Genomic DNA, 57671 nt, shown 5'->3' with positions numbered 1-57671 from the left:
CGGGGAGCGGGGAGCGGGGGAGGGGGAGCGGGGGAGGGGTTTAGGGGTGGGTGGGGGTGCGGGGGTGGGTGCGGCGGCGGTGTTTTTTCAGGGCCCAGGAGGCGAGCATGAGGGCCAGGAGCGCCAGGATGGCGTAGTCGAACCAGGAGCTGTAGCGGTCGATCTGGTTCCAGCGGGAGCCGAGGGCGTAACCGAGGCCGATGAAGAGGCCGTTCCAGAGGGCGCTGCCCAGCGTGGTGAGGGTGACGAACTCGACCAGGGGCATGCGGTTCGCGCCGGCCGGGATCGAGACCAGGCTGCGGACCACCGGGGCCATCCGGCCGAAGAAGACGGCCCAGCGGCCGTACCGCTCGAACCACCGGTCGGCCTTCTCCAGGTCCTCCAGGTCCACCAGGGGCAGCCGGTCGAGCCAGCGTTTGAGTCGGTCCTCACCGACGGCGGCACCGAGCCAGTAGAGCACCAGCGCGCCGAGCACCGAGCCGACGGTCGCCGCCACGGTCACCACCACCACGCTGAACCGGCCCTCACCGGCGAGATAGCCGGCCAACGCCAGGACGATCTCGCTGGGGATCGGCGGGATGATGCTCTCCAGGGCGACCAGCAGGGCGACACCCAGCGGGCCGGCCGCCTCGATCACCCCGGCCACCCAGCCGGTCAGTCCGCCGACCTGACTGGGGTCGACATCCTGGGCGAGCGCCATGGTGGTGCCTCCACGGGTAGTCGGCGTGCCGACGTTCCTACCCGCTGACACCCCGGCGAACACCAGGCGGCGGCGTCCCTCACTCCTGTGGGTGCAGCGTCGCGTCGGCCGGGCCCTGCCGCCAGCCACTGAAGCGGACGGTCAGGCCACCTCGGCTGGGCGAGCAGCAGTACGGCCCGGCGGCTGCCGGTGCGTCCCCGGGCAACGGGGCGAGCCGGACCAGTTGCCAGGGCTCACCGGCCGGCCGGGCCCGTACGATCAGCGCGTCAGCGGCCCGACTGACCCGTACGGTCACCTCCCGGCCCGCCCACTGCGGCACCGGGGCCACCGACCAGTCGGAGAACTCGTTTGTCACCACCGCGCCGACCTGTGGTTGGCCGTCGCTGATCTCCACGCCGGTCTTCACCCAGTTCCGGTCGTCCACCCGCACCAGCACCCCGGCCTGGTCGAACTGTTCGGCGTAGTCCAGCCGGAAGTCCACCTCCACCGCGCTGCCGACGGGGAAGTCCACGAGCAGGGCCGGTGCGTAGTCGTGCACGAACCCGTAGCCGGTGTGGCGCCACAGGTCGCTACCCGCCTGCGGTTCCACGCTCAAGCCGCCGTCGGCGTCCTCGACCGCCCGCACCGGCTGTTGGTGCCAATTGCCGCTGGACCACTCGATGCTCTGCACCACGGCACGGTAACGGGTCGCTCGGGTTTGCCGTCGCCGTGCCCGGGAGAAGGTACGGGGGCATGTCTGACAGGTGGTACTCGGAGGCGGTCGTGTACTGCCTCGACATCGACACGTTCGCCGATTCCGACGGCGACGGGGTGGGTGACTTCCAGGGGCTGATCGGTCGGCTCGACTATCTGGCCCGGCTCGGAGTCACCTGCATCTGGCTCAACCCCATCCATCCCTCACCCAACGAGGACGACGGGTACGACGCGACCGACTTCTACAACGTCGACCCACGGCTCGGCACGCTCGGTGACTTCGCCGAGCTGCTGCACCAGGCGAGCAACCGGGGCATCCGGGTGATCATCGACCTGGTGGTCAACCACACCTCCAACAAGCATCCGTGGTTCATCTCCGCCCGGTCGTCGCCGGACTCTCCGTACCGTGACTGGTACATCTGGTCCGAGCACGAGCCGGCGGACCGGCACCAGGGCATGGTCTTCCCGGGCGAGCAGCACGAGACCTGGACCTACGACCGCACCGCCAAGGCCTGGTACTACCACCGGTTCTACAAGTTCCAGCCCGACCTGAACATCGAGAACCCGAAGGTACGGGCGGAGGTCAAGAAGATCACCTCGTTCTGGCTCCAGCTCGGGGTCTCAGGTTTCCGGATGGACGCGGTGCCGTTCATCATCGAGCGCACCGAGCCCGGCAATCCGGACTCGCCAAAGGACTTCGACTTCCTCACCGACCTGCGCCAGCATGTGCAGTGGCGGCGCGGCGACGCGGTCCTGCTGGCCGAGGCGAACGTCGAGCCGGATCAGCTGCCGGTCTTCTTCGGTGACGGCAGTGGCTCGGGCAACCGGATCCACATGCTCTTCGACTTCATGCTCAACGGTCGGCTGATGCTCGCCCTGGCCCGGGAGGACCCAGAGGTGATCATCGAGGCGTTGCGGGACACCCCGAAGCTGCCCACCGGTGGGCAGTGGGCGACCTTCCTGCGCAACCACGACGAGATCGACCTGTCCCGGCTCACCGCCGACCAGCGCAACGACGTGCTGGCGAAGTTCGGGCCGAAGAAGAACATGCAGCTCTACGGCCGGGGCATCCGTCGTCGGCTCGCCCCCATGCTCGGCAATGACCGCCGGCACATCGAGCTGGCGTACTCGTTGCAGTTCTCGCTGCGCGGCACCCCGGTGTTGCGGTACGGCGAGGAGATCGGGATGGGGGAGGACCTGGCGTTGGAGGGACGCGACGCGATCCGTACCCCGATGCAGTGGTCCTACCAGGAGAATGCCGGCTTCTCCACCGCCGAGCCGGAGAAGCTGATCCGCCCGGTGATCGACAAGGGGGAGTACGGCTACCAGCACGTCAACGTCACCGCCCAGCGCAGGGACCCGCGTTCGCTGCTGGGCTGGTTCGAGCGGATGATCCGTACGCTGCGGGAGGCGCCGGAGACCGGCTCGGGCAGCACCAGCCACATCGACGTACCGATGCCCCCGGGCGTGCTGGCGCACCGCGCCGACGGGCCTACCGGGACGATGGTCTTCCTGCACAACCTCGGCACCGAAGATGTCGAGGTCGACCTGAGCATCCTGGCCGACGAGGCGGAGTTGCCGATCGACGTGCTCAGCGACCGCAACTACCCCGACGTCGGCAAGCTCGACCGGCTCAAGCTCGCCGGGTACGGCTACCGGTGGATCCGACTGCGCCTGGGTCACGAACGCTAGGCGCGGCCCGGCCCGCGTCGGCTCTTTCGTCGCGGGCCCGGCTGCGGCGTACGACTGCGTTACGCTCCTTCGATCGAGCCACAAGTTACCGGGAGGTAATCATGTCGGAGGAGCCCCGCGTCGCCATCGTGACCGGAGCCGCGCGCGGCATCGGCGCGGCGACCGCCCGCCGGTTGGCGGCCGACGGCCTGGCCGTCGCCGTGGTCGACATCGAGGAGTCGGCGACGAAGGAGACCGTGGACGCGATCGCGGCGGCCGGGGGCCGGGCGCTCGGCGTCGGCGCCGACGTGTCGGACCGGGCCCAGGTGGAGGCCGCCGTCGAGCGGGTCGTCGCCGAGTTGGGCGCCCCGACCGTGCTCGTCAACAACGCCGGCGTGCTTCGGGACAACCTGCTGTTCAAGATGACCGACGCCGACTGGGACACCGTGCTTGGCGTACACCTGCGGGGTGCCTTCCTGTTCAGTCAGGCCGCGCAGAAGCACATGGTCGAGGCGAAGTGGGGTCGGATCGTCAACCTCTCCAGCACCTCGGCGCTGGGCAACCGGGGGCAGGCCAACTACGCGGCGGCCAAGGCCGGTATGCAGGGCTTCACCAAGACCCTCGCCATCGAGCTGGGGCCGTTCGGGGTGACCGTCAACGCGGTCGCGCCGGGCTTCATCGTCACCGACATGACCGCCGCCACCGCCGCCCGGATGAAGATCGACTTCGAGGCGATGCAGAAGCACGCCGAGTCGGAGATCCCGGTCCGGCGGGTCGGTCGGCCCGAGGACGTGGCCCACACCATCTCGTTCCTGGCCAGCGAGGGCGCGTCCTTCGTCTCCGGCCAGGTCATCTACGTCGCCGGCGGCCCTCGGGACTGACCCCGGCGGTTGTTAAGAAGGGTCCCTTCCTATGCACCAGGCGTTAAGAAGGGGCCCTTCCTTACCGGGTCCGGTAGAGCCAGGCGAGGCCGAGGACGGGCAGCAGCAGCGGGATGTAGCCGTAGCCGCTGCCGAAGCCGGACCAGACCGTCTCGTCCGGGAACAGGTCGGGCCGTACCAGGCTGAACGCGCCCACGCCCACCACGCCGACCAGTTCGACGGCGCAGCAGGCCAGCGCGACGCGCCGGCCCGCGTGTCCGGCCCGGGCCAGGCCGACCGCCGCCACGATGTAGACCACCGCGGCGAGCGCGGAGAGCAGGTACGCCAGCGGCGCCTCGTCGAGCCGGGTGACGATCTGCAGGGTGGCGCGACTGGTGGCGGCAATGGCGAAGATCAGGTAAACCGCGATCAGCAGACGGCCGGGACCGGTGTTGGTCCGCACCGGCTGTTCGGTACGCGCCTCAGCCACCGAGCACCTCCCAGGTCTGCTGGAGCCGTACCACGACCACCGGGGTGACCAGGCAGATCGCGCAGACGATCGACGAGCCCCAGCGGGTCGGCTCCATCCTGGCCAGCACCCCGGCCAGCGGCGGCAGGCAGACCAGCGTCACCAGGTAACCGAAGAAGGCCCCCGGCTCACCCGGCTGGTCGCCGCCGGCGAGCGCCACACCGGCCAGCACCGCCAGGGCGAGCAGAGCCAGTTCGAGTACGCCCAGGCCGATCAGCTGAATCCGGTCCGGTGCCCGGTGCCGCAGCGTGGCGATCAGCGCCCACACGGCGACCAGCAGCGACAACACGATGGCGGCGACGGCCGGTACGCCGTCGACCGGCGACGCGGCGGCGTTCATCCGACTCGTCCGGTGCTGGTTCCGATCACCGGCCCACTCTACTAACCCGCGTAGTAAGACGAGTCGGCACGGCGGCGTACGTTCGGTGCGCCGCAGCAGCAGCGGTTAGCGTGGGCGCAGACGAGGCTGGAGGTACGGGTGATGCGGTTCGGGTTGTTCGGTACGGGTCACTGGGCGGCCCAGACGCACGGGGCGGCACTTGACGCACACCCGAGGGCGGAACTGGTAGGTGTGTGGGGGCGCAACCGGGACCGGGCCGCCGCGCTGGCCACCCGTTACGGCGTACCGGCGTACGACGAGGTCGACGCGTTGATCGAGGCGTGTGAGGCGGTCGCCGTCGCGCTGCCCCCGGACGTGCAGGCGGAGCTCGCCGTACGGGCCGCCACCTCCGGGCGTCACCTGCTGCTGGACAAGCCGCTCGCGTTGACCGTCGCCGACGCCGATCGGGTGGTCGACGCGGCGGCCGGCTCGGGCGTGGCGTCGGTGGTCTTCTTCACCGCTCGGTACCAGCCGGAGGTGGCAGGCTTCGTCGCGGCGACGGCGGCCGCCGGTGGCTGGCACACCGCCAACGTGATCCGGTTCGCCTCGATCTTCCAGCCCGGCAGCCCGTACGCCCAGTCGCCCTGGCGGCGCGAGCGCGGCGCGCTGTGGGACATCGGCCCGCACGCGCTGGCGATCCTGCTGCCGGTGCTGGGCCGGGTGACCCGGGTGTCCGCCGGCGACGGGCCGGGTGGCCTGGTGCACCTGCTGCTGACCCACGACGGCGGTGCCACCAGCAGCGTGGCACTGACCCTGGACGCCCCGCCGGCGGCGGTGGCCGCGGAGTTCACCTTCTACGGGGACAACGGCGTAGAGACCCTGCCGTCCGGCGGCGCGAGTTCGGCGACCGCCTTCGGGGTGGCGATCGACCAACTGCTCGCGGAGGTCGACGCCGGCACCCGGGATCACCGATGCGACGTGCGCTTCGGCCGCGAGGTGGTGAGCGTGCTCGCCGCCGCCGAAACCGCCCGTGCCCAGGGCACCGTCATCGACCTGCCCAGCTGATCAGTGGCCCCACGCGCCGGGTAGGGCGTCGGACAACTCGGTGGCGGAGCCGATCTGCTCCACCGGCAGGGCCCGTACGGCCTGCAACTGCTCCGTGCTCGCGCCGTTCTCCTGGCACCAGCGGATCAGGTCCTCGCGGGAGACGGGATAGTCCAGTCCCGCGAGGTACTCCGGTAACGCCCCGCCGCGGTCGGTCATGACCTCCGCTCTACCCGTCCAACCGCGTCGGCACACCACCGGAAGGCCCTCGCGTTTGCCCGTCCGGGTGCCGGGTAGCCGCAGGCATGCTGGTACAGCGGCTCGGTGCGCCGAGCGACCTCGACCCGTTGCTGGAGCGAGCCCGCGACGCCCGGGTGGTGATGATCGGGGAGGCGACGCACGGCAGCCACGACTACTACCGCATCCGGGAACAGCTCACCCGGCGGTTGATCGCCGAGTGCGGGTTCGACTTCGTCGCGGTGGAGGGCGACTGGCCGGACTGCGACCGGGTGCACCGCAGTGTGGTCGGCGCGGCGGGCGGCGCGGTCGAGCCGCAGGTCGCGTTGGAGCGTTTCGAACGCTGGCCGACCTGGATGTGGGCCAACGCCGAGGTCGCCCGGTTCTGCAGTTGGCTGCGGGCGTGGAACGTGGAGCGGGCCGAGGCGTCCCGGGTCGGCTTTCACGGCCTGGACGTCTACAGCCTGTGGGAGTCGATGCAGGCGATCTTCGACTATCTGGGCGAGGAGGACCCGGCGTCGCTGGAGGCGGCGCAGGACGCGTACCGGTGCTTCGAGCCGTACGGCAAGCGGGTCGAGGAGTACGGCCTGGCCAGCCGGTTCGTCTCGGCCCGCTGCGAGCAGGAGGTGGTACGGCTGTTGGCGCGTACCCGGCAACTCGCCGCCGCCGACGGCGCGGACGCCTTCTCGGCCTGGCAGAACGCGGAGGTGGTGGCCGGCGCGGAGCGCTACTACCGGGAGATGGTCGCCGGTGGTCCGGGGTCGTGGAACGTGCGGGACAGCCACATGGCCGACACGCTGGATCGGCTGCTGGAGCGGTACGGGCCGGACGCCCGGGGGGTGGTCTGGGCACACAACACGCACATCGGTGACGCGCGGGCGACCGACATGGCCGCCGACGGGATGCTCAACATCGGGCAGTTGGCGCGGGAACGGCACGGTGCCGACGAGGTGGTGCTGATCGGCTTCGGCAGTTGGCGGGGCTCGGTGATCGCGGCCCCTCGGTGGGGTTCGCCCGCCGAGGCGATGGTCGTACCGCCGGCCCGGGCCGGCTCGGTGGAGGACCTGCTGCATCAGCTCATGCCGAAGCGGGCGGTGCTGGTCTTCGGCGGCCCGGACCAGCCGGGCTGGGTCACCGACCCGCTCGACCACCGGGCGATCGGCGTGGTGTACGACCCGTCCTTCGAGTCGTGGGGCAACTACGTGCCGACCCGTCTGGGGCAGCGGTACGACGCGTTCATCTGGTGCGACGAGACGACGGCGCTGCATCCGCTGCCCGCGCTCAGCACGCCCGGCGAGATGGAGACGTACCCGGCGGGCGTGTGACGACCTGCCGGGTACGCGCTGGCGTTAACAGGGGCCCCCTGCTATGCACGAGGCGTTAACAGGGGGCCCTTCCTTACACCGTTGCCTTGTTGTCGAGGGTGGCGCGCAGCTTCTCGCCCTCGATGTCGACGTTGGGCAGGCCCCGGTCCAGCCAGCGCGGCAGCCACCAGGCAGCCTTGTCGAGCAGGGACATCACCGCCGGGACGATCGTCATCCGGACCACGAAGGCGTCGATCGCCACGCCGACGGCCAGCGCGAAGCCCATCGACTTGATCACCGGGTCGTCGAGGAAGACGAAGCCGCCGAAGACCGAGGTCATGATCAGCGCGGCGGCGGTGACCACCCGGGCACCGTGGCCCATCCCGTTGATGGTGGCCTGCTGGGCGGTGTCACCGTGCACGAAGTCCTCCCGCATCCGGGAGACCAGGAAGACCTCGTAGTCCATGGCCAGGCCGAACAGGATGCCGATGAGCAGGATCGGCAGGAAGCTGATCAGCGGACCCGGGGTGTCCAGGCCGACCAGGTCGGCCAGATGACCCTGCTGGAACACCGCCACCGTGAGGCCGAAGGTGGCGGCCACGGTGAGCAGGAAGCCCAGCGCCGCCTTGACCGGCACCAGCAGCGAGCGGAACACCAGCATGAGCAGCAGGATCGACAACCCGACCACCAGGCCCAGGTAGATCGGCATCGCGTCGGAGAGCTTCTCCGAGATGTCGATGCCGACCGCGGTCACGCCGGTCAGCAGCACGTCGGCGCCGGGCACGTCGGCGACGGCGGCACGGATGTCGTGCACCATCGTCTCGGTGGCCGGGTCGGTCGGGCCGGTCTTCGGGATGACCCCGAGCAGCGCCGTCTTGCCGTCCGGGCTCAGCTGCGGCGGAGCCACCGCCAGCACGTTCTCGGTGCCCTGGACGAGGTTTGTCACCTGCGGGATGGCCGCGGTGGTGGCCTGTGCGTCGTCGCCGGCCACGACCACCGCGAGGCGGCCGGTGAAGCCGGGACCGAAGCCCTCGGTGATCAGATCGTTGGAGACCCGGGCGGGGGTACCGGCCGGGGCGGTGCCGGCGTCCGGAAGGGCCAGCCGCATGTCCGGCGCGGGCAGCGCGAGCAGCCCGAGACCGAGTACGCCGACCAGGATCACCGGAATGCGGAACCGGGTGATCAGCCGGGCCCAGCGGAACCCGAAGGCCGAGCGGTCCTCACCGGTGAGGGTGGCCGCCTCCGGTGCCGCGTGGTCGGTGGAGGCGCTGCCGGAACTGTCCTCGGTCGTCACCGCGACTGTGGAGCGCAGCCGTCGGGGCAGCACCCGGCCACCGGCGAAGCCCAGCAGGGCCGGCTGGAGCGTGATCGCCACCAGGACCGCGACGGTCACCGTGCCGGCGGCGGCCAGACCCATGACGGTCAGGAACGGGATGTTCACCACGGCCAGGCCGGCCAGGGCGATGACCACGGTGGCACCGGCGAAGACCACCGCCGAGCCGGCGGTGCCGACCGCGCGGCCGACTGCCTCGTCGGCGGGCAGCCCGTCGAGCAGGTTCTGTCGGTAGCGGGAGGTGATGAACAGCGAGTAGTCGATGCCGACGGCCAGGCCGAGCATCAGCGCCAGGATCGGTGCGGTACTGGTCAGCTCGACCACGCTGCTGAGCGCGAACAGGCCGGCCATGCCGACACCGACGCCGATCAGCGCGTTGAGCATGGTCATGCCGGCGGCCACCAACGAGCCGAAGGTGATGATCAGGACGACGAGGGCCACCGCCACGCCGATCGCCTCGGTGGAGCCGACCTCGGGTTCGGCGTTGAGCACCTCACCACCGGGGGCGACCTGCCAGCCCTGCGACTGCGCCTCGGCGCCCACCTTTTCGTAGGCGTCGCGCTGTTCGTCGGTCACCGTGTCCACGCCGCCGCTGAACTGCACCTGGATCAGCGCGTACTGGCCGTCGGGGGAGACGGCGCCGACCTGGAACGGGTCCACCGCGCCGAGCACGCCGGGTACGGCGGTGGCCTCCTGGGTGACCTTCTGGACGACCGCCTGACCCTCGGGCGTGCCGAGCTGGCCGGGGTTGGGGGCCTTGACGGCGATCGTGCCGGTCGCGCCGGCGGCTGCCGGGAACTGCTCGGCGAGCAGGTCGATGGCGCGCTGGGACTCGGTGCCGGGCATGGAGAAGTTGCTGGCCGTCGGGCCGCGCAGGGTCGCTGCGGCCAGGCCGAGCGCGACGAGTACGACGAGCCAGATCGCGGCGACGAGTCGCCGCCGGCGCATCGAGCCCCGGCCGAGCCGGTAGAGCAGGGTCGCCATGAGGTCCTTTCCCTCAATCGTGGATGGTGGGACTGGTCAGCGGGCGGGCTCCAACGCCCGCCGCAGCAACGCCAGCAGGGCGTCGCGCAGTTCGTCGTCGGGTACGTCGGCGAACTCGCCGCAGGTCTCGGCGATGCCGGCGACCAGTACGAAGGCGGCAACCCGGGCCGAGGAACGCTCGGACCGGGCGGCGAGCGCGTCGAGCAGCCGTTCGGAGATCTGCTGGATGTGGGTGAAGCCGGGCTGTTGCAGCAGGTTCGGAAATTCGCCACGGAGCAGCGCGATCTCGGCGCGGAAGCGGACCGCCAGGTCCACGAAACCCTCGGCGGCGGCCCGCTGGGCCCCCTCGGGGTCCGGCTGGGCCACGATCCGTTCGTCGAGCGTTCGCAGCGCCTCGATCGCCGGGGCCATCAGCTCGGTGAGGATGGCTTCCTTGTTGGCGAAGTGGTAGAGCACGGCCGCCTTGGAACAGCCCACCTCGCTGGCGATGTCCTGCAGGGAGGTGCCCCGGTAACCGGTGACGCCGAACCGTCGCGCTGCGGCGGCCAGGATCTCGTCGTGGGTCTGCGGGGCGAGGCGAGCCATGACCACCAGCATGCCTGACCGATCGGTCAGGGGCTGACCGAACGGTCAGATTCGTGGTCCTCGCCACAAACCACCGTCGGTGGATTGGATCTGCGCCGATGCCTCCGGGCTGCCCAGAATCATCACCATGACCAACTCTCCGGCGGTCCGGGCGGCCGCCCTTCGTGCCCTGCATCGGCCCGGTGACCCGCTGGTGCTGCCGAACGCCTGGGACGTCGGTTCGGCCCGCGCGGTGGTCGAGGCCGGCTTCGGCGCGGTCGCCACCGCCAGCGCGGCCGTCTCCCAGTCACTCGGGTACGCCGACGGCGAGGGCACTCCGGCGGGGGAGATGTTCGCTGCGGTGTCAAGGATCTCCCGCGCGGTGACCGTGCCGGTCACCGCCGATCTGGAGCGGGGGTACGGACTGCCCCCGGCCGAACTGGTCCAGCGGCTGCTCGACGCCGGGGCCGTCGGGCTGAACCTGGAGGACTCGGCACCGCACGACGGTGCGCTGGTGGAACCGCAGGAGCAGGCCGAACTGCTGGCCGGGGTACGGGCCGCAGCCGACGCCGCCGGGGTGCCGATCGTGATCAACGCACGGACGGACGTGTTCCTGCGCCAGCACGGCGAGCCGGCCGGACGACTCGACGAGGCGATCCGGCGGGCCCGGCGCTACCTGGCGGCCGGCGCGGACTGCGTCTACCCGATCATGCTCGCCGACCCCGCCGAGCTGCGTACCTTCGTCGAGGCGGTGGCGGCACCGGTGAACGTGCTGGCCCACCCGGCGGCACCGGCACCGGCCGAGCTGGCCGCCCTCGGCGTGGCCCGGATCAGCTACGGTCCCGGCCTGTACGCGGCCACCCACGCGCACACCGCCCGGCTGCTCGCCTCGATCGCCGCAGGCGACGTCCTCGCCTGAGCGACACGCCGACCGGCGATGCGTGGCGTTGCGGTTGACCGGCGGGCATCGAGCCGCGATGGTGGTCCGGTGAGCGGGGCAGCCGACGAGACCCGGGACGGGGTACCGCTGACCAACCTGGACCAGGCGTTGTTCGACGGGTCCGGCGCGGTCAAGCGTGACCTGGTCGACTACCTCGACGCGATGGCCGACCGGATCGTTCCGCACCTGCGGAACCGGCCGCTGTCGGTGGTCCGGGTACGCCCCGGGCAGCCCCCGTTCATGCAGAAGAACCTGCCCCGCTACACCCCGGACTGGGTACGGCGGGTGCCGATCTGGGCCGAGGCGTCCCGGCGGGAGATCGCGTACGCGCTCTGCGACGACCGCCGCACCCTGCTCTGGTTCGCCAACCAGCGGGCGGTCGAGTACCACCCCACCCTGGCCACGGCCGACGACCTGAGCCGTCCCACCCATCTGGTTCTCGATCTCGACCCGCCGGAGGGCGACAGCTTCGGGGTCGGGGTGGCCGCGGCCCTGCTGGTCCGGCAGGCGCTCACCGATGCCGGGCTGGCCGGTGCGGTGAAGACCAGCGGCGCCAAGGGCGTGCACGTCTTCGTTCCGGTCGCCCCCGGGCCGGACGCCGAGCAGTTGGCCGCCGCCACGCGGGCGCTGGCCGCCCGGGCGCAACTGTTGGATCCGGCGCTGGCCACCACCGCCTTCATCCGCGAGGACCGCGACGGCAAGGTCTTCATCGACCCGACCCGCACCGGCGGCGCGACGGTGGTCTCCGTCTACAGTCCCCGGCTGCGTCCCGGCGTACCGGTCTCCTTCCCGGTGCCCTGGGAAGAGTTGGAGTCGGTGGCTCCGGGGGACTTCACCATCCGTACCGTCCCGGGCCTGCTGGCCCACGGTGACCCCTGGGCGGACCTGATGCCGCTACCGCAGTCCCTCCCCGCCGACCTGATCGAGGAGGGGCGGGCCATTCCGGTGCCCCGGGTGCAGGCCATGCACGAGGGCCGCCGCCGCGCCCGCGCCCGCCGCGCCGCCGCCGACTGAGCCAGTCGCATCGGCCGGTGCCCGCTGCGGACATGGCGGTGCGCCGGACCGTGGGTACGGTCCGGCGCACCGGGGGTCGAGCAAGGTCAGAGCATCCAGCGGTTGCGCTGCACGAAGGGCAGCTGCGCCCAGCGCCGGCCGAGACCCCAGGTGTGTCCGGCGTACGCGGCGGCAAGGACGACAAGCACCAGGGCGTACATCAGGTGGGAGTCGACAACCGGGTTGGTCGAACCGGTCGGGTCACCGGCGGCGTTGAAGCGGGCCAGCGGGAAGTCGGCCAGCCACATCAGCGCCATCATCAGGCTGCCCGAGGCGGCCGCGATGCGCAGGCCGATACCGGCGAGCAGAGCGATACCGATGGCGGCCAGACCCCCCATGAACAGCAGGTTCGCCCACCAGGCGCCCGCGATCGAGTGGGCGATCGACTGGAACGGCCCGACGTCGACGTTGGCCAGGAAGCCCTTGGTCGGGGAGCCGCCGTTGATCCAGGCCCGCTCGGTGGGGGTCGAGTAGCCGAGGCCGAACATCTTGTCCAGGAACGCCCAGCCGAAGATCAGGCCGGTGGCGACCCGCAGCACGGCCAGGGCGCGGGCGGCGGTGGTGGTCAACATCGAGCCGGGCATCTCCGCCCGCTCAAGGGGCCGCTCGATCGAACGCTGGGTGTTGTGGTGGATGGTCATCGTTGCCTCCGGTGTCTGTTTCCGTCACCACCACTGTCGCCCGGGAGGGCATTGCGCCGCGCGGGCCGGAACACCCCAAGGCACCGGGACCAAGGTCCCGACCTGAGGGGGTACGTTCAGCCCCGCTCCCGTACCGCCGTGGTGGCGGCAACCGGCCAGCGGAGCGCCGAACAGGCGCGCCGGTATGGTTCTGGCGTGCACATCCGGTTCGACGTCCCCGCAGATCCCACCTATCCGGGCCGGGTGGCCGCTGCGCTCAGCGGTGACCGGCTACGCAGGTACGGCTACGTCGGCGCGGTGCTCGCGGCGGTCGGAGCGATCGGATTCGCCGTCTCGCGGGGGACGTCCTGGGGTGAGCTGATCTCGCCGTTCTGGGTGACGATGGCCGTGGGTGGCCTGCTGGCGATGCTGTACTGGCCGTGGTTGCAGTTGCGGGCCCGACGCCGCTCCAGCGGCTACGCCGTCGACGGCAGCTACGACATCACCGATGAGCAGATCCTGATGCGCAGCGGTACGGAGTCCGGGAGCATCGCCTGGGACGGTGTCGCCCAGGTGAAAGGCACCCCGGATTTCTGGATCGTGTACGTCGGCGGGATGCCGGCGACAGTGATTCCCCGCTGGCTGATGTCCGCCGAGGACGCCGAGACGTTGCGTGCCTTCATGACCGAACGTGGCCTGCTCCAGGCGCGGTGAGCCACCGGGCCGGCCGTGACGGGTTGGTACGGTGCGGGCTGTGCAGCCCACCCGGATCGGTTCCTACCGCATCGAGCGGCTGCTGGGGGTCGGCTCCTTCGCCACCGTCTGGCTCGGCTACGACGAGTCACTCGACGCGCGTGTCGCGATCAAGGTGCTGGCCGAGAACTGGAGTCACGACCTACGGGTACGCGAACGGTTCCGGCAGGAGGCTCGGCTGCTGTGGCGGCTCGACCACGAGCGGCTGGTAAGCGTGCACGCGGTCGGCGAACTGGACGACGGCCGGCCGTACGCGGTGCTGACCTGGGCCGACGGCGGTAGCCTGCGCGACCGCCTCGCCGCCGGACCGTTGCCGGCAGAGCGGAGTGTTCGGCTGCTGCGCGAGGTGGCCGCGGGCGTGGCGGTGCTCCACGACAGCGACATCGTGCACCGGGACATCACCCCGGGCAACGTGCTGTTCCGGACCCGCGCCACCGGCGAGGAACAGGTGCTCATCGCCGATCTCGGCCTGGCCAAGGCGCTCGCGGCCGCGTCCGGTCTGACCGCCCGGGCCGGTACCCCCGGCTACATGGCGCCGGAACAGGACGACCCGCTGGCGATCGTGGACGCCCGTGCCGACGTGTACGGCCTCGGCCGTCTCGGTGTCACACTGCTGGCCGTGTCCCAGGACGGGCAGCCGCCGGCAACGACGTTCCGGTTGCGGCCGGAGGTGCCCGCAGCTGTCGCGGCGGTGTTGGGCACCGCGACCGCTGTTTCCCCGGCCGATCGGTACCCGGACGCGGCGGCTTTCGGCGCAGCGCTCGACGAGGCGCTCGCGGTGCCGTCGGAGGTGGCGGAGCCGGGCGTTCCCACGCCGCCCCGGCGTCGCCTGGCGATGGTGAGCGCGCTGGCGGCCGTCGCCTGTCTCACGCTCGCGGGCACCATCGGCGGGGCGGCCTGGGCGTGGTCTCAGCGGGGTCCGCAGACCGGCACGGACACCAGTGGGCGGGTCAGCGTCAGCCTGCCGGACGGTTGGCGGGTCGCCGGTTCCGGCTGGTCAGGGCAGCGCAACGCCGACGGTGGACTGGAGCCGGCGATGCTGATCTCGCCCGACCCGGACCGCTGGGCGGCGGACCCGGGCGTGCCGGGTGCGTTCGTCGGGGCGTCCGCTGCGCTGGCCGCCGAGACCACCCCGCGCCGGCTCGTCACCGATCGGGAACACGCCCAGTGTGTGGCGTCGGGGGTGCGTACCACCCGCCAGGCGGGCATCGACTGGACGGTGGCGTCGTTCACCGGCTGCTCTTCCGGCAAACCGGAGGTCATCGAGGCCGCTGGGCTCACCCCGGACGGCGGCAGGCTGGTGTATGTGCAGGTCGCGCCCCCGGCAGGCGGCGGGACGACCTTCGTCGACTCGCTGCTCGCCGGGGTGCGCGTGACCGGGTGACTCAGGGCAGCGGCACCGGGATCCGGACCTGCTTGCCACCGAGGCTGCCCCACTCGATCTCGACCTGGCCGGAGTCGGGGATGTCGAAGACGAGGTACTGGCGGTCGGTGGCCCCGGCGGCGACGTTCGTGGTGCCGCCCAGCTCGGGGTAGTCGCCCAGCCGGTCGCCGTCGACGATCAGGTGGACGTCACCGCCGCTGCCGGTGGCGATGAAGCAGCCGCTGCGGTTGGCCGGCCCGGTGACCGCGAGCCCGAGGTGAAGCTTGAGCCGACCGGCCTCGGCCTGCTTGGTGGTGTGCGAGCGGCCGCCCTCGTCGAAGCCCACCCAGTGGGCCAGGTACGCCTCCTCCACCTCGACTGTCAGCGGACAGCCGCTGTTACCGGTGAGCACGGTGCCCGGCGAGGCCACGGTGATCGCCTTCGGGTATTCCGGCGTCGGCAGGTCGCCGATCAGCGGCAGACGTTCCTGCCGGTGACCGGCCGGGCCGAACACCAGCGAGGCATCCTCCAACGTTGCCCCGGCGGGCAGTTCGAAGGCGTACCACCCGGTGGCGGTCGCACCGGGAGCGATCACGTCGGTCGCCGGGCTGCCCGAGGAGTCGAGCGGGATGAGTTCGTCGGTGGCGAGCGCCAGGAAGACGCCGTCCTGGACGAGGAAGGTGGTGAAGTTGAGCTGGTTGGCGACCTTCACCGTGAGGTACGCGTAGTGGGCGTCGCCGTACTCGGGGGTGCCTGTCGTGTCGCCGTAGCTGCGCGGGGTCTGCTGGGACACCTCCACCCCGGTCACGGTGATCTCGGCGTTCAGGTACGAGATCGACCGGGGGGTGAAGCCCACCAGCGGGGCGGGCGCATCCGGCGTCGGCGACGGCTCGGGCTCGGCATCGAGGTTGGCCGCGGCTTGTTGACCGTCGAGCGGGGCGACAGGCTCCTCGGTGGCGCATCCGGCCGCGAGCACCGGGATGGCCACCGCCAGAGCGATGGCCTGGGAGAGACGCCGGAGGGGTCGGCGAGGCATGCGGTCATCTCCTTGAGTCAGTGGATCTTCATGGTGTTGGTCCTCTGACGCGCCGAAGTTGTTCGGGCCATCCGCTGTGACCTGGCCCTCAGCATGATCAGGAGTCGTTGGCGCGCGGCCCGGCGTCGGTGAGTCGGGCCCGCAGCCGGCGCCGCCCCTCGTGAATGCGGGACTTCACGGTGCCTTCGGGCAACCCCAGTAGTTGGGCGACCTCGCGGTAGCTCAGCCCCATCACGTCCCGCAGCGCCACCGGCTCCGCGAGGTCGGCGCCGATGGCGTCGAGCCCCTCCAGCAGGTCCAACCGGGTACCGGCGATCACGCTGGTACGAGCGGGATCGGCCCGCTCCGGAGGCAGGGCACGTGCGGTCTCGACCATCCACCGACGTCGCAGTGCCTGATAGGTCGAGCGGGACCGGTTGGCCGCGACCCGGTAGAGCCAGGTCCGGAAGGACGAGCGCCCGTCGAACGACCCGATGCCGGTGGCCAGCGCGAGCAGCGTGTCCTGGCAGGCTTCCTCGGCGTCCTCCCGGTTGGGCAGGAACCGCCCGCAGAGCCGCAGCACCTCCGGCCGCACCTGGGCGAGCAGCGCCTCCAGCGCATCCCGGTCCCCGTCGGCGGCGGCTCGTGCCGTCCGCTCGATCACATCATGATCATCTTGCATCAGGGAAGTGTATGAGCCGCCTCTGAACTGGGCGGACACCATTCGCGGCGCAGGCGTTCAGGCAACGGTGGCCGGAAACGGTAAAGGCCGCTGACCGGATTTCCCTGGTCGGCGGCCTTGTCGCGCTGATCGATCTCGCGCTGAGCGAATCCTTGCTAGCAAGTGTGCCCCCGGCAGGATTCGAACCTGCGCCCCCGCCTCCGGAGGGCGGTGCTCTATCCCCTGAGCTACGGGGGCTCAGCGACTGGAGAAGACTAGCAAACTCCTCCTTGAATCGCCGAATCGGTACCCGTCCGTCCGTGATCACGCTTCCGGTCGGGTGCGGGTCCGTGCCGAGACCGATTCAGGCCCTGGTCAATCGGGTGGTCGAGGTCAGGCGGCGGCGGTGCGGCCGCAGCTCGGCAGCGGGTGCGGCACGATGCGTCGGGGCAGCCGGCGGGGCCATTCGTTGCGCGCCCAGGAGCCGTCCACGATCAGGTGTACGGTCCGCTGCTCGGCACCGCTGAGCCGCAGGACGAAGTCCCGGGGCAGCGCCGGGTCGAGCGACGGCGTGGTGATCATGAAGCGGACCCGTCCCCGGGACGAGACGGCGGAGATCACGTCGGCGGCCGGCATCGTGCCCCGCAGCCGTACCCGGCCGAGCCAGTAGACCTCGGCGAGGTGCTCCTGGGCGGCCCGGGTGATCGCCGGGTACTCGCTGCGTACCCAGCGCTCGACCGCGCCGACGCAGAGGCCGCAGGCCCGCTCGCGGGGCTCGCGGGGACCCAACCCCCAGGCCCGCAGGTACGCCCCGACCGCGCCGTTCTCCATGGTCAGCCCGAAGTGCTGCTGGATCAGAGCCTGGAGGCTCTGTCGGGTCCACAGCTCCTCGTCCAGGCCGAACTCGTCGGGGTGGACGCCCCGCAGGGTGTCGATGAGTTCCAGCTCCTGTTCGCGGCTGAGCGATCCCGGCTCACCCTGCCGCTGTCCGCGACGGACGGCTGCCACCGTCCCGTCACCGCCGATGGTGTGGCGCCGGCACCAGCTGGTGACGGAACGCCGTGCGTCTCTGAGTGCAACCCCCACGTCCTGGACAACGAGTGCACTTCTCTCTAAGTAACCCCTAGAGGGAAAATCGGTCTTATGCCACCAAGCTATGACGGAGGACCCGATACCGGGTGTCCTTGGGGCGAGTGCCGACAGGGATCGTCATCAGCGGGAAAAACGGTGCCGCCCCGCTCGATGTGAGCGGGGCGGCACCGGTCAGGCGCGGATACAGGGGTCAGCCGACGCCCTGCTGGAGCTTCCGCAACTCGTTGATCTCCTTCTGCTGCCCCTGCTTCATCGACTGGGCCATCCGGACCACCTCGGGGCGGTCGGAGGCGTCGAGCACCCCGTCGGCCATGTGCACGCCGCCGATGTGGTGCTTGATCATCAGGTCGAGGAAGAGGCGGTCGACCTCGGCGCCCTGGGCCTCGTGCAGGCTGGCGATCTCCTCGCGGGTGGCCATGCCGGGCATCAGGCCGTTGGCGTCCACCGTGACCCCGTCGGGCATCCACTCCATGGCCGGCCGGGAGCCGGTCGGCAGCAGGTCCCACTCCTGCAGCCAGCGCTGCATGTGACCGATCTGGGCCTGCTGGGTCAGGGCGATGTCGTACCCGATCTGCCGCACCGCCGGATCCTGGCCCTTGGCGTACGCGACCATGGCCATCTCCACCGCCTGGGCGTGGTGGCGGGACATGTCCCGCGCGAACCCGGCCTCGGCCGACGTCTCGCCCGGCGTGCGCCCGGCGTAGAGCGTGGCGGCCGTCCAGCCGATGCCGAGCAGCAGCAACGCCGTCATGGCGAGGGTCAGGTAGCGCAGCATCGGGGACCCCGGCCGTGGCTCGGCCGAGGCGGCCCGCTCCTCGACCGCCGTCTCCTGCACCGCGCTGGGCATGTCAGCCGCCCATCGACGGCTGGAGGTCACGCGGCTCCGTGCCGGTGCCGGTGGTGTAGTTGCCGGCGGAGCAGGTGGCACCCGGCTCGACCGTGGCGTTCTGCGCCAGCGTGGTGGCGAACTCCTTGATCCGCGGGTCGTCCGCGTTGTCGACCTTGAGCTGGTAGCCCCACGCCTGGATCGAGACCGGCTTGTCGAGGCCCTCGTACGGGCTCATCATCATGAAGTCGTTGCCGCGGACCACGTCGGCCAGCTTCTCCACGTCGGCGGCGGGCAGGTCGGGGCGGTAGGTGAGCCAGATCGCACCGTGCTCCATGCTGTGCAGGGCGTGCTCGGCGGCGATCGGCGCGTCGTAGACGTCACCGAGGCAGCGCTGCCAGGTGTTGTTGTGCGGGCCGCCGACCGGCGGGCTCTGCGCGTACTCCTGCTTGCCGGACCGGTGCTCCGAGTTGGAGATGGCCTCCGGGTCGGTCTCGCGGAAGTTGACGATGCCCTCGATCTGCGCCGCCTTCTCCTCCCAGGTCTGGGCACCCCGGATGGCCGCCCAGGCGCCGTACCCGATGATCGACGTGGCGAGCACGCCGACGGCGACGAAGAGGGCGATCGGGCCCCAGGAGCGGCCCTGGCTGACCTTGACGGGGGTGATTGGCTTGCGTGGTCCCTTACCGCCCCCACCAGCACGTTTGGGTGTCGCCGGCTTGGTAGAAGCGGCCTTGGTGTCGGCGGCCGGCCGGCCCGCCGCCGGCTTCTTGCCGGTGCTGACCACGGTCGGGCGCCGCTGCGGGCCGCCCGGGGTGCTGATGCTCATCGGTCCTCGTCAGGTCGGTCGGTCAGGGGATCCGGCGGCCCAGCCCCCGATGCCGGGTCGCCGCCGCGGAGGCCGAGTCTACCCCCGATAACATGGTTCGGTGACTCCCGCAGAACTCGCCGAAGCTGTCCTAGCCGCCGCTCACGCCGTCTTTGCCGACCGAGGCCTGGACCGCTCGGCGCTGCCGGAGCAGACGACGGTCGAGCGACCGCGTAATCCCGATCACGGCGACTACGCCTCGACGCTGGCGCTGCAGCTGAGCAAGAAGGTGGGCGTACCGCCGCGCGAGCTGGCCGGCGACCTGGCCGCCAAACTCGGCAGCACGCCGGGGATCAAGTCGGTGGAGATCGCCGGTCCGGGCTTCCTGAACATCCGGCTCGACGCCGCCGCCGCCGGCCAGCTGGCCCGCACGATCGTGACCGCGGGCGAGGAGTACGGCCGGGGTGACGTGCTCGCCGGCCTGAAGATCAACCTTGAGTTCGTCTCGGCCAACCCGACCGGCCCGGTGCACATCGGCGGGGTCCGGTGGGCGGCGGTCGGCGACGCGTTGAGCCGGTTGCTGCGCGCCGCCGGCGCGGACGTCGGCACGGAGTACTACTTCAACGACGCCGGCTCCCAGATCGACAGGTTCGCCCGCTCGCTGCTCGCCGCGGCCAAGGGGGAGCCCGCCCCGGAGGACGGCTACGGCGGGGCGTACATCGCCGAGATCGCCAACGAGGTGACCGCCCGGCGGCCGGAGGTGCTGTCGCTGGACGAGGACGCCGCCCAGGAGGTCTTCCGGGTCGAGGGCGTCGAGCTGATGTTCGCCGAGATCAAGTCCTCGCTGCGGGACTTCGGGGTGGAGTTCGACACCTACTTCAACGAGAAGGACCTGCACGACCGGGGTGAGCTGGAGCACGCCCTGAACCGGCTGCGGGAGCAGGGGCACATCTTCGAGGCCGACGGCGCCACCTGGCTGCGTACCACCGACTTCGGTGACGACAAGGACCGGGTGCTGCGCAAGTCCAACGGCGAGTGGACGTACTTCGCCGCGGACTGCGCCTACTACCTGGACAAGCGCGAGCGTGGCTTCGACCGGGTCGTGATCATGCTGGGGGCGGACCACCACGGCTACATCGGCCGGATGAAGGCGATGTCCGCCTGCTTCGGCGACGACCCGGCGCAGAACCTGGAGATCCTCATCGGCCAGCTGGTCAACCTGGTCCGCGACGGCGCGCCGGTGCGGATGAGCAAGCGCGCCGGCACAGTGATCACGCTGGAGGACCTGGTCGACGCGATCGGCGTGGACGCCTCCCGGTACGCCCTGGCCCGCTACTCCAGCGACTCCCCGATCGACATCGACATCGAGCTGTGGACCCGGGCCACCCGCGACAACCCGGTCTACTACGTGCAGTACGTGGCCGCCCGGACGGCCAGTGTCGGGCGTAACGCCGCCGAGGTCGGGCTGACCCGGGGCGACGTCGACGCGTTCCGGCCCGAGCTGCTCGACCACGACAAGGAGAACGAGCTGCTCAAGGCGCTCGCCGAGTTCCCCGCCGTGGTCGCCGCCGCCGCCGAGCTGCGCGAGCCGCACCGGGTGGCCCGCTACCTGGAGGACCTGGCCGGGGCGTACCACCGGTTCTACGACAACTGCCGGATCCTGCCGCGCGGTGACGAGGAGGTCACCGACCTGCACCGGGCGCGACTCTGGCTCAACGACGCCACCCGGGTGGTCATCGCCAACGGCCTGCGCCTGCTCGGCGTCTCGGCCCCGGAGAGGATGTAGTTCTCACAATGCGTGCTCATGAGGCTGGTGCGCTGCACGGCGACATCGGCAACCGGGGGCCGGCCTGGCTGCGTACCCCGGCCGACGTCAACGCCCTGATGCCGCGACTGTGGCCACGCAACACGACGCGCGGCGCCGACGGCGACCTGGTCGTCGCGGGCCTGGGCGTACGCGACATCGCGGCCGAGTTCGGCACCCCGGTCTACGTGCTCGACGAGGACGATCTGCGCTCGCGCTGCCGGGACTTCCGGGCGGCCTTCCCCACCGAGGACGTCTACTACGCCGGCAAGGCGTTCCTCTGCCGCGCGGTGGTCCGGATGATCGCCGAGGAGGGCATGTTCCTCGACGTGTGCAGCGGTGGTGAGCTGGCCGTGGCGCTGGCCGCGGGGATGCCGCCGGAGCGGATCGGTTTCCACGGCAACAACAAGTCCGAGGCGGAGCTGCGGCGGGCGCTGGACGCGGGCGTCGGCCGGATCATCGTCGACTCGTTCGCCGAGATCGACCGGTTGACCGCGCTGGCCCGGGAGCGGGCGGTCCGCCCGAGGGTGCTGATCCGGGTCACCGTCGGTGTCGAGGCACACACCCACGAGTTCATCGCCACCGCCCACGAGGACCAGAAGTTCGGCTTCTCCCTCGCCGGCGGGGCGGCCATCGCCGCTGCCCTGCGCATCCTCGACGATGGCGTGCTGGAGCTGCGCGGGCTGCACTCGCACATCGGCTCGCAGATCTTCGACACCAGCGGGTTCGAGGTCTCCGCCCGTCGGGTGCTCGCCCTTCAGGCGCAGATCCGCGACGCCCGCGGGGTGGAGCTGCCCGAGTTGGACCTCGGTGGCGGTTTCGGCATCGCGTACACCAGCCAGGACGACCCGGCCGCCCCGCACGACCTGGCCAAGCGGCTGCGCAAGATCGTCGACTCGGAGTGTGCGGCGGAGCAGTTGGCCGTGCCGCACCTGTCGATCGAGCCGGGCCGGGCGATCGTCGGCCCGGCCGTGTTCACGCTCTACGAGGTGGGCACGGTCAAGGACGTCGATGGCATCCGGACGTACGTCAGCGTCGACGGCGGGATGAGCGACAACATCCGGACCGCCCTCTACGACGCCTCGTACTCGGCCACCCTGGCCGGCCGGGCCAGCACCGCCGAGCCCATGCTCGCCCGCGTGGTGGGAAAGCATTGTGAGTCCGGGGATATCGTGGTGAAGGATGAATTCCTGCCCGCGGACGTGCAGCCCGGAGATCTTGTCGCGGTGCCTGGCACAGGTGCCTACTGCCGCAGCATGGCCAGCAATTACAACCACGTGCCCCGACCCCCCGTGGTCGCGGTACGCGACGGCCAGGCCCGGCTGATCGTCCGGCGGGAGACCGAAGCTGACCTGCTCGCCTTGGATGTGGGATGAAACAACCTGTGCGCCTGGCCCTGCTCGGCTGTGGCACTGTCGGTGCCGAGGTGGTCCGGCTGCTGCACGAGCAGTCCGCTGACCTCGCCGCCCGGATCGGTGCCCCGCTGGAGATCGCCGGCATCGCCGTACGCCGGATCGGTCGTGACCGGGGTGAGCTGCCGGTGGACCCGGCGCTGTTCACCACGGACGCGCTCGGTCTGATCAAGCGCGACGACGTCGACGTGGTGGTCGAGGTGGTCGGCGGCATCGAGCCGGCGCGCAGTTGGCTGGTGGAGGCGCTGCGGGCCGGCAAGAGCGTGGTCACCGCGAACAAGGCCCTGCTCGCCGAGGACGGCGGTGCGCTGCACGACGCGGCGGTCGAGGGCGGCGGCGACCTCTACTACGAGGCGTCCGTGGCCGGTGCGATCCCGCTGCTGCGCCCGCTGCGCGAGTCGCTGCACGGGGACCGGATCACCCAGGTCACCGGCATCGTCAACGGCACCACCAACTTCATCCTCTCCGCCATGCACGCCACCGGCGCCGGCTTCGCCGAGGCGCTGGAGGAGGCGACCGCACTGGGGTACGCCGAGGCCGACCCGACCGCCGACGTGGAGGGCTTCGACGCGGCGGCCAAGGCCGCCATCCTCGCCTCGCTGGCCTTCCACACCCGGGTCGGCGCGGCCGACGTGCACCGGGAGGGCATCACCGAGGTCACCGCCGCCGACGTGGCCAGCGCCAAGGCGATGGGCTGCACCATCAAGCTGCTCTGCATCGCGGCCCGGAGCACCGACGCGCAGGGCCAGGAGTCGGTGAACGTCCGGGTGCACCCGGCACTGATCCCGCTGACCCACCCGCTGGCCAGCGTCGGTGACGCGTTCAACGCGGTCTTCGTCGAGGCCGACGCGGCCGGTCAGCTGATGTTCTACGGTCGGGGTGCCGGTGGCGCGCCGACCGCCAGCGCGGTGCTCGGCGACGTGGTGGCGGTGTCCCGCAACCGGCTCGCCGGAGTCCGTTCGGCAAGCGAGTCCTCGTACGCGGCGCTGCCGGTGCGGCCGATGGGGGAGGCGCTCACCCGCTACCACATCAGCCTCGACGTGGCCGACCGTCCGGGCGTCCTGGAGGCGGTGGCCGGGGTGTTCGCCCGGCACGAGGTCTCCCTCGCCACCGTGCGGCAGGGCCCGGCAGGCGGCGGCAACGGCGACGCCGTACTGGTGATCGTGACCCACGTGGCACCGGACGCGGCGCTCGCGGCCACCGTCGACGAGCTGCGCGGTCTGGAGATCGTCCGGTCGGTGACGAGCGTGCTGCGGGTCGAGGGCGGCTTCTGACCACGCGGCTCGCACTGGCGACCTGACCCGGCCCGACCTGACCCGGCCCGACCTGACCCGGCCCGACCTGACCTGACCTGACCCGACCTGACCTGGCCGTACGGCCGCTGCCGGGCGGTCGGGTCGGGCTGGTTGACTGGTGGGGCGACAGGCGTGTCCCGCCAGGTGGGTGGGGGTGGGTGCGCCGACAGGAGCTCGGCACGGCCGCGCGAGGCTGGTAGTGGCCGACACGGCAGACTTGAGACGAGGAGAACGACATGTGGCGGGGCCTGATCGACGCCTACCGGGACCGACTGCCGGTCACCGACGCCACGCCGGTTGTCACGCTGCACGAGGGGAACACCCCGCTGCTGCCCGCGCCGGTGCTCTCCGCCCGGCTCGGCTGTGACGTCTACCTCAAGGTGGAGGGGGCGAACCCGACCGGCTCGTTCAAGGACCGTGGCATGACGATGGCCGTCTCCAAGGCGGTCGAGGCCGGCAACAAGGCGATCATCTGCGCCTCCACCGGCAACACCAGCGCCTCCGCCGCCGCGTACGCGGCCCGTGCCGGGGTGACCTGTGCGGTGCTGGTGCCGCAGGGCAAGATCGCGTTGGGCAAGCTGGCCCAGGCGCTCGTGCACGGTGCCAAGCTGCTCCAGGTCACCGGCAACTTCGACGACTGCCTGGCGCTGGCTGCCAAGCTCGCCCAGGACTACCCGGTGGCGCTCGTCAACTCGGTAAACATCGACCGGTTGCACGGCCAGAAGACGGCAGCCTTCGAGATCGTCGAGGCACTGGGTGACGCGCCGGACATCCACTGCCTGCCGGTCGGCAACGCCGGCAACATCTCCGCGTACTGGATGGGCTACACCGAGGACGTCGCGGCCGGCAACGCCACCCGCACCCCCCGGATGTACGGCTTCCAGGCCGCCGGTGCCGCGCCGATCGTCACCGGGCAGGTGGTGCCCGAGCCGTCGACCATCGCCACCGCCATCCGGATCGGCAACCCGGCCAGCTGGACCAAGGCCCTGGACGCCCGGGACGCCTCCGGCGGCCTGATCGACGCGGTCACCGACCGGGACATCCTCGCCGCGTACCGGCTGCTGGCCCGGGAGGTCGGTGTCTTCGTCGAGCTGGGCAGCGCGGCCAGCGTGGCGGGTCTGCTCCAGCAGGCCGCCGCCGGTCGGGTACCGGCCGGCTCCACAGTCGTCTGCACGGTCACCGGCCACGGCCTCAAGGACCCGGAGTGGGCCATCTCCACCGCCCCCTCCCCGGTAACCATCGCCAACGACCCCCTGGCCGCCGCCCGCTCCCTGGACCTCGCCTAACCTCCCCCTCCCCTCACCGCCCACCCCCCCCGACCTTTGCGTTGATCAAGAAGTTTGCGTCTCGGTCGGCGCCGTTTCTGACGCAAACCTCTTGATCAACTCAACCGGGGTGGGGTTTCACCGCGTTGGTGAGGGTGCGGAGGACCAGGGCCAGGGCTTCGTGGCGGGAGATCTGGTGGTCGGTGAGGTAGCTCCAGCCGGCGTAGAGCTGGGACCAGAGGACCGACTGCAACCACGTCGCGGGTAGTGCCGGATCGATGCTGCCGTCGGCGTGGCCCCGGGCGACCATGGCGTGGAAGTCGTCGTCGCAGACCTCGGTGCTCCAGGCGGGGTCGTTCACCAGCGCGGGCTCGGAGAAGACCAACGAGAGCAGGTCACCGAGGTCGAAGTACGCCGCGCAGAGCCGCAGCAGGGCCTCGGCGCCGGTGCCCTCGGCGAGGCGGGCGCGGGTGGTGGCCTCGTTCAGCCGGGACGCGCCTTCGGCGGCCACGGCGGCCAGCAGGTCCGATCGTTCGGCGAAGTACCGGTGCAGGGTGGTCCGGCCGACCTGGGCGGCGGTGGCGATCTCACCCAGGCTGGCGGTCTGGTTGCGGCTGAGCACCTCGATCGCGGCTTGCAGGATCGCCTGACGGGTCCGCGCCCGGCTGCCGCTCTCATCCCTGCTGGACACGTCGAAGAGGCTACCAACGTACAAATTCGGAATTGTGCTTGCCCGCAATGGAACAGTGATGTTCCATTGCGGGGTGACTTCGACCGCCACACCCACTCGGATCGAACCCCAGCCGCCCACCCAGCGGGCCCGCACCGGGCTGCTGCTGACCCATCTCCGGCCGCACTGGCCGGCCATGCTGGTCGGGCTGGTGCTCGGCCTGTTCGCCAACGCCGCCGGGCTGGCCGCCCCGCTGGTGACCAAGTGGGTGCTGGACGCCCTCGGTGCCGGTGAGCCCCTGGCCCGACCGGTCACCGTGCTGCTGATGCTCGTGGTGGTCGGTGCCGTCATCTCGCTGTGGCAGTGGATCCTGATGGGTCGCATCGCCGAAGCGGTGGTGCTCGACGCCCGCACCGGGGTGATCCGCCGCTACCTGGCCGCCCGGATCGATCAGCTGACCCGCCGCCCCAGTGGGGAACTGGTCACCCGGGCCACCTCCGACCCGGCGCTGCTGCACCAGGCGTCCGGCAGCCTGGTCGGACTGACGAACGGCGCTTTGGCGCTGATCGGGACCCTGGTGCTGATGGGCACCCTGGACCTGGTGCTGCTGGGCGTCACCATGGTCGCGGTGTTCGTGGTGGCGGTGCTGATGGGCCTGCTGCTGCCCACCATCGGCCGAGCCCAGGAGGCCGCCCAGGAATCGGTCGGACAGCTGGGCGGAATCCTGGAAGGCACCCTGCGGGCGGTCCGCACGGTAAAGGCCAGCCGGGCCGAGCAGCGTCAGACCGAGGCCCTCACCACCCACGCCCGCGAGGCCGCCCGGCACGGTCTGCGCGCCGCCCGGCGTAGCGCCCTGGTCTGGACCATCTCCTGGACCGGCATCCAATTCGCGGTCATCGTCATCCTCGGGGTCGGGGCCGTACGGGCCGAACGCGGCCTGATCGAGGTGTCCACCCTCATCGCCTTCCTGCTCTACGCCTTCGGGCTGATGGGGCCGATCGGCGACCTGACCCAGAACCTGACCGCCATGCAGGCCGGCATCGCGGCGGCCGGCCGGCTGCGCGAGATCGAGGCCCTGGCTGCGGAACCCGGCTCCGTGCCGGCCGAGGTCGGACCGGCAGGCCGACCGCAGGACGGGGGCGCTCCTGCCGAGCCGGTGCTGGCCCTGCGCGGGGTCACCGCCCGGTACGCCCCCGGAGCCCCACCCGCCGTACGGGACATCGACCTGGAGATCCCCCGCGTCGGCCACACCGCGCTGGTCGGGCCCTCCGGAGCCGGCAAGACCACGCTGTTCTCCCTGCTGCTGCGCTTCCTCGAACCGGAGCACGGTGACCTGCTGCTGGACGGCCGTCGGTACGTCGAGCACACCCCGGCGCAGATCCGTGGCCGACTGGCCTACGTGGAGCAGGAGACGCCAGTACTGCCCGGCACGATCGGCGACAACCTGCGCTTCACCCATCCCGACGCCGCCGACGACGAACTGTGGGCCGCGCTGCGGGCGGTCGACCTGCACGAGAAGGTGGCCGGCCTGGAACTCGGATTGGACACGCCGTTGGCGGCCACCACCGTCTCCGGGGGCGAACGGCAGCGCATCGCGTTGGCGCGGGCGGTGCTGCGTACGCCGGATGTGCTGCTGTTGGACGAGGCCACCTCGCAGGTCGACGGCCTGACCGAGGCGGTGGTGAGCCGGTGCGTGCGGCAGCGGGCCCAGCAGGGTGCGGTGGTGACGATCGCGCACCGGCTCTCCACCGTGCTCGATGCCGACCAGATCGTGGTGCTGGAGGGTGGCGGGATCCGAGCCGTGGGCGACCACGCCACCCTGCTGCGTACCGACGAGCTCTATCGGGACCTGGTGGCATCGCTGCGTATCGGCACCGCGACAGGAACGGTCACTACCGCCCCGGAAGCAGACGAAGGGAACGGGTCGGGCACACTGCTCGTGCCCCACGACCGTCTCCCCCAGGAGTGAGTCACGCCGATGTCGCTGCTCGCCAGATTCAGCCTCGCCAACCGGGGGCTGGTAGCCCTCATCGCAGTGGTGACCACGGCGTTCGGTGCGTACGCCGTGCCGTCGCTGAAGCAGCAACTCCTGCCCTCGCTGGAGTTCCCCGCCGCGTTCATCGTCGCCTCGTATCCCGGTGCCGCGCCGGAGGTCGTCGAGTCCCAGGTCACCGAGCCGATCGAGAACAGCCTGCGGAGCATCCCGGCGCTGGACACCGTCACCTCGATCTCCCGCGAGGGCCTGACCACCATCACCGTCCAGTACGAGTTCGGCACCGACCTGGACGACGTGGTCAGCAAGATGCAGACCGCGCTGAACCGCACCCGGCTGCCCGACGGCGTCGACCCGCAGGTCTTCGCGGGCAGCACCGACGACCTGCCGGCCGTGGTGCTGGCCGCGTCCGGTGGCGGTGACGAGCGGGAACTCGCGTCGAAGCTGCGGGATGTCGTGGTGCCCGAGTTGGCGGCGATCGAGGGCGTACGTGGCGTCGAGTTGACAGGCGTCCGCGACGAGCTGGTGGTGATCACGCCCGATCCGGCGAAGCTGGCGAAGGCGAAGGTGCAGCCGACCGCGATCACCACCGCGTTGAAGGCCAACGGGGTGGCGGTACCGGCCGGTGCCGTGCTGGACGGCGACCGCAGCCTGCCGGTGCAGGTCGGTGCCCCGCTGACCACGTTGGACGAACTGCGGGACGTGATCGTCGCCCCGCCGGTCAAGAAGGCCGGTCCGGTCCGGCTCGGTGACGTCGCCACGGTCGAGGAGCAGCTGACCCCGCCCACCGCGATCACCCGTACCAACGGCCGGGAGAGCCTGGGCATCGCGGTCACCGCCGACCCGGACGGCAACGCGGTCCAGATCTCGCACGCGGTCGCCGACCGCCTGGACGATCTGCGCCGTGCGACCGGGGCCGAGCTGACCGTGGTGCTGGACCAGGCGCCGTTCGTGGAGAAGTCGATCAAGACGCTGAGCACCGAGGGTCTGCTGGGTCTGATCATGGCCGTGGTGGTCATCCTGGTGTTCCTGCTGTCGATCCGGTCCACGATCGTCACCGCGGTCTCCATCCCGCTGTCGGTGGTGGTCGCGCTGCTCGCCCTCTGGATCGGCGACTACTCGCTCAACCTGCTCACCCTCGGCGCGCTGACGGTGGCGGTCGGCCGGGTGGTGGACGACTCGATCGTGGTGCTGGAGAACATCAAACGGCATCTGACCTACGGCGAACCGAAGCGGGAGGCGATCCTCACCGCCGTCCGCGAGGTGGCCGGGGCGGTCACCGCCTCCACCCTCACCACGGTCGCCGTCTTCGCCCCGATCGCCCTGGTCGGCGGCTTCGTCGGGCAGCTGTTCGCGCCGTTCGCGATCACGGTCACCGTGGCGCTGCTCGCCTCGCTGCTGGTGTCGTTGACGGTGATCCCGGTGCTGGCGTACTGGTTCCTCAAGCCGGTTGCCGGCACCGACGGCGAGGCGATCCGCCGGGCCGCCGAGGAGCGCGAGCTGCGCAGCCCGTTGCAGCGGGCGTACCTGCCGGTGATCCGGTTCGCCACCGGCCGGCGGGCGTACCGCTGGGCCACGCTGGCCGTGGGCGTGCTCGTGCTCTTCGGCACCTTCGGTCTGGCCCGGCAACTGGAGAGCAACTTCCTCGACGACTCCGGTCAGGACACCCTCAACATCCGGCAGGAACTGCCGGTGGGCACCGGGCTGGCCGGCACCGACGCGGCGGCCCGCCGGGTCGAGGCGGTGCTGGCCGACACCCCGGGTGTCGAGTCGTACCAGGTCACCGCCGGGGGTGGGGACAGCCCGTGGACCGGCAGCGCCGGCAACAACGTGGCCAGTTACGCGCTGCGGCTCGACGGCGAGACCGACGCCAAGGCCATGCGCGGCATCCTGCGCGAGCGGTTCGCGTCGCTCGGTGCGACGGCCGGCGAGATCACCTTCCCGGCCGGTCAGGGTGGCGCGTCCGCGAACGAACTGGCGGTCATCGTGCGCGCCGCCGACCAGGAGACGCTGGCGGCCGCCGCCGAGCAGGCCCGGGTGGCGCTTGCCGGCATTTCCGGTGTCGAGGACGTCTCGACCACCCTCGCCCAGCAGGTGCCCCGGGTGGACGTCGCGGTCGACCGGGTCGCGGCCAGCCGGGCCGGGCTCACCGAGGCGGCGATCGGCCAACTGGTGGCGCAGTCGTTCCGGGGCACGCCGGTGGGTCAGGTGAGCATTTCCGGCGGCAGCCGGGACGTGGTGCTGCGCCTGTCGGCGAAGCCGCCGCTGACGGTGGACGAGCTGAAGGCACTGCCGGTCGGCCCGGTCAAGCTCGGCGACATCGCCGAGGTCACCGAGACCGAAGGGCCGCAGCAGGTACGCCGGATCGACGGTGAGCGCAGCGTCTCGGTGACCGGTACGGTGACCGGCTCCGACCTCGGCGCGATCAGCACGGAGTTGCAGCAGCGGCTCGACGCGATCGACGTACCGGGGGCCACGTTGACCCTGGGCGGGGTCAGCGCCGAGCAGCGGGAGACCTTCGCCGACCTGGGCCTGGCCGTGCTGGCCGCGATCGCGATCGTGTTCCTGATCATGATGGCCACGTTCCGTAGCGTGGTGCAGGCGTTGATCCTGCTGGTCTCCATTCCGTTCGCGGCCACCGGGGCGGTCGCCCTGCTGCTGGCCACCGGGACGGCGTTGAGCGTGCCGGCGCTGATCGGCGTACTCATGCTCGTCGGCATCGTGGTGACAAACGCGATCGTCCTGCTCGACCTGGTCAACCAGTACCGGGCGCAGGGGATGGGCGTACGGGAGGCCGTGGTCGAGGGTGGACGGCACCGGCTGCGTCCGATCCTGATGACCGCCATCGCCACCATCTTCGCGTTGACGCCGATGGCCTTCGGGCTCACCGGCGAGGGCGGCTTCATCTCCCGACCGCTGGCGATCGTGGTGATCGGCGGACTGCTCAGCTCCACCCTGCTCACGCTGATCCTGGTGCCCACCCTCTACGCGATGGTGGAGGACACCAAGCAGTCGGTGCGCAGTTGGCGGGCGGGTCGCTCCGGCGGCGCCTCCGACTCCGGTCCAGCCGTGTCGGACACCGACGCGACGAAGCCGGACGACGAGCAGCCGCCCACCGCCGAGCGCGCCACGCAGGGGCCGGCGGAGACCGACAAGCGTCCGGCGCAGAGCCGTCCGGTGCCGGCGGCGCCGTCCGGCGCGCTGGTGGACGGCACCGACCAGTTCGAGGTGCTCCGGCTGCCCAAGAGCCGCAACTCACCCTTCCCACCCGCGGAGTAACGGCCGGACAGCACCAGGACCGACACCAGCACCAGGACCGACGCCCCCGGCGACCGCCGGGGGCGTCGGCGTCCGGCAGGGCCGTGCGTACCGGCAGGCCCGTGCGTACCGGCAGGCCCGTGCGTACCGCCGAGCCCGTGTGTACCGCCGGGCCGGGCCGTACCGACGAGCCCGGTCGTGCCTCGGCGGCGGTCCTGTTTACGCGATCGTGGCGTATCTCCGTCGATGTCCGCGCCGCGACTCAGTCGGCGACGCCTGCCAGGTATGGTCCGCCTCGTGGCGTCCACCCTCTCGGTCCTCACTCGCAACCGGAACTTCCGCAATCTGTTCCTGGCCGAGTTGGTGGTCTTCGGTGCCGACTGGTTCGTGATGGTGCCGTTGCTCGTCCTGCTGCCGAAGCTGACCGGTAGTGGCGTGTGGGGTGCGCTGGTGCTGGCTGTGGACACCGGCATCGTGGCGTTGCTGCTGCCGTACACCGGGACCATCGCCGACCGGTTCGACCGCCGCAAGATCATGATCATCTCGAACGGCGCCGCGCTCGTCGGTGTGCTGCTCCTGCTCGGCGTACGCAGCGCCGGTACGGCCTGGCTGGCGATGCTGGGCATCGGCGTGGTCGCGGTGGCCAAGGCGTTCTACTCCCCGGCCGCACAGGCCGCCCTGCCCAACGTCCTCGAACCGGAGGAGTTGGCAGCGGGTAACGCGGTGGCCGGATCGGCCTGGGGCACGATGACCATCGTCGGCGCCTCACTCGGCGGTGTGCTCGCCGCCGCTACCGGCCCGTACGTCTGCTTCTGGGTGGCCGCGGTCGGCCTGGTGATCGCCGCGGTCCTGGCCGGGCGCATCCGCCGGCCGTTGCAGGCGCCCCGCGACGAGAACGCGCCGGTGCCGCAGACCTGGACGGCGATCCGCGAGGCACTGGGCTACATCGGGCACCGCCCGCGGGTGCTGGCCCTGGTCACGGTGAAGTCGGCGGTCGGGCTGGGCAATGGGGTCCTGACCGTCTTCCCCCTGCTGGCCGGGCTGTACGGGGTCGGCCCGCTGGGCGCCGGCCTGCTGTTCGCGGTACGCGGCGCGGGCGCGCTCGTCGGCCCGATCCTGATGCGTCGGGTGCTTACCAACCGGGCCTGGCTGCTGCCGGGGCTGGCACTGTCCATGTCGGCGTACGGGCTGGCCTACCTCGGCACCTCAGTGGTGTCCTGGTTCCCGTTGGTGCTGGTCCTGGTCTTCGTGGCGCACTTCGCCGGTGGCAGCAACTGGGTGATGTCCAACTTCGCGTTGCAGGGTGAGGTGCCGGACCGGTTGCGCGGCCGGGTCTTCGCCACCGACATGATGCTGGCGACCCTGGCCATCTCGGTAAGCCAACTCGTGGTCGCCTCCGTCATCGACGTGGTGGACGAGCGGGTCGTGCTGGCCAGCTGTGGCCTGGTCACGTTGACCTACGCGATCGGCTGGCGGCTGGCCACCCGACGGCTGTCACTGGCCGCCCCGGCACCGACCGTCGCCGAGACCGGCACTCGGTAGGAGCCTCAGCGCAAGCGTGTTCGGGCGCGAGGTGCGTCTCAGGGGTCGGGCATCCGCGTCGGACCGCGTCGGTCGAGCCCTAGCATGGGCGGCGTGCCGACCACTTTCGCCGCCGGCCCGGTCCGGGTCCGGGTCCCCGCCACCAGCGCGAACCTGGGGCCCGGCTTCGACGCGCTGGGTCTCGCCCTCGCGCTCTACGACGACGTGGCCGCCGAGGTGACCGCCAGCGGCGTGACCGTCTCCGTGGACGGTGAGGGCGCCGGTGACCTGCCGCGCAACGACGGGCACCTGGTGGTACGCGCGATGCGGGCGGCCTTCGACGAACTCGGCGGGCAGCCGTCCGGGTTGGCGGTGGAGTGCGTGAATCGCATCCCGCAGGCCCGCGGGCTCGGCTCCTCCTCGGCCGCCATCGTCGCCGGGGTGCTGCTGGCTCGGGCCCTGGTGACCGACGGGACCCAGCGGCTCGATGACGAGGCCGCGCTGCGGCTGGCCGCCCGGATCGAGGGGCATCCCGACAACGTGGCACCCTGCCTGCTCGGCGGGTTCACCCTGGCCTGGACGGAGCCCTCCGGCGCGCGGGCCGTGTCGTTGCCGGTGGCCGAGGGCGTACGCCCCACGGTGCTGGTACCCACCGAACGCGGCCTGACCGCCTCCGCCCGGGCGGCGCTGCCGGCGACCGTGCCGCACGGCGATGCCGCGCTCAATGCCGGTCGGGCGGCGTTGCTGGTGCACGCGTTGACCACACAGCCGGATCTGTTGCTGCCGGCCACCGTCGACCGGCTGCACCAGGATTACCGGGCGGCCTCGATGCCCGATACGGCGGCCGTGGTCCACGCGTTGCGTGCGGCCGGTGTGCCGGCCGTGATCAGTGGGGCGGGCCCGACCGCGCTCGCCCTGTCTGACCTGCCCGAAGGGTTCGAGGCGGGAACAGAATGGCAGATTCTGCGGTTGGCGGTAGACGTGCGCGGGGCGCAGGTCGAGCAAGGTAGACTCGGACACGCGGAGCGGGACCCTGTTGCCGCAGGTCGCAAGAGTTGATTACGCTCTAGACTTAGCACAGCCGCGAAGCATGCGATCTCCTGCGGGTCGGCGCACCCCCGAAGCTTTCGGCGGTAAGCCCGTCACCCCTGCCTAGGCCACGCCGCACCGCAGTCTTCACTGGTCGCCGCAGACGGCGAAGCCCCGCTCGCCGCTTTCATGGTGGGTCGGGCGACCGACCGGCTGCTGTGTCACAGACTCCCGCAAAGCGTCATGCGAGGCGGGTGCACCGAGGCCGCCCGGCCACCTGTAGTTCGATTCCGGGCAGTCCCGGCCTATCGAGGGAAGGAATCCATTGAGCGACACCACCGACGTGACGTCGGATGTTTCCAACGTCGCTGGCGATGCCACCACCGCTGCTCCTGCCCGCCGCCGGCGCAGCGGCACCGGCTTGTCGGCGATGCTGCTGCCGGAGCTCCAGAGCCTGGCTGCGTCGCTCGGCATCTCGGGGACAGCTCGCATGCGCAAAGGCGAGCTGATCAGCGCGATCACCGAGCGGCAGGGCAGCGCCGCGGGCGCCCCTCGACCACGGGCCGAGGTGGCGGCGGCCGCTGCGCCCGCTCGCGAAGAGGTCCACGCCGAGGTACGCGAGACGGCTGAGCGGCCGGAGGCCGGGCGCCGCGCCGCCGAGCAACCAGCGGCGAGCGTGGAGACCGAGGGCCGTACCCGGACCCGGCGCACGCGGGCCACCGCTGTGGCGGAGCCGCGGGCCGAGGAAGCCGCCGCCGAGACCGGCGAGCGGAGCGAGGGCCGGTCCGGCCGCGCCGCCGCCGAGCGTGGCGGTGAGCGTACTGCGGAGCGTGCCGAGCGTACGGCCGACCGCAGCGGTGACCGTGCCGCCGAGCGCGGTGACCGTGCCGAGCGGGCTGCCGAGCGCGGGGATCGTGCTGAGCGGGCTGCCGAGCGCGGTGAGCGTGCTGAGCGCGGTGAGCGTGCTGAGCGCGGGGACCGTGCTGAGCGCGGCGACCGTGCTGAGCGCGGGGATCGTGCTGAGCGTGCTGCCGAGCGCGGCGAGCGTGCTGAGCGCGGGGATCGTGCCGCCGAGCGCGGTGAGCGTACGGAGCGCGGCGACCGTGGTGAGCGCGGGGATCGTGGCGAGCGCGGGCAGCGTACCGAGCGGGACAACAACACCGACGACGATGACGAGAACGGCGGCCGGCGCAGTCGGCGTAGCCGCTTCCGGGACCGTCGGCGGGGCCGTAACGAGCGCGGCGATTCCGGCGGCGAGGGCGGCCGTGAGGGCGGCCGTGAGCCGCAGGTCGGCGAGGACGACGTACTCGTGCCGGTGGCCGGCATCGTCGACGTGCTCGACAACTACGCCTTCGTCCGGACCACCGGCTACCTGGCCGGCGCGAACGACGTGTACGTGTCGATGTCCCAGATCAAGAAGTACGGCCTGCGGCGCGGTGACGCGATCACCGGTGCGGTGCGGGCGGCCCGGGACGGCGAGCAGCGTCGCGACAAGTACAACCCCCTGGTCCGGCTGGACACCATCAACGGGATGGAGCCGGACGAGGCCAAGCGGCGGCCGGAGTTCTACAAGCTCACCCCGCTCTACCCGCAGGAGCGACTGCGGCTGGAGACCGAGCCGCACATCCTCACCACCCGGGTCATCGACCTGGTCATGCCGATCGGCAAGGGGCAGCGGGCGCTGATCGTCTCGCCGCCGAAGGCCGGTAAGACCATGGTGCTCCAGGCGATCGCGAACGCGATCACGCACAACAACCCGGAGTGCCACCTGATGGTGGTGCTGGTCGACGAGCGGCCCGAAGAGGTCACCGACATGCAGCGTTCGGTGAAGGGCGAGGTCATCGCGGCCACGTTCGACCGTCCGCCGCAGGACCACACCACGGTCGCCGAGCTGGCGATCGAGCGGGCCAAGCGCCTGGTCGAGCTGGGCCACGACGTGGTCGTACTGCTCGACTCGGTGACCCGGCTCGGTCGGTCGTACAACCTGGCGGCGCCGGCCAGCGGCCGGATCATGTCGGGTGGTATCGACTCCACCGCGCTGTACCCGCCGAAGCGCTTCCTCGGTGCGGCTCGCAACATCGAGAACGGCGGCTCGCTGACCATCCTCGCCACCGCGCTGGTGGAGACCGGTTCGATGGCGGACACGGTCATCTTCGAGGAGTTCAAGGGCACCGGTAACGCGGAGCTGAAGCTGGACCGGAAGATCGCCGACAAGCGGACCTTCCCGGCCGTGGACGTCAGCGCCTCCGGTACCCGCAAGGAGGAGATCCTGCTCGCGCCGGAGGAGCTGGCGATCATCCACAAGCTCCGCAAGGTGCTGCACTCGCTGGACTCGCAGGCGTCGCTGGACCTCCTGCTGGACCGGCTCAAGCAGTCCCGCACGAACATCGAGTTCCTGATGCAGATCGCGAAGTCGACGCCGGGGGAGTAGTTCCACCGACGAAGATCGACGAAAGGGGCGCGGCCAATCGGCCGCGCCCCTTTCGCACAGCCGCCCCGGCCCGCGTCGGCACCCCGGTCCGCGTCGGCATCCGGGTCCGCGTCGGCATCCCGATCGCGCCAGCGGGCATCTCCGGACGCCGGTCGTACACCTGGGTTCTGGCCCCTTTGCTCTGCTTCACCCCACGCACCGGAAACCGGTCGAAAATGATGCGCCGGTTGGAGCAGAGCAAAGGGGGCAAGGAGGGGGGTATCTCCGCCGAGCGGTGCGTGGCTGGGGGACGGCGGGAGGGGTGGAGCCGCCGGGACGGGGTCGTCGGGATGGATGCGGCGGGCGGAGGAATGCTGCCGGCGGGGGGCGGGAATGCCTACGGACGGCCCGATGTTGCTACCGGCGACCAGCTGGTGTGGCCCGATTCCGGGGCCCGGCGAGGGCCATGGCAGACTGGTCAATCGGCCACCGGTTCCGGTTCACGCCCCTTGATCGGCGCGCAGCGGCGCGCCAGGGCGACCCGGCGACCACGACGAGAGGACCGAGGCGACATGAAGCAGAACATCCACCCGGAGTACGTGAGCACCGACGTCACCTGCTCCTGCGGCAACACCTTCACCACCCGCAGCACCGCCAAGGGCGGCTCGATCCACGTCGAGACCTGCAGCGCCTGCCACCCGTTCTACACCGGCAAGCAGCGCGTCCTGGACACCGCTGGTCGGGTCGCGAAGTTCCAGCAGAAGTACGCCAAGGTTCAGGCCAAGAAGGCCAAGTAGCTCCTGGTCCGACGCCCGCGTCCGGTTCCCGCCGGACGCGGGCGTCGTCCGTCTGTTCCCACCCGTAGCCGCCGTCGAAGGAGCGATGCCCCGCATGAGCAGCGAGCGCCTGGCCCGGCTCCTCGACGAGTACGCCGAGCTGGAGAAGCGACTGGCCGACCCGGCCATCCACGCCGACCAGGGCACCGCCCGGCGGGTCGGCCGGCGGTACGCCGAGCTGGTCCCGCTGAACAAGGCCGCCGCGGAGCTGGAACAGGCCCGGGCGGATCTGGCCGCGGCGCGGGAGTTGGCCGCCGAGGACCCGTCCTTCGCGGCCGAGGCGGAGACGCTCGCCGCGGAGCTGCCCGCGATCGAGGAACGGCTGGCCGAACTGCTGATTCCGCGCGATCCGCACGACGCCAAGGACGTCATCGTCGAGATCAAGGCCGGCGAGGGCGGCGAGGAGTCGGCCCTGTTCGCCGGCGATCTGCTGCGGATGTACACCCGGTACGCCGAGCGACGTGGCTGGCTCACCGAGGTGATCGACGCCCAGGACTCCGACCTCGGTGGGGTCAAGGACGTCTCGCTGGCCATCAAGACCAAGGGTGTTCCCGAGGGCGGCAACGGCGTGTGGTCCCGGCTCAAGTGGGAGGGCGGCGTCCACCGGGTGCAGCGGGTGCCGGTCACCGAGTCGCAGGGCCGCATCCACACAAGTGCCGCCGGGGTGCTGGTGCTGCCGGAGGCCGAGGACGTCGACGTCACCATCGACCCCAACGAACTGCGGATCGACGTGTTCCGCTCGTCCGGGCCCGGCGGCCAGTCGGTGAACACCACCGACTCGGCGGTGCGCATCACCCACCTGCCCACCGGCATCGTGGTGTCCTGCCAGAACGAGAAGTCCCAGTTGCAGAACCGGGAACAGGCGATGCGGATCCTGCGGGCCCGGTTGCTCGCCGCCGCCCAGGAGCAGGCCGACGCGGCCGCCTCGGACGCGCGCAAGGCACAGGTGCGCACGGTCGACCGGTCGGAGCGCATCCGCACCTACAACTTCCCGCAGAACCGGATCACCGATCACCGGATCGGCTACACGGCGTACAACCTCGACCTGGCGCTCGCCGGCGAACTCGACGGCGTGCTGGACGCGCTCAGCGAGGCCGACCGGGCCGCCCGGCTGGCCGGCGATCCGGAACTCGCCCGCCGCTGAGCCTGCTCAGGCTGCCCAGCCCACTCAGGCGCTGCGGGGGCGATCCTTGGCCCGCAGCATCTCCCGGTCGGCCGCCTCGAAGGCGGCGCCGAGGGCGTCGCGCTGCCCCGGACCACCCGGAGCGACCTCGGAGAACCCGATGCTGACCCCGACCGGGGTGCCGGGCACCAGCGACTCCCAGTCCTCGGTGCGGATGGCGGCGTCGATGCGCCGGGCCACCTCGGCGGCCTCGGTCATCCCGGCGCCCGGCAGCACGACCACGAACTCGTCGCCGCCGTAGCGGGCCACGAAGTCACCCCGACGCATCACCCGGTTGATCACCCCGGCGATCCGCTGGAGGACCAGGTCCCCCGAGTGGTGCCCGTGCCGGGTGTTGACGGCCTTGAAGCCGTCCAGGTCGCAGACGCCGATCACGACCCGCTCGCCCCGGGCGACCACTGCCGCGATGTAGCGCTCCAGCCGGCGGCGGTTCGGCAGCCCGGTCAGCGGGTCGGTAAGCGCCTCACCTTCGAAACGGGCCGCCTCGCGGCGCATCTCCTCATGATCGATGCGGGCCGCGATGCCGTCGATGTAGACGTCGCGCAGCCGGTCGTGACGCTGGGCGGCGAGTCGGAAGGCCAACCGGTCGGCCCGGTGCGCCCCCGCATGGTCGCCGGCCCGACCCAGCGCGATGCTGCGCAGCCGGGCCGGCTCGGCGGCGCCGAGGGTCTCGGCGGAGACCTGCACGCTGCCCAGCCGGGTGACCGCCTCGATCGGCCGACCGTCGGCGATGGCCAGACAGACCTGGCCGAGTTGGCGCATGTCGCGGGCGCGGGCGCTGTCCGCCCCGTGCCCGAGCAGTCGGGCCGGGTCGGCGCCGCGGACGGTCTCGACGACGTCGCCGAGGGCGGCTCGCCGGGCCCCGGCGTAGCCGTAGGCGGCGAGGCTGCTGGGACGCAGCCGGTCGGCGGTGCCGGTGGCGATGAACCGGTCGAGGTCGGTGGCGATGTCCCGCAGTACCCGCAGGCAACCGTCACCGTCACCGGTGTGGTCGAGGGCCACCGCGTTGCGCAGCCGGATGCCCGGGGCGGCGAACGTTTCCTCCGGGATGCCGGCGGCGTTACCGAGTTGCCGGGCCCGTTCGATCGCACCGAGGGCGTAGCCGTGGAAGCTCAGGTAGGAGTAGGCCATCGCCAGGTCGTGCCAGCCCCAGGCGGTGTCCCGATCCGGGTCGTCCACCGCTCCCAACGCGCGGGCGGATCGCACCAGGTGGGTGACGCAGCGGTCCAGCGCGCCCTGGTGGTGCGCGGCGAGCGCGGCCAGCGCGTTGAGGTGCCCGTGCAGGTAGGGCTCGGCGAGATCGCGTACCGCGGCGGACGCCTCTTCGATGGCCCGGGTGTACTCGGCCGTGCGGCCCAGGTTGATCAGCGCGGAGAGGCGCTGCACCAGCGCATCGGCACGGGCGTGGGGAGCACTTGTGGTACGCAGCACCTGCTCCAGGATCGCGTACGCCTCTGTGGAGCGGCTCACCTCTTGGAGCGCCCGCGCCTTTCTCAGGGCGTCAACCTGGTCGTCGACCCGGTCGAGCCAGCCCACCCGCGACCTCCTGTCGGTGCGCCGCTGCACCTGCTTTTGCACGTGCACCGCGACGATTCATGATTATGGCGTGACCACCGAGCCGCAATACCCGTCCGAAGGTACGAGACGACACCGCCCGTCTCCGCTGGTGGCCGTCGCGGCCCGGGAACTGCTCGCCGCCGGGGTGACCTCGGCCCGGGTGGAGGCGGAACTGCTGGCCGCGTACGTGCTCGGGGTGCCGCGGGGTCGGTTGGCCATCGCCGACGGTTTCACCGACGAGCAACTGGACCGTTACCGAGCGCTTGTGGGTCGGCGGGCGCGGCGGGAGCCGCTGCAACACCTCACCGGTGACGCCGCTTTCCGGCATCTGGAGCTGGCGGTCGGGCCGGGTGTCTTCGTCCCGCGCCCGGAGACCGAACTGCTCGCCGGCTGGGGGATCGAGCAGGCCCGTCGGGCGGGCCGGCCCCGGCCGTTGGTGGTGGACCTGTGCAGCGGGTCCGGGGCGATCGCGCTGTCGGTGGCCCAGGAGGTGCCGGACGCCCGGGTGGTCGCGGTCGAGCGTTCGTCGGCCGCGCTGGCCTGGCTGCGGCGCAACGCCGCCGACCGGGCTGCGGCGGGGGACCGGCCGATCGAGGTGGTCGAGGCGGACGTCACCGACCCCGACCTGCTGGCCGGGCTGGTCGGTCAGGTCGACGTGCTGTTGTGCAACCCGCCGTACGTGCCGCAGGCGGTGGCCGTACCCCCGGAGGTGGCCGGGCACGACCCGGCGGAGGCGGTGTTCGCCGGGGCGGACGGCCTGGCCGTCATCCGTCCGGTGATCGACCGGGCGGCGACGCTGCTGCGGCCGGGTGGTCAGCTCGGCGTGGAACACGACGACACGCACGGCGCGGCGGTGCCCGAACTGCTTGCCGAGGACGGTCGCTACACCGCGATCAGCGCGCACCGGGATCTCGCCGGGCGGGCCCGGTTCGCCACCGCGTCCCGCCGTGCGGACCACCCGGCAGCCGGTCCGGTCGACACGTGGCAGACTGACTCCTCGTGATGCTCTACGACTGCCGGTCAACGGCCGACCGGGACCGCGGCATCGCTGCGGCCATCGAGGCGGTCCGCAACGGCGAGTTGGTGGTCCTGCCGACCGACACGGTCTACGGGATCGGCGCGGACGCCTTCACCCCGTACGCGGTCAGGGCCCTGCTGGACGCCAAGGATGCCCCGCACTCGCCGCCGCCGGTGCTGATCGGTTCCCGGCACACCCTCGACGGCCTGGTCTTCTCGCTGCCGGCCGCGGCGCGAGACCTGGTGGAGGCGTTCTGGCCGGGCGCGTTGACGATTCTGGTGCAGCACTCGGCGAGCCTGCGCTGGGATCTCGGCGACGACAGCGGGGTGGTGGCGGTGCGGATGCCGTTGCATCCGGTGGCGTTGGAGGTGCTGCGCGAGACGGGCCCGATGGCGGTCGCGTCGGCCAACAAGTTCGGCCAGCAGCCCGCGCTCACCGCCGACGAGGCGCGTGACCAGCTCGGGTACTCGGTGCGGGCGTACCTGGAGGCGGGACCGGCCGTGGATCCGGTGCCCAGCACGATCGTGGATCTCACAGGTGACGTGCCGGTGCTCGTCCGGGAGGGTGGCATCGGGCTGGCCAAGCTCCGCGAAGTGGTGCCGGAGCTGCGCGAGAGTCAGGTGGCGTAGATGCCCCCGTTCACCGTCCTGCACGTCTGCATGGGCAACATCTGCCGCTCGCCGATGGCGGAGCGGCTGCTCGTCGTCGCCGTACGGGAGCGGTTGGTCCGGCGTGACGTCGACCCGGCCCGCGCCGACGAGGTCCTGCACAGTCACAGTGCCGGCACGGGCGGCTGGCACGCCGGCGAGGAGATGAACCCGCCGGCCGCGCGGCAGGTGGTCAACCGGGGTGGCAGCACCGCCGGGTTCGCCGCCCGGAAGCTGCGCTCGGATCACATCGACGCGGCGGACCTGGTGTTGACCGCCACCGCCGACCAGCAGGAGTACGTGGTGGCGCTGCGCCCGGACGCCGCGTCGCGCACCTTCGTGCTCGGCGAGTTCGGCCGGATGCTCGCCACGGTGGATCCGGCGACGTTGCCGGCGGCCGAGGCGACGCCGGAGGCGGTGCACGCCCGCGGGGTGGCACTTGTCGAGGCGGCACACGCGGCCCGTCAGGGCGGCGCGCTGCTGCCCGGCGACGACCTCGACGATCCGTGGGGCCGTGGTGACCAGTGCTTCACCCGGGTAGCCGACGAGATCGAGGAGACCGTTCATCCGCTCGCGGCGGCATTGCTGCCCTGATCGGTGAATTTCCTCCGTATTCGGGGGAAAGGGCGGCGTACGTGGTGAAAAGCGCCATTCTGAGAGGGTCCTGACGGCTCCTGCGGGGAGAGCTGATGACCCGGGCGTTGCTGCCGAAAGTGTTCACCGTCCTGTTGGCCGGCGCTCTGGCCGGACTGGCGCTGGCGGTGGCGGCGCTGCCCGCCGCGCTGGTGTACGGCGTTGGTCTCTCGGCGCTCTCCGCGCCGTACGCGGATCTGCCCAACACACTGCGCACGCCGCCGACCGCCCAACGGTCCAACCTGTACGCCAACGACGGCACCACCCTGATCACCTCCTTCTACCAGGAGGACCGGGTGGACGTGCCGTTGGACGAGGTGGCGCCGGTGATGCGCCAGGCGATCATCGCCGCCGAGGACGCCCGTTTCCACGAACACAGCGGGGTCGACCTGCGCGGCATCCTGCGGGCCTTCACCGTCAACCGGCGCGACGGCGCCACCCGGCAGGGTGCCTCCACGCTGACCATGCAGTACGTGCGCAACGTACTGAGCAACGATCCCCGGCTCAGCGAGGCGCAGCGGGCCGCCGCCACCGAGGTGAGCACCGCCCGCAAGGTTCAGGAGATCCGGTACGCGCTCGCCCTGGAACGGGAGCTCACCAAGGATCAGATCCTGGCCCGGTACCTCAACATCGCCTACTTCGGCGCCGGCGCGTACGGTGTCGCCGCCGCCAGCAAGCGCTACTTCTCGGTCTCGCCGGCCGAGTTGACGCTGGCTCAGGCCGCGTTGCTGGCGGGGTTGGTGCGCTCGCCGCACACCGACGACCCGATCCACGGCGACGCGGACAGCGCGATGGCTCGTCGGGGGTACGTCCTGGACCGGCTGGTCGAGTCCGGCCAGGTCCCGCCCGACGTGGCCCAGCGCGCCCAGGCCGAGCCGTTGAACCTGCGCCCGAGCGAGACCCCGAACGACTGCACGGCGGTGCCTGAGGGGCACAACGACTGGGGCTTCTTCTGTGACTGGTTCACCCGCTGGTGGAACGACCAGCGGGCGTTCGGCAGCACCGTCGACGAGCGGCAGCGCACCCTGCGCCGGGGCGGCTTCACCATCGTCTCCACCCTCGACCCGGCGGTGCAGCGGTCCACCACCGAGCAGGTGCGTCGGGTCTACTCGGCGCAGGCCCGGTACGCGATGCCGACCGCGGTCGTGCAGCCCGGCACCGGGCGGGTGCTGGCCATGTCGGTGAACCGGACCTACAGCGTGGCGGCGAACCCGCCCGGGCAGAAGAACCACCCGAACACCGTCAACCAGCTCGTCGGCGGGGGCGGCACGATCGTCGGCTATCAGGGCGGCTCCACGTTCAAACTCTTCACGCTGCTGGCCGCGCTGGAGGCCGGGCTGCCGTTGAACACCGTGTTCGACGCGCCGGACCGGATTCGCACCAGGTACCAGATCAGCGGCGAGACCAGTTGCGGCGGGTACTGGTGCCCGGAGAACGCCAGCGCGTCGATGAGCGGCGAGCACGACATGTGGACCGCCTTCGGGCAGTCGGTCAACACCTACTTCGCCTGGCTGACCGAGCAGGTCGGTGCCGACCGGGTGGTGGAGATGGCCGAACGGCTCGGCATTGTGTTGCGGGCCGGCGACGACGCCCAGCTGGCCCGGCACGGGGCACGTGACTGGGGGCCGTTCACGCTCGGCGTGGCTGCTACCACCCCGCTGGACCTGGCCGGGGCGTACGCCACGGTGGCGGCGGAGGGGATCTGGTGCGCCCCCACTCCGATCACCTCGATCACCGACGCCACCGGACGGCGGGTCGGTGCCGGGCAACCGGACTGCCGGCAGGTGCTCGACGTGGACGTGTCCCGTGCGGCGGTGGACGCGGCGCGTTGCCCGGTCGGTGACCAGTCGATGTACCACACCTGCGACGGCGGCACGGCCACCCGACTGCGCGGCCAGCTCAATCGGCCGGTGGGCGGCAAGACCGGCAGCTCCGAGCGGTACGCCACGGAGACGGTGGTGGCGTTCACCCCACAGTTGGCGGTCGCCGCGATGGCGGCCAACCCGGACGATCCCCAGGACGCGGTGGGTCACGCGGTGCAGCGGGCGATGGTGGATTCGGTGGGGGAGATCCTCGCCTTCGCCCTGCGGGACCAGCCGGTCCGCGATTTCGTGCCGCCCAGCGACACGACGGCCTGGCGGGTCACCGGCGAACGCACCGGCAACTGAGCCTGAGCCTGACTGTTAAGAAGGGGCCCCTGCTCTACAGAAGGCGATAAGAAGGTGCCCTTCCTTACCGCTCGGCGCTTACCGCTCGGCGCGGCCGGTGATGTTGCGGGCCATGCCGCCGAAGACCAGGGCGTGGAAGGGTGCCACCGCAGCCCAGTAGGCGTGCCCGGCCAGACCGTGCGGCAGGAAGACGGCGCGCTGCCGGTAGCGGACGCCACCGTCGTCGCCGCGCTGGACCCGCAGCTCCAGCCAGGCCCGGCCGGGTAGCCGCATCTCGGCGCGCAGTCGCAGCAACTCGCCCGGCACGATCTCCTCGACCCGCCAGAAGTCCAGCGCCTCGCCCACCCTCAGGTGCTGCGGGTGGCGTCGACCCCGGCGCAGCCCCACCCCGCCGACCAGCTTGTCCAGCCAGCCGCGTATCGACCAGGCCAGCGGGAACGAGTACCAGCCGTGCTCGCCACCGACGCCTTCGATGACCTGCCACAGCGCCTCCGGTGAGGCCGCCACGGCCCGCTCCCGTACGTCGGTGTAGGCGGTGCCGCCGCTCCAGTCGGGGTCGCTGGGCAGCGGCTCCGCCGGTGCGTTCGGTCCGGCCGCCGTGGACCAGCAGGTCTCCACCTGGGCGTCGCGGACCTTGGCCAGGGCCAGTTCGACGGCCTCGTCGAAGCCGGTCAACCCGCCCGGCGGGTCCGGCAGGTACGCCGCGATGTCGTGCTCGTGCGCGACGGCCTCGTGGATCAGGCTGGCGACCAGCGGCCGGGCCAGCGCGTTGGGTACCGGGGTGACCAACCCCACCCAGTACGACGAGAGCGTCGGGGTCAGCGGGCGGACCGGCAGCAGCAGCCGGCGGGGCAGCCCGGCGACCCGGGCATAGCGCTGCATCATCTCGCCGAAGGTGAGCACGTCCGGGCCTGCGATGTCGAAGCCCCGGTCGACCTCGGCCGGCAGGCTGGCGCAGCCGATCAGGTAGTGCAGCACGTCGCGGACCGCGATCGGCTGGATCCGGTTGGCTACCCAGCGCGGGGTGACCATCACCGGCAGCCGCTCGGTGAGGTACCGCAGCATCTCGAACGACGTCGAGCCGGAGCCGATGATCACCGCTGCCCGCAGCACCACCGTCGGCACCCCGCTGGCGTGCAGGATCCGCCCCACCTCGCTGCGCGAGCGTAGGTGCGCCGAGGTGGCCGGGTCGTCCGCCGCCGGCTCCGGACCGCCCAGATAGACGATCCGGCGTACGCCGGCCGCCCGGGCCGCGGTGGCGAAGTTCGTGGCGGCCTGCCTGTCGGTGGCCTCGAAACCGGCCTGCCCGAGCGAGTGCACGAGGTAGTACGCCACGTCGACGCCGTCGAACGCCGCGGGCAGTGTCTCCGCCCGACTCAGGTCCGCCTCGACGATCTCGACCTGCCCGGACCAGGGCACGTCCCGCAGCCGTCCGGCCCGTCGGGCCAGGCAGCGCACGTCGTACCCCTGTGCCAGCAGGCGGGGCGCCAGACGTCCGCCGATGTAACCTGTCGCGCCGGTGACCAGGCATCTCACGGCTTCCAGTCTGCGGCCCAATAGACTCATGCGCTGTGGAGACCGCGACAGGCACCTTTTGGGGGCCGGACTTCGAGCAACTGAGCACCAGCGATCCCGAGATCGCGGAGGTGGTGCTCGGCGAACTCGACCGGCTGCGTACCGGCCTGCAACTGATCGCCAGTGAGAACCTCACCTCGCCGGCCGTGCTGGCCGCGCTGGGCTCCACGCTGACCAACAAGTACGCCGAGGGTTATCCGGGGCGGCGTTACTACGGCGGTTGCGCCCAGGTGGACCGGGCCGAGGAGATCGGCATCTCCCGGGCGAAGGACCTCTTCGGCGCCGAGCACGCCAACCTCCAGCCGCACTCGGGGGCGAGCGCCAACCTGGCCGCGTACGCCGCGCTGGTGCAGCCGGGGGACACGGTGCTGGCGATGGAGTTGCCGCACGGTGGGCACCTGACCCACGGCAGCCGGGTCAACTTCTCCGGCAAGTGGTTCCAGCCGGTCGGCTACACCGTCCGGCGGGACACCGAGCTGATCGACTACGACGAGGTACGCGACCTCGCCCTGGCCCACCGACCCAAGATGATCATCTGTGGCGCGACGGCGTACCCCCGACTGATCGACTTCGCGCTGTTCCGGGAGATCGCCGACGAGGTCGGGGCGTACCTGATGGTGGACGCGGCGCACTTCATCGGGCTGGTCGCCGGGCAGGCCGTGCCCTCACCGGTGCCGTACGCCGACGTCGTCTGCGCCACCACGCACAAGGTGCTGCGCGGACCGCGCGGCGGGATGATCCTCTGTCGGGAGTCGCTGGCCGAGCGGATCGACAAGGCGGTCTTCCCGTTCACCCAGGGCGGCCCGCTGATGCACGCCGTCGCGGCCAAGGCGGTCGCCCTACACGAGGCGGCCCAGCCGGAGTACCGGCGCTACGCCGCCCAGGTGGTGGCGAACGCTCAGGCGCTGGCCGACGGGCTGGCCGCCGAGGGCATGCGCCCGGTCTCCGGCGGCACCGACACCCACCTGGCGTTGATCGACCTCCAGGAGACCGGGGTGACCGGGGCCGAGGCCGAGGCGCGGTGCGACGCGGCGACCATCACGCTGAACAAGAACGCCATTCCGTACGACCCGCACAAGCCGATGGTCGCCTCCGGTATCCGGGTGGGCACCCCGTGCGTCACCACCCAGGGCATGACCGAACCACAGATGCGGCAGGTAGCGGAGTTGATAGCCCGAGCGGTACGCGCTGATCCGTCGGCTCCGGGCGGGGCCGACGTACTGGCCGGGGTCGCCGCCGACGTGGCCGAGCTGGTCGCCGAGTTCCCGGCGTACCCCCGATGACCGCGCCGCGTGCCGGTGAGCCCGGCGTGGCCGCGACGACCGCACCGCGGGCGGGGGAGCCGGGTGCGATCCGGGCCCGGCTGCCGCACCTGCGCCTGCCGCTGCTCGCCTGCGCCGCGTTGGCGGTGGTCGCGGTGCCCGTCGCGGCCTGGTTGCGCGGGCCGACCAGCGCGGCCGGAGTGGCCGCCGGCATCGCCCTGGTGATCGTCAGCTATCTGATCTCCAGCTTCTCGGTGGCCTGGGCCGACGCGGTGCACCCGAAGCTGATCATGTCAGTGGGCTTGATCACGTACGCCACGAAGATCGTGATTCTGGGCGTGGCGATGGCGGCGGTCGCGGCCACCGGTTGGCCCGGACTGCCGGATATGGGCGTGGCCATCATCGCGGCCGTGGTGGTATGGACCGGGGCTCACCTGACCTGGGCGCTGCGCACCCCGCTGCCCACCGTGGACCGTTCGGTCGACCACTGACCGTACGGTTGGTTCTCTCCGGGCGTTTCGTGGTCCTGTTCCGGTGGCCGGACAGGAGTACTCTTACCCGAGGCTCGACCCGCCGGCTCCCAACGCCCGCACGCTGCTCGCAGTGTGGGGGGTGCCGCACACTCGTGAAACTCCCGGCTGATAGTGTTCGCCACGTCATGGCCGACAACCCTCACCGCAAAAGCTCCGACGAACACTCGTCGGAAGGCGCAGCCGGATCCGTCGTTGGTTACCTGCTCGCCGGCATCGTGGTGTGGGGATTCCTCGGCTGGTTGGCGGGGGAAATCCTCGGACTGCCGACCGGCATCGGGATCGCCGTTGGCATGATGCTCGGCGCAGCCGGAGCGATCTACCTGATCATGAAGAGGCTCAGTGCCTGAGTGCCGGCACGCGCGGGTCTGTCGAGTGCGGAGGATGACACGGTGAGCGGACAGCTTGTCGCCGCAGAGGGCCTTCCCTGGCCCCCCAGCGTCGGAGACTTCTACCCGCCGGATCTCGCCGGTCCGTGGGTCACGAAGTTCACGCTGATGATCTGGCTGGCCGTCGGGCTTCTGATCATCTTCTTCATGGCCACCTACCGGAACCCGAAGCTCGTGCCGAGCAAGGGTCAGTGGATGGCCGAGTCCGTCTACGGCCTGGTCCGGGACAACATCGCCCGCGAGCAGATGGGCAAGGACGGCATCCGGTTCGCGCCCTACTTCACGGTGTTGTTCTGCTTCATCGTGGTGACCAACCTCTTCGGCATCGTCCCTGGGTTGCAGATCTCGCCGAACTCGCACATCGCCTTCCCGATCGTGCTCGCTGTGATCACCTACGTGATGTACCTCTACATCGGCGTCCGTAAGCACGGTCTGGGTAGCTACCTCAAGCAGACCCTGATCATCCCGGGCGTGCCGTGGCCGATGCACTTCCTGCTGATCCCGATCGAGTTCCTGCAGAACTTCATCAACCGGCCGGTCACCCTGGCAGTGCGACTCTTCGCCAACATGTTCGCCGGCCACCTGATCCTGCTGGTGTTCACCGTCGGCGGCTTCGTGATGCTCGCCTCGGACAACCTGTTCATCCAGGTCTCGTCGATCGCCGCCTTCCTGATGGCCATCCTGATGGCCTTCTTCGAGGTGCTGGTCGCGCTGTTGCAGGCATACGTCTTCGTCACCCTGACCGCCAACTACATCGGCAGCTCGCTCGCCGACGAGCACTGACCACAGACTTCGGCGGGCCGCCCGGCCCGACCAGAGCTTCCGGTACGACCGCGTACGCGTGAGGGATCACGCGTCTACTAGGAGGAATACCAGCAATGGACGTTATTGCCGCCATCGAGGGCAGCGTCAACACCATCGGTTACGGTCTCGCCGCCATCGGCCCCGGCATCGGTGTCGCCCTGGTCTTCGCGGCCTACATCCAGGCCAGCGCCCGCCAGCCGGAGTCCGCCGGCTACAACCGCACCTGGCTGGTCCTGGGCTTCGCGCTGGTCGAGGCGCTCGCCCTGTTCGGCCTGGTGCTCGCGTTCGCAGTCTGACACCTCGCCCGACGCGACCCGGAGGTCTGACATGAATCTCGCCGCTGAAGGCGTGGAGCACCACCCGCTCGTGCCGATCTGGCAGGAGCTTGTCGTCGGGTCGATCGCGTTCGCCCTGCTCTGCTTCGTCCTGATGAAGTTCGTGCTGCCGCGCATGGAGACGATGTACCAGGCGCGGGTCGACGCGATCGAGGGCGGCCTCAAGCGTGCCGAGGCTGCTCAGGCCGAGGCGAACCAGCTGCTGGAGCAGTACCGGGCCCAGCTCGCCGAGGTGCGTACCGAGGCGGCGCAGATCCGGGACGACGCCCGCGCCGACGCCGAGTCGATCCGTACCGAAATCCTGGCCAAGGCCCGGGAAGAGTCGGACCGGATCATCGCCGCCGGCCGGGAGTCGCTGGCCGTGGAGCGGCAGACCATCGTGCGCGAGCTGCGCGCGGAGGTCGGCGGCCTCGCGGTCGACCTGGCCAGCCGGATCGTGGGCGAGTCGCTCGCCGACGAGGCCCGTCGTAAGGGCACGGTCGAGCGGTTCCTCACCGACCTCGAGAGCGCGGGGGCCCGCTGATGCAGGCCGCCAGCCGGGAGTCCTACGCCACCGCCCTGGCGCGGTTGGAGGAGTACATCTCCCGCGCCGAGCCGTCGGCGGTCGCCGCCACCGGTGCCGAACTGCTCGCCGTGGCGGACCTGCTGCGGCGGGAGGTTCGGCTGCGCCGGGCACTGTCCGACCCGGCCCGTGCCGGTGCGGACCGGACCGGGCTGCTGACCTCGGTGCTCTCCGGCAAGGTCGGCGCGGACACGCTCGACCTGCTCGGCACGCTTGTCGCCGGCCGGTGGTCGGCGCCGTCGGAGTTGCTCGACGGTGCCGAGCGCCTCGGCGTGCAGGCCCTGCTGGGCAGTGCCGACCGGGCTGACGAACTGGGCGAGGTCGAGGACGAGCTGTTCCGCTTCGGCCAGGTGGTCGCCGCAGACCCGCAGCTGTCCAACGCCCTGTCCGACCCGAACGCGCCGGTGGCGCAACGGGCCGAGCTGGTCGGGATGCTCCTGACGGGCAAGGCCCGCCCGGCGACGGTGCGACTGGTCGAGGCGGCCCTGGCCGGCTTCGGCGGCCGATCGTTCTCCACCGCGCTGTCCCGGCTGGTGGAGTTGGCGGCGGAACGGCGGGACCGGCAGGTCGCGTACGTGACCGTCGCGGCACCCCTCAGCGAGGACGAGGAACGTCGGCTGAGTGACCGGCTCGCGGCCATCTACGGTCGCGCGGTCGCCGTGAAGCTTACGGTTGACCCGGCGATCCTCGGTGGAGCGAGCGTCCGGGTGGGTTCGGACCTGTACGACGGGACGATCCTGCGCCGCCTCAACGAGACCCGTAACGCGCTCGCGAAGCGCTGACCAGCACCCCGCGAAGCGCCCGGAAACGACAGTCGACCCGAGGACCGGTCGGTACTAGGTATCCCGGGCCCCTGATACTTAAGGAAGCAGAGGATGGCCGAGCTGACCATCTCGACGGAGGAGATCCGCGGCGCGCTTGAGCGCTACGTCTCCTCCTACTCGCCCGACGTCTCCCGTGAGGAGGTCGGCACCGTCGCCGACACCGGCGACGGCATCGCCCACGTCGAGGGCCTGCCCTCGACCATGACCAACGAGCTGCTGGAGTTCGAGGACGGCACGCTCGGCGTGGCGCTGAACCTCGACGTCCGGGAGATCGGTGTCGTCGTCCTCGGCGACTACTCCGGGCTTGAGGAGGGGCAGCGCGTCAAGCGCACCGGCCGGGTTCTTTCCGTACCGGTCGGCGACGCCTTCCTCGGCCGCGTGGTCAACGCGCTCGGCCAGCCGATCGACGGCCTCGGCGAGATCGTCGACGAGGGCTACCGCGAGCTGGAGCTCCAGGCTCCGAACGTGATGGCCCGGCAGTCCGTCTTCGAGCCGATGCAGACCGGCATCAAGGCCATCGACGCGATGACCCCGATCGGTCGGGGCCAGCGGCAGCTGATCATCGGTGACCGGAAGACCGGCAAGACCACTGTCGCCCTGGACACCATCCTCAACCAGCGCGAGAACTGGGCCACCGGCGACCCGAAGAAGCAGGTCCGCTGCATCTACGTCGCCATCGGCCAGAAGGCCTCCACCATCGCCTCCATCAAGGGGCAGCTGGAGGAGGCGGGCGCGATGGAGTACACCACCATCGTCGCCTCCCCGGCGTCCGACCCGGCGGGCTTCAAGTACCTCGCCCCGTACACCGGCTCGTCCATCGGGCAGCACTGGATGTACGGCGGCAAGCACGTTCTGATCGTCTTCGACGACCTGAGCAAGCAGGCCGAGGCGTACCGGGCCGTGTCGCTGCTGCTGCGTCGCCCGCCGGGCCGTGAGGCGTACCCGGGTGACGTCTTCTACCTGCACTCGCGGCTGCTGGAGCGCTGCGCGAAGCTCTCCGACGAGATGGGCGGCGGCTCGATGACCGGCCTGCCGATCATCGAGACGAAGGCCAACGACATCTCGGCCTTCATCCCGACCAACGTCATCTCGATCACCGACGGTCAGATCTTCCTCGAGACCGACCTGTTCAACCAGGGCGTCCGGCCGGCCATCAACGTCGGTACCTCGGTCTCCCGGGTCGGTGGCGCCGCGCAGATGAAGCCGATGAAGAAGGTCTCCGGTTCGCTGCGGCTGAACCTCGCCCAGTTCCGTGAGCTGGAGGCCTTCGCCGCCTTCGCCTCCGACCTGGACAAGGCATCCCGGTCGCAGCTCGACCGTGGTTACCGTCTGGTCGAGCTGCTCAAGCAGCCGAACTACTCGCCGTACCCGGTGCAGGACGAGGTCGTCTCGGTCTGGGCCGGTACCGAGGGCAAGCTGGACGACATCCCGGTCGGTGACGTGCGGCGCTTCGAGACCCAGTTCCTGGAGTACCTGCGGCGCAAGCACAACGCCACCCTCCAGGCGATCGCCGACAACAAGTGGGACGACGAGATCATCGCCGCCCTCGACGCGGCGGTCGCGGAGTTCAAGAAGGGCTTCCTGGGCCGCGAGGACGAGCGCACGGTCAACGAGGCGCCGGCGGAGCCGCTGGAGGGCGAGTCCGAGCACGAGACGGTCACCCGCTACAGCGGCGGTGCTCCGGCCGAGAAGCGTTAGGGTCGGGCCATGGCGGCGCAGGTACGTGTTCTTCGTCAACGCATTCGCTCGGCGAAGGGGATGAAGAAGATCACCAAGGCGATGGAGCTCGTGGCGACGAGCCGGATCGCCAAGGCCCAGGCCCGGGTGGAGGCGTCCCTGCCGTACGCCCGCGCCATCACCGGCGTGCTCACGGCGCTGGCGTCCAACGCGCGGATCGACCACCCGATGCTGACCCCGCGCGAGCGGGTGCGGCGGGCGGGCGTGCTGCTGGTAACCGCCGACCGGGGTCTGGCCGGCGGTTACAGCTCCAACGCCATCCGGACGGCGGAGTCGCTGATCGCCCGGTTGCAGGCCGACGGCAAGGAGCCGGTGCTCTACGTCATCGGTCGCAAGGGTGTCTCGTTCTACCGCTTCCGCAACCGGCCGATCGAGGCCAACTGGACGGGCTTCTCGGAGCAGCCGTCCTTCGCCGACGCCCGCGAGGTCGGTGAGACGCTGATCAAGGCGTTCGTCGCCGGTGCGGACGACGAGGACGGCGGCCCGGGTCCCGACGGCGTACGCGGGGTGGACGAGTTGCACATCGTCTACACCGAGTTCAAGTCGTTGATGACCCAGAACCCGGTCACCCGGATCATCGGCCCGCTCCAGGTCGAGGAGCGGCCCCGCTCGGAGGCGGCGCCCGGCGTACTGCCGGACTACGACTTCGAACCGGACCCGGAGGCACTGCTCGACGCGTTGCTGCCGAAGTACATCAACACGCGGATCTACGCGGCGTTGCTGGAGTCGGCGGCGAGCGAGTCGGCGGCTCGTCGGCGGGCGATGAAGAGCGCCACCGACAACGCCGAAGAGATGATCGACAAGTACACGCGTGAGATGAACTCGGCCCGCCAGGCCGGGATCACCCAGGAGATCAGTGAGATCGTCGGCGGCGCTAACGCGCTGGCCGCGTCGGGAAGTGAAGTGTGATGACTGCCCCAGTAGAGACCAAGACGGCCACCGGTCGCGTGGTCCGGGTCATTGGCCCGGTCGTCGACGCCGAGTTCCCGCGCGACGCCATGCCGGACCTGTTCAACGCCCTGCACGTGAACGTGACCCTCTCCGGCGGTGAGAAGACGCTGACCCTGGAGGTCGCCCAGCACCTGGGTGACAACCTGGTCCGCGCGATCTCGATGCAGCCCACCGACGGTCTGGTCCGTGGAACCGAGGTGAGCGACACCGGCTTCCCGATCCGGGTGCCGGTCGGCGACGCGGTCAAGGGCCACGTCTTCAACGCGATCGGCGAGTGCCTCAACCTCACCGAGGGTGAGACCATCCAGGCTGACGACCACTGGGGCATCCACCGTAAGGCCCCGGCCTTCGCGGACCTGGAGCCGAAGACCGAGATGCTGGAGACCGGCATCAAGGTCATCGACCTGCTCGCCCCGTACGTCAAGGGTGGCAAGATCGGCCTGTTCGGCGGTGCCGGCGTGGGCAAGACGGTGCTCATCCAGGAGATGATCACCCGGGTGGCCAAGAACTTCGGTGGTACCTCGGTCTTCGCCGGCGTGGGTGAGCGCACCCGTGAGGGCAACGACCTCATCCACGAGATGACCGACTCCGGCGTCATCGACAAGACCGCGCTGGTCTACGGCCAGATGGACGAGCCGCCGGGCACCCGGCTGCGGGTCGCTCTGTCCGCGCTGACCATGGCGGAGTACTTCCGGGACGTGAAGAAGCAGGAGGTGCTGCTCTTCATCGACAACATCTTCCGCTTCACCCAGGCCGGTTCCGAGGTCTCCACCCTGCTGGGCCGGATGCCCAGCGCGGTGGGTTACCAGCCGACCCTGGCCGACGAGATGGGCGAGCTCCAGGAGCGGATCACCTCCGTCCGGGGCCAGGCCATCACCTCGATGCAGGCGATCTACGTGCCGGCGGACGACTACACCGACCCCGCCCCGGCGACCACCTTCGCCCACCTGGACGCGACCACCAACCTTGAGCGGTCGATCTCCGACAAGGGCATCTACCCGGCGGTGGACCCGCTGGCGTCCTCGTCGCGGATCCTCGCGCCCGAGTTCGTCGGCCAGGAGCACTTCCAGGTGGCCAGCGAGGTCAAGCGGATCCTCCAGCGGTACAAGGACCTGCAGGACATCATCGCCATCCTCGGCATCGAGGAGCTCTCCGAGGAAGACAAGATCACGGTCCAGCGGGCCCGGCGGATCGAGCGCTTCCTGTCGCAGAACACCTACGCGGCGGAGCAGTTCACCGGCGTGCCGGGCTCGACGGTCCCGATCAAGGAGACCATCGAGGCGTTCCGGAAGATCAGCGAGGGCGAGTACGACCACTTCCCCGAGCAGGCGTTCTTCATGTGCGGTGGGCTCGACGACCTGGAGAAGAAGGCCGCCGAGCTGATGAAGGGCTGACCCTTCGGTCAGATCGCATGAACGAGAAAGGCCGTCCCGGACAACTCCGGGGCGGCCTTTCGTTCACCTTTGGCACGTACCATCGCCGCTGCCCGGTTTTCTGTGGTCGGCGATCACAACCTCCGCGAGATACCGTCTACTCCACGCTCATGCGCCGATGAGCGGTAATCGTGTTCAACCATTCGGATGTGCGTACCCGTATCCCCTGCGGGGACGCGACGAACGGAGATGCTCGTGGGTAAGGCCGGCAGACGCGGCAAGCGTGGTGGGCGACCGTCGATCTGGCGCGGGGTCCCGGTCTGGGCCAGGTTCTGCACCATCTTCGGCGTGGTGCTGATGATGCTCAGTGGCACGTCCCTTGTGGGTGCCGAGGCGTTGATGGCCCGCTACGAGGGCGCCATCGGCAAGGCCGACCTCTTCGGCGACCAGGCGGCCGGTGCCAGCGAACGCAAGAGCGACATCAAGGGACCGCTCAACATCCTGCTGGTCGGCATCGACCCGCGAAACGACAGGACCGCACCGCTGGCCGACGCGATCATGGTCCTGCACGTGCCGGAGGAACTGGACCGGGCGTACCTCTTCTCGCTGCCCCGCGACCTCTACGTCGAGATCCCGGCGTACCCCAAGGCGGGCTTGAACGGCAGCACGTCCAAGCTGAACGACGCGATGTCCTTCGGCAGCCGGGTGCCCGACGGCGGCAAGCCCGACGCGGCCCGCGGCTTCGAACTGCTCGCCACCACCGTGCAGAACGTCACCGGGATCAAACGCTTCGACGCCGGTGCGATCATCAACTTCTCCGGCTTCCAGAAGATCGTCGACGCCATGGGCGGCGTCACCATGAACATCGAGCGGGAGGTCCGCTCCGAGCACCGCGAGCCGAACGGCAAGCACCGCAAGGGCAACCCCAACGGCGAGGGCTACATCGGCCCGCAGGCGGTCTACCCGAAGGGCAAGCAGCACCTGAGCGGCTGGCAGGCGCTGGACTACGTCCGCCAGCGGTACCCGGAGAACGGCGTGCCCGACGGTGACTACGGGCGGCAGCGGCACCAGCAGCAGTTCGTCAAGGCGATGGCCGGCCAGGCGTTCAGCGCCGACGTGGTGACCAACCCGGTCAAGCTGGACCGGGTGCTGCGGGCGGCCGGTGAGTCGCTGATCTTCAGCGGTCGGGGGCACAGCGTGGTCGACTTCGCGCTGGCGCTCAAGGACATCCGGCCCGGCAACATCCAGATGATCAAGCTGCCGGGCGGAGGCATCTTCAACAACAGGGGCGGCTATATCGGCGAGCGCTTCGAGCCCGAGGTGGACGACTTCTTCGTCGCGCTGGAGCGTGGAGTGCTCGATCCGTTCCTGCTCGAACATCCCAAGCTGGTCAACAAGGGCTGAGGAGTGGTGCAGCTCTCGGTACCCGCGTGAAGAACAGCTCCGGGACGCTACTAGACTTTCCCCAATCCGCCTCAGCAAGGAGACAGCGTGGCAGAGCAGCTCAACGTCCAGCTCGTGGCCGTAGAGGAGAAGGTCTGGTCCGGCAAGGCCGAGATGGTCATGGCCCGGACGACCGAAGGTGAGCTGGGTGTGCTGCCGGGGCACGCGCCTCTGCTCGGCCAGCTCGCCGAGCCCGGCCAGGTACGCATCAAGCTTCCCGGTGGCGAGCAGGTCGCCTACGAGGTGTCCGGCGGCTTCCTCTCCGTGAGCGGGCAGGGCGTCACCGTGCTCGCCGAGAGCGCCAGCCCGGCCTCCGCCGCTTCGGGTAACTGAGCCGACCCGCCGATGGAGATCGTGGAAGGGATCGGAATCGGCTTCGCCGTGATTGTCGGCGCGATTCTGTTCCTCTTCATCCGGCGGGCAGTGGTCACCAGAAGCGGAGGCATCATCCGGCTCAGCGTCCGGACCTCCACGATGCTCGACGGCCGGGGCTGGTCGCCCGGCTTCGGCAGGTTCGTCGGCGACGAACTCCGTTGGTACCGGATGGTCAGTTTCGCGGTACGCCCCAAGCGGGTGCTCTCCCGCGACGGGCTGAGCGTGGAGCGACGGCGGTTGCCGGAGGGCCAGGAACGACTGGCCATGCCGGCGGACTGGGTCATTCTCCGCTGTACGAGTCGACACGCTCCGGTCGAGATCGCCATGGCACGATCCACCGTTACCGGATTCCTTTCCTGGCTCGAGGCCGCTCCTCCGGGGGCGGTCTCGCCACGTCTGGCCCCTCAGCAGGACTGGCCCGCCGCCTGACCTCCGCCCGGACCGCCTGAAGGGCCCGTCAGGCGCTGTCTGGCCACGTGTGGGCTCAGCCTGTTTGTTCTGGCTGCCTGTGGAAGGTTTTGCCGCGTTTGGCCCGTCGGCAGGCCGGCTCGTCGCCTGACCTCGATCGACCGCCCGCGCGGCCGTCAGCTGTCGTGCTGTCCTGGCCACAGGTCGTCCTGGCCTTGGGTCGTCCTGGCCTTGGGCTTGGGCTGTCCCGGCTCGGGTCGTTCTGTTCATGGGTCGTCTTGGCCTCGGGCTGTGCTGGCCTCGGGTCGTCCTGGCCTCGGGCTGTCTTGGCCTTCGGCTGTGCTGGCTGTGCTGGCCACCGGGTTGTCCATGCCGCGAGCGGCCTTGAGTTTGTTTTGGGTGTGTTTGGGTGGTTTGCTGTTGAAGTGGGCCAGGGGTGGCTGCTGGGGTGTGCCCCCCGCCGCGCGGTGATCGACACCGTTTCGGCGAAATGGCGGTATCCCGCCGAGCTGGACCCCGCCGTTTCGGCGAAACGGTGCGAGCTCCTCCTGCCGACGCCGTTTGCCTCGGCCGTTGCCGTCTGCCTCCGCCCCTCCGGTGGCCGGAAGTGCGGCCGGTGCGTGGTTTGTCCGGTCTGGTGTGCGGGCGTCCGGGCAATGATGGCGGCCAGTGGGCGGTTGGACGGACGACCTACCTTGACCGGCCGGCGAAGGCGGCGGTGCCGAGTAGATGGCTCCGACGAGTGGCCGCCCCCGGCACGTGGATGGCCAGTTCCGGGAATGGGGGTGGCCGGCGGGTCGTTGCACATGTCTGACCGGCCGATGAAGACCGCCCGGAGCAGGTCAGATGGCTTCGTGGTTGGCCCGGCCCCCGGGAATGATGGTGGGTGGTCGGTCGTTGTACATGGTCCCGGCGCCGCGAAGGGGTCCCCCCGGGGCCCCGCGATGGGTTCCCCGCCCCGCGTGTGAGCCGGTGAACCTTCCCCCTCTTGTTCTTTCAGCGCCTGACGGCGTTTGCATGCACCCGTCCCCCGGT

Annotated in this window: 51 protein-coding genes, 1 tRNA gene and 1 pseudogene; 36 read left to right on the top strand and 17 right to left on the bottom strand. The window is 70.9% G+C overall.

Going from position 1 to position 57671, the window contains the following annotated elements:
- Positions 1–40 precede the first annotated feature (40 nt).
- Both Vgi01_RS06565 and Vgi01_RS06560 read right to left on the bottom strand, forming a co-directional pair.
- On the bottom strand, positions 41–700 hold the full coding sequence (locus tag Vgi01_RS06565; RefSeq protein WP_204290462.1) for a DedA family protein: 660 nt from the start codon (positions 698–700) through the stop codon (positions 41–43).
- Positions 701–779: 79 nt separating this feature from the next.
- Entirely contained in the window at positions 780–1370 is a 591-nt protein-coding gene (locus Vgi01_RS06560; protein WP_233196913.1) for a DUF1349 domain-containing protein, read from the bottom strand.
- A 62-nt stretch (positions 1371–1432) separates the two neighbouring features.
- Here Vgi01_RS06560 and Vgi01_RS06555 point away from each other — a divergent pair, with 62 nt between their 5' ends.
- Positions 1433–3085, top strand: a complete 1653-nt coding sequence (locus Vgi01_RS06555; protein WP_204290461.1) for an alpha-amylase family protein — start codon at positions 1433–1435, stop codon at positions 3083–3085.
- Between the two features lie 101 nt (positions 3086–3186).
- The gene (gene fabG, locus Vgi01_RS06550; RefSeq protein ID WP_102659228.1) at positions 3187–3945 is read left to right on the top strand and encodes a 3-oxoacyl-ACP reductase FabG; all 759 of its coding nucleotides are present in this window, start codon (positions 3187–3189) and stop codon (positions 3943–3945) included.
- Between the two features lie 64 nt (positions 3946–4009).
- On the opposite strand, the pseudogene Vgi01_RS06545 reads toward fabG, so the two are convergent.
- Together Vgi01_RS06545 and Vgi01_RS06540 are read right to left on the bottom strand one after the other, a co-directional pair.
- Positions 4010–4414, bottom strand: a pseudogene (locus Vgi01_RS06545) (hypothetical protein); the annotation flags it as partial.
- A complete protein-coding gene (locus tag Vgi01_RS06540; RefSeq protein WP_204290460.1) occupies positions 4407–4793 on the bottom strand; it encodes a hypothetical protein in 387 nt (128 codons plus the stop codon). The pseudogene Vgi01_RS06545 and the gene Vgi01_RS06540, both read right to left, overlap by 8 nt.
- A 141-nt stretch (positions 4794–4934) precedes the next feature.
- Here Vgi01_RS06540 and Vgi01_RS06535 point away from each other — a divergent pair, with 141 nt between their 5' ends.
- On the top strand, positions 4935–5837 hold the full coding sequence (locus tag Vgi01_RS06535) for a Gfo/Idh/MocA family protein (protein ID WP_204290459.1): 903 nt from the start codon (positions 4935–4937) through the stop codon (positions 5835–5837).
- Here Vgi01_RS06535 and Vgi01_RS06530 read toward each other — a convergent pair whose 3' ends face one another.
- Positions 5838–6035 (bottom strand): DUF2795 domain-containing protein, encoded by a 198-nt coding sequence (locus Vgi01_RS06530; protein ID WP_102659232.1) that lies wholly within the window; start codon positions 6033–6035, stop codon positions 5838–5840. It abuts the gene before it with no gap.
- Between the two features lie 86 nt (positions 6036–6121).
- Between Vgi01_RS06530 and Vgi01_RS06525 the strand changes: the two genes are divergently transcribed.
- Entirely contained in the window at positions 6122–7378 is a 1257-nt protein-coding gene (locus Vgi01_RS06525) for an erythromycin esterase family protein (protein ID WP_204290458.1), read from the top strand.
- 73 nt (positions 7379–7451) lie between these two features.
- Here Vgi01_RS06525 and Vgi01_RS06520 read toward each other — a convergent pair whose 3' ends face one another.
- Positions 7452–9674, bottom strand: a complete 2223-nt coding sequence (locus Vgi01_RS06520; protein ID WP_204290457.1) for an MMPL family transporter — start codon at positions 9672–9674, stop codon at positions 7452–7454.
- A gap of 36 nt (positions 9675–9710) precedes the next feature.
- Positions 9711–10259 carry a TetR/AcrR family transcriptional regulator gene (locus Vgi01_RS06515; RefSeq protein WP_204290456.1) on the bottom strand — a complete coding sequence of 183 codons (549 nt, stop codon included), beginning with the start codon at positions 10257–10259 and terminating at the stop codon, positions 9711–9713.
- Between the two features lie 127 nt (positions 10260–10386).
- Here Vgi01_RS06515 and Vgi01_RS06510 point away from each other — a divergent pair, with 127 nt between their 5' ends.
- Positions 10387–11157 carry an isocitrate lyase/PEP mutase family protein gene (locus Vgi01_RS06510; protein ID WP_204290455.1) on the top strand — a complete coding sequence of 257 codons (771 nt, stop codon included), beginning with the start codon at positions 10387–10389 and terminating at the stop codon, positions 11155–11157.
- Between the two features lie 18 nt (positions 11158–11175).
- Positions 11176–12192 (top strand): DNA polymerase domain-containing protein, encoded by a 1017-nt coding sequence (locus Vgi01_RS06505; protein ID WP_373306884.1) that lies wholly within the window; start codon positions 11176–11178, stop codon positions 12190–12192.
- An 86-nt stretch (positions 12193–12278) separates the two neighbouring features.
- Here Vgi01_RS06505 and Vgi01_RS06500 read toward each other — a convergent pair whose 3' ends face one another.
- Positions 12279–12815, bottom strand: a complete 537-nt coding sequence (locus tag Vgi01_RS06500; protein ID WP_233196914.1) for a hypothetical protein — start codon at positions 12813–12815, stop codon at positions 12279–12281.
- A gap of 252 nt (positions 12816–13067) precedes the next feature.
- Between Vgi01_RS06500 and Vgi01_RS06495 the strand changes: the two genes are divergently transcribed.
- Both Vgi01_RS06495 and Vgi01_RS06490 read left to right on the top strand, forming a co-directional pair.
- Positions 13068–13565 (top strand): YcxB family protein, encoded by a 498-nt coding sequence (locus Vgi01_RS06495; protein WP_204290453.1) that lies wholly within the window; start codon positions 13068–13070, stop codon positions 13563–13565.
- Between the two features lie 40 nt (positions 13566–13605).
- Positions 13606–14988: a serine/threonine-protein kinase gene (locus tag Vgi01_RS06490; protein ID WP_204290452.1), complete on the top strand. Its 1383-nt coding sequence runs from the start codon at positions 13606–13608 to the stop codon at positions 14986–14988.
- A 1-nt stretch (position 14989) separates the two neighbouring features.
- On the opposite strand, the gene Vgi01_RS06485 is transcribed toward Vgi01_RS06490, so the two are convergent.
- The 6 genes from Vgi01_RS06485 to Vgi01_RS06460 all read right to left on the bottom strand — a co-directional run bounded on the left by Vgi01_RS06485 (position 14990) and on the right by Vgi01_RS06460 (position 19390).
- Positions 14990–16003 (bottom strand): hypothetical protein, encoded by a 1014-nt coding sequence (locus Vgi01_RS06485; protein ID WP_204290451.1) that lies wholly within the window; start codon positions 16001–16003, stop codon positions 14990–14992.
- A 97-nt stretch (positions 16004–16100) separates the two neighbouring features.
- Entirely contained in the window at positions 16101–16664 is a 564-nt protein-coding gene (locus Vgi01_RS06480; protein WP_102659266.1) for an RNA polymerase sigma factor, read from the bottom strand.
- Between the two features lie 165 nt (positions 16665–16829).
- Positions 16830–16901, bottom strand: a tRNA-Arg gene (locus Vgi01_RS06475).
- Positions 16902–17036: 135 nt separating this feature from the next.
- Positions 17037–17729, bottom strand: a complete 693-nt coding sequence (locus tag Vgi01_RS06470) for a winged helix-turn-helix domain-containing protein (RefSeq protein ID WP_102659241.1) — start codon at positions 17727–17729, stop codon at positions 17037–17039.
- Between the two features lie 196 nt (positions 17730–17925).
- Positions 17926–18582, bottom strand: a complete 657-nt coding sequence (locus Vgi01_RS06465) for a DUF305 domain-containing protein (RefSeq protein ID WP_204290450.1) — start codon at positions 18580–18582, stop codon at positions 17926–17928.
- A 1-nt stretch (position 18583) separates the two neighbouring features.
- A complete protein-coding gene (locus Vgi01_RS06460) occupies positions 18584–19390 on the bottom strand; it encodes a thioredoxin-like domain-containing protein (protein WP_013735662.1) in 807 nt (268 codons plus the stop codon).
- A 100-nt stretch (positions 19391–19490) separates the two neighbouring features.
- Here Vgi01_RS06460 and argS point away from each other — a divergent pair, with 100 nt between their 5' ends.
- The 4 genes from argS (at position 19491) to thrC (ending at position 25166) form a co-directional block, all read left to right on the top strand.
- Complete coding sequence (gene argS / locus Vgi01_RS06455) at positions 19491–21155, top strand: arginine--tRNA ligase (protein ID WP_013735661.1); 1665 nt, start codon at positions 19491–19493, stop codon at positions 21153–21155.
- Between the two features lie 8 nt (positions 21156–21163).
- Positions 21164–22549 carry a diaminopimelate decarboxylase gene (lysA, locus tag Vgi01_RS06450; protein ID WP_204290449.1) on the top strand — a complete coding sequence of 462 codons (1386 nt, stop codon included), beginning with the start codon at positions 21164–21166 and terminating at the stop codon, positions 22547–22549.
- A gap of 8 nt (positions 22550–22557) precedes the next feature.
- Positions 22558–23859: a homoserine dehydrogenase gene (locus tag Vgi01_RS06445; RefSeq protein WP_013735659.1), complete on the top strand. Its 1302-nt coding sequence runs from the start codon at positions 22558–22560 to the stop codon at positions 23857–23859.
- Positions 23860–24116: 257 nt separating this feature from the next.
- Positions 24117–25166 (top strand): threonine synthase, encoded by a 1050-nt coding sequence (gene thrC, locus Vgi01_RS06440; RefSeq protein WP_013735658.1) that lies wholly within the window; start codon positions 24117–24119, stop codon positions 25164–25166.
- Positions 25167–25266: 100 nt separating this feature from the next.
- On the opposite strand, the gene Vgi01_RS06435 is transcribed toward thrC, so the two are convergent.
- Positions 25267–25836, bottom strand: a complete 570-nt coding sequence (locus Vgi01_RS06435) for a TetR/AcrR family transcriptional regulator (RefSeq protein WP_239088824.1) — start codon at positions 25834–25836, stop codon at positions 25267–25269.
- A 73-nt stretch (positions 25837–25909) separates the two neighbouring features.
- Here Vgi01_RS06435 and Vgi01_RS06430 point away from each other — a divergent pair, with 73 nt between their 5' ends.
- From Vgi01_RS06430 to prfA, 7 genes are all read left to right on the top strand, one after another.
- Entirely contained in the window at positions 25910–27784 is a 1875-nt protein-coding gene (locus Vgi01_RS06430) for an ABC transporter ATP-binding protein (RefSeq protein WP_239088823.1), read from the top strand.
- A gap of 9 nt (positions 27785–27793) precedes the next feature.
- Positions 27794–31087, top strand: a complete 3294-nt coding sequence (locus tag Vgi01_RS06425; protein WP_204290446.1) for an efflux RND transporter permease subunit — start codon at positions 27794–27796, stop codon at positions 31085–31087.
- 276 nt (positions 31088–31363) lie between these two features.
- Positions 31364–32608: an MFS transporter gene (locus Vgi01_RS06420; protein WP_102659267.1), complete on the top strand. Its 1245-nt coding sequence runs from the start codon at positions 31364–31366 to the stop codon at positions 32606–32608.
- Positions 32609–32701: 93 nt separating this feature from the next.
- Positions 32702–33646, top strand: a complete 945-nt coding sequence (gene thrB / locus Vgi01_RS06415; RefSeq protein ID WP_373306882.1) for a homoserine kinase — start codon at positions 32702–32704, stop codon at positions 33644–33646.
- 295 nt (positions 33647–33941) lie between these two features.
- Positions 33942–36047, top strand: a complete 2106-nt coding sequence (rho, locus tag Vgi01_RS06410) for a transcription termination factor Rho (RefSeq protein WP_204290444.1) — start codon at positions 33942–33944, stop codon at positions 36045–36047.
- A gap of 551 nt (positions 36048–36598) precedes the next feature.
- Complete coding sequence (rpmE, locus tag Vgi01_RS06405) at positions 36599–36823, top strand: 50S ribosomal protein L31 (RefSeq protein WP_102659250.1); 225 nt, start codon at positions 36599–36601, stop codon at positions 36821–36823.
- Positions 36824–36917: 94 nt separating this feature from the next.
- Entirely contained in the window at positions 36918–38006 is a 1089-nt protein-coding gene (gene prfA, locus Vgi01_RS06400; RefSeq protein WP_102659251.1) for a peptide chain release factor 1, read from the top strand.
- Positions 38007–38030: 24 nt separating this feature from the next.
- Here prfA and Vgi01_RS06395 read toward each other — a convergent pair whose 3' ends face one another.
- Complete coding sequence (locus tag Vgi01_RS06395) at positions 38031–39581, bottom strand: GGDEF domain-containing protein (RefSeq protein WP_102659252.1); 1551 nt, start codon at positions 39579–39581, stop codon at positions 38031–38033.
- Between the two features lie 70 nt (positions 39582–39651).
- Here Vgi01_RS06395 and prmC point away from each other — a divergent pair, with 70 nt between their 5' ends.
- The 4 genes from prmC to Vgi01_RS06375 all read left to right on the top strand — a co-directional run bounded on the left by prmC (position 39652) and on the right by Vgi01_RS06375 (position 44068).
- Positions 39652–40605, top strand: a complete 954-nt coding sequence (gene prmC / locus Vgi01_RS06390; protein WP_204290443.1) for a peptide chain release factor N(5)-glutamine methyltransferase — start codon at positions 39652–39654, stop codon at positions 40603–40605.
- Positions 40605–41249 carry an L-threonylcarbamoyladenylate synthase gene (locus Vgi01_RS06385; RefSeq protein ID WP_204290520.1) on the top strand — a complete coding sequence of 215 codons (645 nt, stop codon included), beginning with the start codon at positions 40605–40607 and terminating at the stop codon, positions 41247–41249. The genes prmC and Vgi01_RS06385 overlap by 1 nt, the downstream gene beginning before the upstream one ends.
- On the top strand, positions 41250–41861 hold the full coding sequence (locus Vgi01_RS06380) for an arsenate reductase/protein-tyrosine-phosphatase family protein (protein ID WP_102659254.1): 612 nt from the start codon (positions 41250–41252) through the stop codon (positions 41859–41861).
- A 95-nt stretch (positions 41862–41956) separates the two neighbouring features.
- Positions 41957–44068 (top strand): transglycosylase domain-containing protein, encoded by a 2112-nt coding sequence (locus Vgi01_RS06375; RefSeq protein WP_204290442.1) that lies wholly within the window; start codon positions 41957–41959, stop codon positions 44066–44068.
- 78 nt (positions 44069–44146) lie between these two features.
- On the opposite strand, the gene Vgi01_RS06370 is transcribed toward Vgi01_RS06375, so the two are convergent.
- Entirely contained in the window at positions 44147–45604 is a 1458-nt protein-coding gene (locus Vgi01_RS06370) for an SDR family oxidoreductase (protein ID WP_204290441.1), read from the bottom strand.
- A 35-nt stretch (positions 45605–45639) separates the two neighbouring features.
- Between Vgi01_RS06370 and glyA the strand changes: the two genes are divergently transcribed.
- From glyA to Vgi01_RS06305, 13 genes are all read left to right on the top strand, one after another.
- The gene (glyA, locus tag Vgi01_RS06365; RefSeq protein WP_204290440.1) at positions 45640–46926 is read left to right on the top strand and encodes a serine hydroxymethyltransferase; all 1287 of its coding nucleotides are present in this window, start codon (positions 45640–45642) and stop codon (positions 46924–46926) included.
- Entirely contained in the window at positions 46923–47396 is a 474-nt protein-coding gene (locus tag Vgi01_RS06360; protein WP_102659258.1) for a hypothetical protein, read from the top strand. Before glyA ends, Vgi01_RS06360 begins: the two co-directional genes overlap by 4 nt.
- Before the next feature lie 167 nt (positions 47397–47563).
- Positions 47564–47785, top strand: a complete 222-nt coding sequence (locus Vgi01_RS06355) for a hypothetical protein (RefSeq protein WP_102659259.1) — start codon at positions 47564–47566, stop codon at positions 47783–47785.
- Entirely contained in the window at positions 47786–48607 is an 822-nt protein-coding gene (gene atpB, locus Vgi01_RS06350; RefSeq protein ID WP_081476197.1) for a F0F1 ATP synthase subunit A, read from the top strand.
- A 95-nt stretch (positions 48608–48702) separates the two neighbouring features.
- Positions 48703–48924, top strand: coding sequence for an ATP synthase F0 subunit C (gene atpE, locus Vgi01_RS06345; protein WP_013735640.1), 222 nt, complete (start codon positions 48703–48705; stop codon positions 48922–48924).
- A gap of 31 nt (positions 48925–48955) precedes the next feature.
- On the top strand, positions 48956–49486 hold the full coding sequence (locus Vgi01_RS06340) for a F0F1 ATP synthase subunit B (protein ID WP_013735639.1): 531 nt from the start codon (positions 48956–48958) through the stop codon (positions 49484–49486).
- Complete coding sequence (locus Vgi01_RS06335) at positions 49486–50307, top strand: F0F1 ATP synthase subunit delta (protein WP_013735638.1); 822 nt, start codon at positions 49486–49488, stop codon at positions 50305–50307. Before Vgi01_RS06340 ends, Vgi01_RS06335 begins: the two co-directional genes overlap by 1 nt.
- Before the next feature lie 93 nt (positions 50308–50400).
- Complete coding sequence (gene atpA / locus Vgi01_RS06330; RefSeq protein ID WP_204290439.1) at positions 50401–52047, top strand: F0F1 ATP synthase subunit alpha; 1647 nt, start codon at positions 50401–50403, stop codon at positions 52045–52047.
- A gap of 9 nt (positions 52048–52056) precedes the next feature.
- Complete coding sequence (locus tag Vgi01_RS06325; RefSeq protein ID WP_043721794.1) at positions 52057–52995, top strand: F0F1 ATP synthase subunit gamma; 939 nt, start codon at positions 52057–52059, stop codon at positions 52993–52995.
- Positions 52995–54431 carry a F0F1 ATP synthase subunit beta gene (gene atpD / locus Vgi01_RS06320; RefSeq protein WP_204290438.1) on the top strand — a complete coding sequence of 479 codons (1437 nt, stop codon included), beginning with the start codon at positions 52995–52997 and terminating at the stop codon, positions 54429–54431. Before Vgi01_RS06325 ends, atpD begins: the two co-directional genes overlap by 1 nt.
- A 228-nt stretch (positions 54432–54659) precedes the next feature.
- The gene (locus Vgi01_RS06315) at positions 54660–55814 is read left to right on the top strand and encodes an LCP family protein (protein ID WP_204290437.1); all 1155 of its coding nucleotides are present in this window, start codon (positions 54660–54662) and stop codon (positions 55812–55814) included.
- Between the two features lie 87 nt (positions 55815–55901).
- Positions 55902–56186, top strand: a complete 285-nt coding sequence (locus Vgi01_RS06310) for a F0F1 ATP synthase subunit epsilon (protein WP_102659263.1) — start codon at positions 55902–55904, stop codon at positions 56184–56186.
- A gap of 12 nt (positions 56187–56198) precedes the next feature.
- Positions 56199–56657 (top strand): DUF2550 domain-containing protein, encoded by a 459-nt coding sequence (locus Vgi01_RS06305; protein WP_102659264.1) that lies wholly within the window; start codon positions 56199–56201, stop codon positions 56655–56657.
- Positions 56658–57671 lie beyond the last annotated feature (1014 nt).

It is taken from the genome of Micromonospora gifhornensis, assembly GCF_016863515.1.
GTDB lineage: Bacteria > Actinomycetota > Actinomycetes > Mycobacteriales > Micromonosporaceae > Micromonospora > Micromonospora gifhornensis.
The sequence above is the reverse complement of the archived record's forward strand: the minus strand, read 5'-3'. Positions and strand labels throughout refer to the sequence as shown.

Coding starts and splice junctions, on each gene's coding strand:
- Vgi01_RS06465 (WP_204290450.1), bottom strand. CDS start 18,582: ATGCCCAGCGCGGTGCAGGAGACGGCGGTCGAGGAGCGGGCCGCCTCG.
- Vgi01_RS06530 (WP_102659232.1), bottom strand. CDS start 6,035: ATGACCGACCGCGGCGGGGCGTTACCGGAGTACCTCGCGGGACTGGAC.
- Vgi01_RS06525 (WP_204290458.1), top strand. CDS start 6,122: ATGCTGGTACAGCGGCTCGGTGCGCCGAGCGACCTCGACCCGTTGCTG.
- Vgi01_RS06515 (WP_204290456.1), bottom strand. CDS start 10,259: ATGGCTCGCCTCGCCCCGCAGACCCACGACGAGATCCTGGCCGCCGCA.
- Vgi01_RS06565 (WP_204290462.1), bottom strand. CDS start 700: ATGGCGCTCGCCCAGGATGTCGACCCCAGTCAGGTCGGCGGACTGACC.
- Vgi01_RS06355 (WP_102659259.1), top strand. CDS start 47,564: ATGGCCGACAACCCTCACCGCAAAAGCTCCGACGAACACTCGTCGGAA.
- atpA (WP_204290439.1), top strand. CDS start 50,401: ATGGCCGAGCTGACCATCTCGACGGAGGAGATCCGCGGCGCGCTTGAG.
- Vgi01_RS06380 (WP_102659254.1), top strand. CDS start 41,250: ATGCCCCCGTTCACCGTCCTGCACGTCTGCATGGGCAACATCTGCCGC.
- Vgi01_RS06555 (WP_204290461.1), top strand. CDS start 1,433: ATGTCTGACAGGTGGTACTCGGAGGCGGTCGTGTACTGCCTCGACATC.
- Vgi01_RS06335 (WP_013735638.1), top strand. CDS start 49,486: ATGCAGGCCGCCAGCCGGGAGTCCTACGCCACCGCCCTGGCGCGGTTG.
- fabG (WP_102659228.1), top strand. CDS start 3,187: ATGTCGGAGGAGCCCCGCGTCGCCATCGTGACCGGAGCCGCGCGCGGC.
- Vgi01_RS06385 (WP_204290520.1), top strand. CDS start 40,605: ATGCTCTACGACTGCCGGTCAACGGCCGACCGGGACCGCGGCATCGCT.
- Vgi01_RS06340 (WP_013735639.1), top strand. CDS start 48,956: ATGAATCTCGCCGCTGAAGGCGTGGAGCACCACCCGCTCGTGCCGATC.
- Vgi01_RS06535 (WP_204290459.1), top strand. CDS start 4,935: ATGCGGTTCGGGTTGTTCGGTACGGGTCACTGGGCGGCCCAGACGCAC.
- thrC (WP_013735658.1), top strand. CDS start 24,117: ATGTGGCGGGGCCTGATCGACGCCTACCGGGACCGACTGCCGGTCACC.
- atpD (WP_204290438.1), top strand. CDS start 52,995: ATGACTGCCCCAGTAGAGACCAAGACGGCCACCGGTCGCGTGGTCCGG.
- lysA (WP_204290449.1), top strand. CDS start 21,164: ATGCGTGCTCATGAGGCTGGTGCGCTGCACGGCGACATCGGCAACCGG.
- prfA (WP_102659251.1), top strand. CDS start 36,918: ATGAGCAGCGAGCGCCTGGCCCGGCTCCTCGACGAGTACGCCGAGCTG.
- Vgi01_RS06425 (WP_204290446.1), top strand. CDS start 27,794: ATGTCGCTGCTCGCCAGATTCAGCCTCGCCAACCGGGGGCTGGTAGCC.
- rpmE (WP_102659250.1), top strand. CDS start 36,599: ATGAAGCAGAACATCCACCCGGAGTACGTGAGCACCGACGTCACCTGC.
- Vgi01_RS06520 (WP_204290457.1), bottom strand. CDS start 9,674: ATGGCGACCCTGCTCTACCGGCTCGGCCGGGGCTCGATGCGCCGGCGG.
- Vgi01_RS06460 (WP_013735662.1), bottom strand. CDS start 19,390: ATGAGCATCAGCACCCCGGGCGGCCCGCAGCGGCGCCCGACCGTGGTC.
- Vgi01_RS06325 (WP_043721794.1), top strand. CDS start 52,057: ATGGCGGCGCAGGTACGTGTTCTTCGTCAACGCATTCGCTCGGCGAAG.
- Vgi01_RS06305 (WP_102659264.1), top strand. CDS start 56,199: ATGGAGATCGTGGAAGGGATCGGAATCGGCTTCGCCGTGATTGTCGGC.
- atpE (WP_013735640.1), top strand. CDS start 48,703: ATGGACGTTATTGCCGCCATCGAGGGCAGCGTCAACACCATCGGTTAC.
- Vgi01_RS06480 (WP_102659266.1), bottom strand. CDS start 16,664: ATGCAAGATGATCATGATGTGATCGAGCGGACGGCACGAGCCGCCGCC.
- Vgi01_RS06375 (WP_204290442.1), top strand. CDS start 41,957: ATGACCCGGGCGTTGCTGCCGAAAGTGTTCACCGTCCTGTTGGCCGGC.
- Vgi01_RS06315 (WP_204290437.1), top strand. CDS start 54,660: ATGCTCGTGGGTAAGGCCGGCAGACGCGGCAAGCGTGGTGGGCGACCG.
- Vgi01_RS06505 (WP_373306884.1), top strand. CDS start 11,176: ATGCGTGGCGTTGCGGTTGACCGGCGGGCATCGAGCCGCGATGGTGGT.
- Vgi01_RS06360 (WP_102659258.1), top strand. CDS start 46,923: ATGACCGCGCCGCGTGCCGGTGAGCCCGGCGTGGCCGCGACGACCGCA.
- Vgi01_RS06500 (WP_233196914.1), bottom strand. CDS start 12,815: ATGCCCGGCTCGATGTTGACCACCACCGCCGCCCGCGCCCTGGCCGTG.
- Vgi01_RS06510 (WP_204290455.1), top strand. CDS start 10,387: ATGACCAACTCTCCGGCGGTCCGGGCGGCCGCCCTTCGTGCCCTGCAT.
- Vgi01_RS06540 (WP_204290460.1), bottom strand. CDS start 4,793: ATGAACGCCGCCGCGTCGCCGGTCGACGGCGTACCGGCCGTCGCCGCC.
- Vgi01_RS06485 (WP_204290451.1), bottom strand. CDS start 16,003: ATGCCTCGCCGACCCCTCCGGCGTCTCTCCCAGGCCATCGCTCTGGCG.